At 58.8% G+C, this 56,715-nt stretch carries 56 protein-coding genes and 1 tRNA gene (1 of these 57 only partly in view); 22 read left to right on the plus strand and 35 right to left on the minus strand.

All coding sequences use genetic code 11. The features are described from left to right. Positions 1 to 184: 184 nt before the first annotated feature. The 14 genes from ABJH13_RS10970 to ABJH13_RS11035 all read right to left on the minus strand — a co-directional run bounded on the left by ABJH13_RS10970 (position 185) and on the right by ABJH13_RS11035 (position 13,497). Positions 185 to 260 (minus strand) — tRNA-Thr (locus tag ABJH13_RS10970). Between the two features lie 401 nt (positions 261 to 661). Further along, positions 662 to 1,684 carry an ABC transporter ATP-binding protein gene (locus ABJH13_RS10975; RefSeq protein ID WP_348406355.1) on the minus strand — a complete coding sequence of 341 codons (1,023 nt, stop codon included), beginning with the start codon at positions 1,682 to 1,684 and terminating at the stop codon, positions 662 to 664. Beyond that, complete coding sequence (locus ABJH13_RS10980) at positions 1,684 to 2,943, minus strand: hypothetical protein (RefSeq protein ID WP_348406251.1); 1,260 nt, start codon at positions 2,941 to 2,943, stop codon at positions 1,684 to 1,686. Before ABJH13_RS10980 ends, ABJH13_RS10975 begins: the two co-directional genes overlap by 1 nt. Before the next feature lie 4 nt (positions 2,944 to 2,947). Continuing rightward, entirely contained in the window at positions 2,948 to 4,162 is a 1,215-nt protein-coding gene (locus tag ABJH13_RS10985; protein ID WP_348406252.1) for a carbohydrate ABC transporter permease, read from the minus strand. Continuing rightward, a complete protein-coding gene (locus ABJH13_RS10990) occupies positions 4,159 to 5,403 on the minus strand; it encodes a sugar ABC transporter permease (protein ID WP_348406253.1) in 1,245 nt (414 codons plus the stop codon). The genes ABJH13_RS10985 and ABJH13_RS10990 overlap by 4 nt, the downstream gene beginning before the upstream one ends. Positions 5,404 to 5,478: 75 nt before the next feature. Further along, on the minus strand, positions 5,479 to 6,831 hold the full coding sequence (locus ABJH13_RS10995; protein ID WP_348406254.1) for an ABC transporter substrate-binding protein: 1,353 nt from the start codon (positions 6,829 to 6,831) through the stop codon (positions 5,479 to 5,481). A 29-nt stretch (positions 6,832 to 6,860) separates the two neighbouring features. Further along, positions 6,861 to 7,931, minus strand: a complete 1,071-nt coding sequence (locus tag ABJH13_RS11000; protein ID WP_348406255.1) for a substrate-binding domain-containing protein — start codon at positions 7,929 to 7,931, stop codon at positions 6,861 to 6,863. Between the two features lie 233 nt (positions 7,932 to 8,164). Beyond that, complete coding sequence (locus ABJH13_RS11005) at positions 8,165 to 9,187, minus strand: fatty acid desaturase (RefSeq protein ID WP_348406256.1); 1,023 nt, start codon at positions 9,185 to 9,187, stop codon at positions 8,165 to 8,167. A gap of 207 nt (positions 9,188 to 9,394) precedes the next feature. Beyond that, on the minus strand, positions 9,395 to 10,087 hold the full coding sequence (locus tag ABJH13_RS11010; RefSeq protein ID WP_348406257.1) for a hypothetical protein: 693 nt from the start codon (positions 10,085 to 10,087) through the stop codon (positions 9,395 to 9,397). Continuing rightward, positions 10,084 to 11,544 (minus strand): PucC family protein, encoded by a 1,461-nt coding sequence (locus tag ABJH13_RS11015; RefSeq protein WP_348406258.1) that lies wholly within the window; start codon positions 11,542 to 11,544, stop codon positions 10,084 to 10,086. The genes ABJH13_RS11010 and ABJH13_RS11015 overlap by 4 nt, the downstream gene beginning before the upstream one ends. Positions 11,545 to 11,640: 96 nt before the next feature. After that, entirely contained in the window at positions 11,641 to 11,985 is a 345-nt protein-coding gene (locus tag ABJH13_RS11020) for a light-harvesting protein (RefSeq protein WP_348406259.1), read from the minus strand. A gap of 12 nt (positions 11,986 to 11,997) precedes the next feature. After that, entirely contained in the window at positions 11,998 to 12,153 is a 156-nt protein-coding gene (gene pufB / locus ABJH13_RS11025; protein ID WP_348406260.1) for a light-harvesting antenna LH1, beta subunit, read from the minus strand. 257 nt (positions 12,154 to 12,410) lie between these two features. Continuing rightward, the gene (locus ABJH13_RS11030) at positions 12,411 to 12,902 is read right to left on the minus strand and encodes a J domain-containing protein (RefSeq protein WP_348406261.1); all 492 of its coding nucleotides are present in this window, start codon (positions 12,900 to 12,902) and stop codon (positions 12,411 to 12,413) included. A 316-nt stretch (positions 12,903 to 13,218) separates the two neighbouring features. Next, positions 13,219 to 13,497, minus strand: coding sequence for a DUF2312 domain-containing protein (locus ABJH13_RS11035; RefSeq protein WP_348406262.1), 279 nt, complete (start codon positions 13,495 to 13,497; stop codon positions 13,219 to 13,221). Positions 13,498 to 13,647: 150 nt separating this feature from the next. Between ABJH13_RS11035 and ABJH13_RS11040 the strand changes: the two genes are divergently transcribed. Continuing rightward, complete coding sequence (locus tag ABJH13_RS11040; RefSeq protein ID WP_348406263.1) at positions 13,648 to 13,887, plus strand: hypothetical protein; 240 nt, start codon at positions 13,648 to 13,650, stop codon at positions 13,885 to 13,887. A 113-nt stretch (positions 13,888 to 14,000) separates the two neighbouring features. Then, on the plus strand, positions 14,001 to 14,438 hold the full coding sequence (locus ABJH13_RS11045; protein ID WP_348406264.1) for a TIGR01244 family sulfur transferase: 438 nt from the start codon (positions 14,001 to 14,003) through the stop codon (positions 14,436 to 14,438). Between the two features lie 5 nt (positions 14,439 to 14,443). On the opposite strand, the gene ABJH13_RS11050 is transcribed toward ABJH13_RS11045, so the two are convergent. From ABJH13_RS11050 to ABJH13_RS11070, 5 genes are all read right to left on the minus strand, one after another. After that, positions 14,444 to 15,634, minus strand: coding sequence for a FliM/FliN family flagellar motor switch protein (locus tag ABJH13_RS11050; protein WP_348406265.1), 1,191 nt, complete (start codon positions 15,632 to 15,634; stop codon positions 14,444 to 14,446). Between the two features lie 123 nt (positions 15,635 to 15,757). After that, complete coding sequence (locus ABJH13_RS11055; protein WP_348406266.1) at positions 15,758 to 18,451, minus strand: ATP-binding protein; 2,694 nt, start codon at positions 18,449 to 18,451, stop codon at positions 15,758 to 15,760. After that, entirely contained in the window at positions 18,451 to 18,714 is a 264-nt protein-coding gene (locus ABJH13_RS11060) for a hypothetical protein (RefSeq protein WP_348406267.1), read from the minus strand. Before ABJH13_RS11060 ends, ABJH13_RS11055 begins: the two co-directional genes overlap by 1 nt. A 3-nt stretch (positions 18,715 to 18,717) precedes the next feature. After that, positions 18,718 to 19,101, minus strand: coding sequence for a response regulator (locus ABJH13_RS11065; RefSeq protein WP_348406268.1), 384 nt, complete (start codon positions 19,099 to 19,101; stop codon positions 18,718 to 18,720). 151 nt (positions 19,102 to 19,252) lie between these two features. Next, positions 19,253 to 20,542 carry a short-chain fatty acyl-CoA regulator family protein gene (locus tag ABJH13_RS11070; RefSeq protein ID WP_348406269.1) on the minus strand — a complete coding sequence of 430 codons (1,290 nt, stop codon included), beginning with the start codon at positions 20,540 to 20,542 and terminating at the stop codon, positions 19,253 to 19,255. 236 nt (positions 20,543 to 20,778) lie between these two features. Here ABJH13_RS11070 and ABJH13_RS11075 point away from each other — a divergent pair, with 236 nt between their 5' ends. The 8 genes from ABJH13_RS11075 to aat all read left to right on the plus strand — a co-directional run bounded on the left by ABJH13_RS11075 (position 20,779) and on the right by aat (position 28,716). After that, positions 20,779 to 22,128 carry a substrate-binding protein gene (locus ABJH13_RS11075; RefSeq protein ID WP_348406270.1) on the plus strand — a complete coding sequence of 450 codons (1,350 nt, stop codon included), beginning with the start codon at positions 20,779 to 20,781 and terminating at the stop codon, positions 22,126 to 22,128. Positions 22,129 to 22,217: 89 nt separating this feature from the next. After that, positions 22,218 to 23,249, plus strand: a complete 1,032-nt coding sequence (locus tag ABJH13_RS11080; RefSeq protein WP_348406271.1) for a branched-chain amino acid ABC transporter permease — start codon at positions 22,218 to 22,220, stop codon at positions 23,247 to 23,249. After that, positions 23,249 to 24,448, plus strand: a complete 1,200-nt coding sequence (locus ABJH13_RS11085) for a branched-chain amino acid ABC transporter permease (RefSeq protein ID WP_348406356.1) — start codon at positions 23,249 to 23,251, stop codon at positions 24,446 to 24,448. Before ABJH13_RS11080 ends, ABJH13_RS11085 begins: the two co-directional genes overlap by 1 nt. Positions 24,449 to 24,460: 12 nt before the next feature. Further along, positions 24,461 to 25,225 (plus strand): ABC transporter ATP-binding protein, encoded by a 765-nt coding sequence (locus ABJH13_RS11090; protein ID WP_348406272.1) that lies wholly within the window; start codon positions 24,461 to 24,463, stop codon positions 25,223 to 25,225. A 58-nt stretch (positions 25,226 to 25,283) separates the two neighbouring features. Then, positions 25,284 to 26,039: an ABC transporter ATP-binding protein gene (locus ABJH13_RS11095; protein ID WP_348406273.1), complete on the plus strand. Its 756-nt coding sequence runs from the start codon at positions 25,284 to 25,286 to the stop codon at positions 26,037 to 26,039. A gap of 178 nt (positions 26,040 to 26,217) precedes the next feature. Beyond that, a complete protein-coding gene (gene accB / locus ABJH13_RS11100; RefSeq protein ID WP_348406274.1) occupies positions 26,218 to 26,709 on the plus strand; it encodes an acetyl-CoA carboxylase biotin carboxyl carrier protein in 492 nt (163 codons plus the stop codon). Between the two features lie 11 nt (positions 26,710 to 26,720). Beyond that, on the plus strand, positions 26,721 to 28,073 hold the full coding sequence (gene accC / locus ABJH13_RS11105) for an acetyl-CoA carboxylase biotin carboxylase subunit (protein ID WP_348406275.1): 1,353 nt from the start codon (positions 26,721 to 26,723) through the stop codon (positions 28,071 to 28,073). Positions 28,074 to 28,083: 10 nt separating this feature from the next. Next, on the plus strand, positions 28,084 to 28,716 hold the full coding sequence (gene aat, locus ABJH13_RS11110; RefSeq protein WP_348406276.1) for a leucyl/phenylalanyl-tRNA--protein transferase: 633 nt from the start codon (positions 28,084 to 28,086) through the stop codon (positions 28,714 to 28,716). Here the strand turns inward: aat and ABJH13_RS11115 are convergent. The 6 genes from ABJH13_RS11115 to ABJH13_RS11140 form a co-directional block, all read right to left on the minus strand. After that, on the minus strand, positions 28,680 to 29,036 hold the full coding sequence (locus ABJH13_RS11115) for a DUF2155 domain-containing protein (RefSeq protein WP_348406277.1): 357 nt from the start codon (positions 29,034 to 29,036) through the stop codon (positions 28,680 to 28,682). The two genes, aat and ABJH13_RS11115, sit on opposite strands and share 37 nt — an antisense overlap. Next, positions 29,033 to 29,479 carry an outer membrane lipid asymmetry maintenance protein MlaD gene (gene mlaD / locus ABJH13_RS11120; protein WP_348406278.1) on the minus strand — a complete coding sequence of 149 codons (447 nt, stop codon included), beginning with the start codon at positions 29,477 to 29,479 and terminating at the stop codon, positions 29,033 to 29,035. The genes ABJH13_RS11115 and mlaD overlap by 4 nt, the downstream gene beginning before the upstream one ends. A gap of 6 nt (positions 29,480 to 29,485) precedes the next feature. Next, entirely contained in the window at positions 29,486 to 29,869 is a 384-nt protein-coding gene (locus ABJH13_RS11125; protein ID WP_348406279.1) for an NADH:ubiquinone oxidoreductase subunit NDUFA12, read from the minus strand. A 91-nt stretch (positions 29,870 to 29,960) separates the two neighbouring features. Beyond that, positions 29,961 to 30,329 (minus strand): RidA family protein, encoded by a 369-nt coding sequence (locus ABJH13_RS11130; RefSeq protein WP_348406280.1) that lies wholly within the window; start codon positions 30,327 to 30,329, stop codon positions 29,961 to 29,963. 123 nt (positions 30,330 to 30,452) lie between these two features. Next, entirely contained in the window at positions 30,453 to 31,718 is a 1,266-nt protein-coding gene (gene clpX / locus ABJH13_RS11135; RefSeq protein ID WP_348406281.1) for an ATP-dependent Clp protease ATP-binding subunit ClpX, read from the minus strand. A 141-nt stretch (positions 31,719 to 31,859) separates the two neighbouring features. Next, positions 31,860 to 32,486: an ATP-dependent Clp protease proteolytic subunit gene (locus ABJH13_RS11140; protein ID WP_348406282.1), complete on the minus strand. Its 627-nt coding sequence runs from the start codon at positions 32,484 to 32,486 to the stop codon at positions 31,860 to 31,862. A 149-nt stretch (positions 32,487 to 32,635) separates the two neighbouring features. Between ABJH13_RS11140 and ABJH13_RS11145 the strand changes: the two genes are divergently transcribed. Both ABJH13_RS11145 and ABJH13_RS11150 read left to right on the plus strand, forming a co-directional pair. Further along, on the plus strand, positions 32,636 to 33,841 hold the full coding sequence (locus tag ABJH13_RS11145; RefSeq protein ID WP_348406283.1) for an FAD-binding domain-containing protein: 1,206 nt from the start codon (positions 32,636 to 32,638) through the stop codon (positions 33,839 to 33,841). Between the two features lie 159 nt (positions 33,842 to 34,000). Next, positions 34,001 to 36,034: a PhoX family phosphatase gene (locus ABJH13_RS11150; RefSeq protein WP_348406284.1), complete on the plus strand. Its 2,034-nt coding sequence runs from the start codon at positions 34,001 to 34,003 to the stop codon at positions 36,032 to 36,034. A 222-nt stretch (positions 36,035 to 36,256) separates the two neighbouring features. On the opposite strand, the gene ABJH13_RS11155 is transcribed toward ABJH13_RS11150, so the two are convergent. From ABJH13_RS11155 to ABJH13_RS11185, 7 genes are all read right to left on the minus strand, one after another. Then, entirely contained in the window at positions 36,257 to 36,946 is a 690-nt protein-coding gene (locus ABJH13_RS11155) for an ABC transporter ATP-binding protein (protein WP_348406285.1), read from the minus strand. Next, positions 36,943 to 37,698 (minus strand): ABC transporter ATP-binding protein, encoded by a 756-nt coding sequence (locus ABJH13_RS11160; RefSeq protein WP_348406286.1) that lies wholly within the window; start codon positions 37,696 to 37,698, stop codon positions 36,943 to 36,945. The genes ABJH13_RS11155 and ABJH13_RS11160 overlap by 4 nt, the downstream gene beginning before the upstream one ends. Further along, a complete protein-coding gene (locus ABJH13_RS11165; RefSeq protein ID WP_348406287.1) occupies positions 37,691 to 38,674 on the minus strand; it encodes a branched-chain amino acid ABC transporter permease in 984 nt (327 codons plus the stop codon). Before ABJH13_RS11165 ends, ABJH13_RS11160 begins: the two co-directional genes overlap by 8 nt. A gap of 1 nt (position 38,675) precedes the next feature. Then, the gene (locus ABJH13_RS11170; protein ID WP_348406288.1) at positions 38,676 to 39,593 is read right to left on the minus strand and encodes a branched-chain amino acid ABC transporter permease; all 918 of its coding nucleotides are present in this window, start codon (positions 39,591 to 39,593) and stop codon (positions 38,676 to 38,678) included. Positions 39,594 to 39,680: 87 nt separating this feature from the next. Continuing rightward, a complete protein-coding gene (locus ABJH13_RS11175; protein WP_348406289.1) occupies positions 39,681 to 40,829 on the minus strand; it encodes an ABC transporter substrate-binding protein in 1,149 nt (382 codons plus the stop codon). Between the two features lie 284 nt (positions 40,830 to 41,113). Further along, the gene (ugpC, locus tag ABJH13_RS11180; protein ID WP_348406290.1) at positions 41,114 to 42,172 is read right to left on the minus strand and encodes a sn-glycerol-3-phosphate ABC transporter ATP-binding protein UgpC; all 1,059 of its coding nucleotides are present in this window, start codon (positions 42,170 to 42,172) and stop codon (positions 41,114 to 41,116) included. 4 nt (positions 42,173 to 42,176) lie between these two features. Then, complete coding sequence (locus ABJH13_RS11185; protein WP_348406291.1) at positions 42,177 to 42,983, minus strand: IclR family transcriptional regulator; 807 nt, start codon at positions 42,981 to 42,983, stop codon at positions 42,177 to 42,179. Between the two features lie 239 nt (positions 42,984 to 43,222). Between ABJH13_RS11185 and ABJH13_RS11190 the strand changes: the two genes are divergently transcribed. The 10 genes from ABJH13_RS11190 (at position 43,223) to ABJH13_RS11235 (ending at position 53,822) form a co-directional block, all read left to right on the plus strand. After that, complete coding sequence (locus tag ABJH13_RS11190) at positions 43,223 to 44,479, plus strand: ABC transporter substrate-binding protein (protein ID WP_348406292.1); 1,257 nt, start codon at positions 43,223 to 43,225, stop codon at positions 44,477 to 44,479. 76 nt (positions 44,480 to 44,555) lie between these two features. Continuing rightward, positions 44,556 to 45,476 (plus strand): sugar ABC transporter permease, encoded by a 921-nt coding sequence (locus ABJH13_RS11195; RefSeq protein WP_348406293.1) that lies wholly within the window; start codon positions 44,556 to 44,558, stop codon positions 45,474 to 45,476. Next, positions 45,473 to 45,832 (plus strand): MmcQ/YjbR family DNA-binding protein, encoded by a 360-nt coding sequence (locus tag ABJH13_RS11200; protein WP_348406294.1) that lies wholly within the window; start codon positions 45,473 to 45,475, stop codon positions 45,830 to 45,832. The genes ABJH13_RS11195 and ABJH13_RS11200 overlap by 4 nt, the downstream gene beginning before the upstream one ends. A 3-nt stretch (positions 45,833 to 45,835) precedes the next feature. Then, entirely contained in the window at positions 45,836 to 46,684 is an 849-nt protein-coding gene (locus ABJH13_RS11205; protein ID WP_348406295.1) for a carbohydrate ABC transporter permease, read from the plus strand. Further along, a complete protein-coding gene (locus ABJH13_RS11210; RefSeq protein ID WP_348406296.1) occupies positions 46,681 to 48,759 on the plus strand; it encodes an alpha-galactosidase in 2,079 nt (692 codons plus the stop codon). The genes ABJH13_RS11205 and ABJH13_RS11210 overlap by 4 nt, the downstream gene beginning before the upstream one ends. A 31-nt stretch (positions 48,760 to 48,790) precedes the next feature. Further along, positions 48,791 to 49,561 carry an SDR family oxidoreductase gene (locus ABJH13_RS11215; protein WP_348406297.1) on the plus strand — a complete coding sequence of 257 codons (771 nt, stop codon included), beginning with the start codon at positions 48,791 to 48,793 and terminating at the stop codon, positions 49,559 to 49,561. Positions 49,562 to 49,565: 4 nt separating this feature from the next. After that, positions 49,566 to 50,471: a 2-dehydro-3-deoxygalactonokinase gene (locus ABJH13_RS11220; RefSeq protein WP_348406298.1), complete on the plus strand. Its 906-nt coding sequence runs from the start codon at positions 49,566 to 49,568 to the stop codon at positions 50,469 to 50,471. Further along, on the plus strand, positions 50,468 to 51,073 hold the full coding sequence (locus ABJH13_RS11225; RefSeq protein WP_348406299.1) for a 2-dehydro-3-deoxy-6-phosphogalactonate aldolase: 606 nt from the start codon (positions 50,468 to 50,470) through the stop codon (positions 51,071 to 51,073). The genes ABJH13_RS11220 and ABJH13_RS11225 overlap by 4 nt, the downstream gene beginning before the upstream one ends. Further along, positions 51,070 to 51,927: an SMP-30/gluconolactonase/LRE family protein gene (locus ABJH13_RS11230; protein WP_348406300.1), complete on the plus strand. Its 858-nt coding sequence runs from the start codon at positions 51,070 to 51,072 to the stop codon at positions 51,925 to 51,927. The genes ABJH13_RS11225 and ABJH13_RS11230 overlap by 4 nt, the downstream gene beginning before the upstream one ends. Then, complete coding sequence (locus ABJH13_RS11235) at positions 51,924 to 53,822, plus strand: beta-galactosidase (RefSeq protein ID WP_348406301.1); 1,899 nt, start codon at positions 51,924 to 51,926, stop codon at positions 53,820 to 53,822. The genes ABJH13_RS11230 and ABJH13_RS11235 overlap by 4 nt, the downstream gene beginning before the upstream one ends. Before the next feature lie 9 nt (positions 53,823 to 53,831). Here ABJH13_RS11235 and ABJH13_RS11240 read toward each other — a convergent pair whose 3' ends face one another. The 3 genes in view from ABJH13_RS11240 to xylB are tightly spaced (at most 12 nt apart) and all read right to left on the minus strand, a layout consistent with a single transcriptional unit that may run on beyond the window. Continuing rightward, positions 53,832 to 54,767: a glucokinase gene (locus ABJH13_RS11240; RefSeq protein WP_348406302.1), complete on the minus strand. Its 936-nt coding sequence runs from the start codon at positions 54,765 to 54,767 to the stop codon at positions 53,832 to 53,834. A gap of 12 nt (positions 54,768 to 54,779) precedes the next feature. Next, a complete protein-coding gene (gene xylA, locus ABJH13_RS11245) occupies positions 54,780 to 56,084 on the minus strand; it encodes a xylose isomerase (RefSeq protein WP_348406303.1) in 1,305 nt (434 codons plus the stop codon). Further along, positions 56,081 to 56,715, minus strand: the final stretch of a protein-coding gene (xylB, locus tag ABJH13_RS11250) for a xylulokinase (RefSeq protein WP_348406304.1). Its footprint extends 805 nt past the window's final position; only the last 635 of its 1,440 coding nucleotides appear in the window; its start codon lies off the right edge, out of view; it ends in the stop codon at positions 56,081 to 56,083. The genes xylA and xylB overlap by 4 nt, the downstream gene beginning before the upstream one ends.

Consider the following 56,715-nt stretch of genomic DNA (forward strand, 5'->3'; position numbering starts at 1 on the left):
CCCTCACATTCCTCGCGAACCCCTTTAAACTATGGGAACCAGGGTGCATTCACCTGCGTCGGGTGGTGCTCAAACTGGCCTTCACCGACCACATCAAATACTGCCGAATTGAGGGTGCTAGAACCACCAAAATAGCGTTTCTGTTCAAAGCCTTATAGGGGATTGGAGGTAATGACTTAATAAATGGTGCCCCCACACGGACTCGAACCGCGGACCTACTGATTACAAATCAGTTGCTCTACCAGCTGAGCTATAGGGGCTTATGAACGCAAGCTCTACGCGAAGTTCATACTGCGCCGTCTACCGAACATTCTTTACATCTTACTTAAGATGCCGTGCCCGCTTCCCGCGCTTTCCGGGGTCGTAATTGCAAAATGCGGTTAGCGCAAGACCCTTAGATCAAGAAAACCACTTGGACGGGACAAAAAATACAACGACCGACATTGCGTGCCCTTTGTGCCGTAAAACGTGGACCTCAGCTGGTCAAACGTCGCACTTCCGACACCACTTTTTTATCACAGAAAACCTGCGATTACATTCGCATCAACGCCTAAATACCCGACCATACGTCGCGGAAATGATGGCGAAACACCCACAATAGCGTCGCCAACGCACAGCACTGCGTGGCGTCATTTCGGGGGCCGGGCGGCGCCAATACCGTTCAGTCTTTGTACAACGACACCCCTTTTGTGTCGAACGCATGCACCGCGTCGGACGCAAATTGCAGATCTGCTGTGTCGCCCGGTTTCAGATCTGTGCTGCCATTCACTCGGACAGTGATTTGCCCCGCCTCCCCGCACGACATGATCACAAATGTATCGGCCCCCAGATATTCCAACAGGTCGACCGTTCCGTTCAACACACCCGTCCCCGCAGGGACCACCGAGATATGTTCGGGACGCACCCCCAAGGACACCGCCCCCTGCGGCGCGGTCACATCAGGCGCGGCATTGGCAGGGAACACGTTCATACGGGGCGAGCCGATGAACTGCGCCACGAACAGATTGGCGGGGCGTTCATAAAGTTCGCGCGGGGTGCCAACCTGTGCAATGGTACCAAACTCAAGCACCACAATACGGTCCGCCAGCGTCATCGCTTCGACCTGATCGTGGGTGACGTAAATCATCGTTGATTTCAACGTCTGGTGCAGTTTGGCGATCTCGTAGCGCATCTCGACCCGCAAAGCGGCGTCGAGATTCGACAACGGTTCGTCAAATAAAAACGCCGTGGGGTCGCGCACGATGGACCGCCCAATAGCGACCCTTTGACGCTGCCCGCCCGACAGGTCCTTGGGTCGTCGGTCCATGTAGGCATCCAGCTTTAACACCCGCGCGGCCTCGTCCACCTTGGCGTCGATATCCGGCTGGGGCAAACCTGCGGATTTCAACGGAAACCCCACATTTTCGCGCACCGACATATGCGGATAAAGCGCGTAGGATTGGAACACCATAGCCAGCCCGCGTTTGTTGGGTGGTTCAGCGGTGGCGTCGCGATCCCCGATCAAAATCTGCCCGCGCGAGGTTTCTTCCAGCCCTGCAATCATCCGCAACAACGTGGATTTCCCGCACCCCGAGGGGCCCACAAAAATAATAAACTCGCCCTCTTCGATGTCGAGATCGACGCCCTTGATGACCTGCGCGGTACCAAACCACTTCTCCACGCCCTTCAATTGAATTGATGACATCATGCGGCCCCTCTCGTCGATGTTCTGTCTTTGCCAGCCCAAGTTAGCCAAATCGCGGCCGTCCAGGTGAAATTGGCCCCCCCACAGGGGGTTGCGTCAACCGGGTCGAAATATTCAAAAAACCCGTGCGTTTCGATCAAATCAGCGGTTTCGGCCCGCAACCGGGCTTCCAGATCCGTCCGACCGGATGTGGTAAACCCAAGGGCCAGCAACGCATTGACCACGGGCCAGGTTGGCCCCCGCCAGTAGCGGCGCGGATCGAAAATATCGGCCTGCGGGTCGGCGGAGGGAATGCCGTATCGGACCCCATCCCACACCCGCATCAACTGCGCGTCGAGCTCTGGCCGGCCCGCCCCCGCCAGATAGGACAAAAACGCGCCCGCCCCCAGCACGCCCGCAAAGGTGCCCGTGCGCATATCCTTGGCGTCATATGCGTTAAGGTCTGGATTCCAGATCACCGGCAACGCGGCGCGCAACTGTGCCGCCCACCCTTCGATCTCGGACACGTCTTCGCCAAGCGCGCGGCCCAACGCCGCCAAATCATCATGCGCGCGCAGTAAGATGAACGTGATCCCCGGATCTGCCATCAAAAACGGCCCGTCCGCGACGATGATGTCTTGGTCCCAACCACATCCAACACCGAATTGCACCATTGCGATATAGCGGTCGTAGTCGGCTTTACCCGGGCGCATGGACGCGTCCACATGACCGGTATCGCAACGCTGGTACGCGCCCACGCCCGACCCATCGACACCCGCCATACCGATATCCCAATCGGGCGAATTATCACGCCCGCTTTCCCACGGGTGGGTGATGGTTGCAGGGCCTTGGGTGCACCGTTTTTCGTGCCACCACCTGTGCCAACGGACCAACGCGGGAAAGAGGTGGCGCAAATGGGCGCGCCCTGCCTGCGGATCGAGATCCCAGATCAGGCGGGCGATGATTGCCGCCACAGGTGGTTGTGTGATCCCCGTGGTTTGCGGCGTATGCCCCGTTGCCCAAACATCCGGCCCCGGAAAATACCCCGGATCGGGTTGGTGAAAGATAATATGCGGCACCATGCCGTCATCCCATTGTGACGCCATCAGGGTTTCAAGCTCGCGCCAGGCGCGCGGCATATCGAAGGTGGCAAACCCCCACGCCGCAAAGGCGCTGTCCCAGTTCCATTGGTAGGGGTACAGCCCGTCAGTGGGGATGGTGTAGACCCCACGGTCATTTTTACGCAGGATCGCGCGGGCTTGGGCATCAAGCGATGTCATATCACTATCCTTTTACTGACCCGGCAGTCAGGCCTTTGGTCATAAATTTTTCGAGCCCCAAAAACAGCGCCATAATCGGCACAGTCGCGATGACAGAACCGGCCATCAGGTGCTGGCGGGGGACTTCAGAGGAGTTCAGCGCGGCAATCCCGCGGGTCAGGGTGAACTTTGTGGGATCATCCAGCAGCATGAAGGCCAGCAAAAATTCGTTCCATGCGATCATAAAGACATAGAGCGACACCGACGCCAGCGCTGGCAACGACAGCGGCAAGGTGATTTTCCAGATCACTTTGAGGCGTGACAGACCGTCCATCAGACCAGCTTCTTCAATCTCGGCGGGTAGGCCTCGAAAGTACCCCTGCAACATATACAGCGCCACAGGGATGGTCGTGACCGGGTAGATCATCACAATCCCGCCAAAGGAATTGCGCAGCCCCGTGAGCGAAAACGCGATGTAGATTGGCAGCGCCAGAACGATCATCGGCACCATATAAATCAACAAGATAGACCGCGAAAACGCCGCCTGCCCCCGGAACCGCAGCCGCGCGACCGCATAGGCGCCCGGGATCGCAAAGGCCAAGGTAATGGCCACCGTCAGCACCGAAATAAAGAACGAGTTGAACAGGTAGGTGCCGAAATTAAACTGGGTAAAGAGCTCATGATACGACCGAAACAGATCAGTGCCTTTTGACAGATCGATCGAAAAGTCGAGCGGGTTTTGGATCAGCTCGGCCTGGTTTTTCAGGCTGGTCATGACCATCACATAAAATGGGATCAGCACGATGGCGGAAAAGAAGATATAGCCAAATCCGGTCAGAAACCGGATCACCGCCGCCTCAAATTCGTGACGGGTTAACCGGCCGGGCGTGACATCTTTGAGGATCGGCATCACCGACACCGCAAAGCTGCCCCCCAACACCACCGCGCCAAAAAGCCGTGCGGTAAAACCGGTGTCGGGCCCTGTCAAAACCGGGCCAAACCCCAGCATCATCACCAAACAAACCGCCAGCACGGTGCCCATTTGCACCACACGGCCCCGGCCCGCAGCAACCGCAACCGTGCCCGCCAGACCGCCCCACAGCAACGCCCACAACAGGCTTGGCCGAAACGCCTGCCCCGTGGCAAACGACATCGCGATAGCGACGGTCACGGCCAGTGTTGCCATCCAAAGCGCGCCTAAAAACGGCCCGGTAAAATATCCACGGTGCAGGGTGGTCATAGCCCTTCCTCCCGGCTGATGTATTTCAGAAAGAAGATCGAGAAGGCCAACAAGCAGCCAAAAATCACCACAGCGACGGCCGCCCCTGCCCCGATGTTCGAGATCGCAAAGGCTTGTTCATAGACGTTGACCGTCAAGGTCCGTGTGCCTGCATTGCCGCCCGTCAGCAAAAAGATGTCGTCGAATTTGTTGAAGGTCCAGATAAACCTCAGCAAAAACAATACGCTAAGAATACCCAACAGTTGTGGCACCGACAGGTACCAAAACTGTTGAAACGGGCTTGCGCCATCCATATCGGCGGCCTCGTACATGTCGGTATCGATGCTTTGCATCCGCGCCAGAATGAACAGGAACGACAACGGGAAATAGCGCCAGATTTCGAACACGGTGACCATGATCAACGCCAAGGGCCGTTCGCCAAAGAAATTGATCGCCTCGGACGTCACGCCCATTTGCAGCAACAACGCGTTGGCCGAGCCCGAAAACGGGTCAAACAAAATCAGCCAAGCAAAAGCCACGGCGATCACCGGCGCCACGTAAGGAAACAAATACAGGCCTCGTAAGATCCCCTGCCCTTTGAAGGATTTATTCAAAAGCAGCGCTCCAAACAGCCCCACCAACAACGCGCCAACCGTGCCGAACACCGTATAGAATAACGTCACCAACAAGACTTCGACGAACTCATCCCCGCTGAAGATCCGGGTGAAGTTTTCCAACGTAAACGTGCCGTTTGTCAGCACATTTGACGATGTGCCGGTCGTCTGCGCCGGAGTGTCTTGGGGGCGCAGCGCGTTGTCGAGATAGGGTTGTTCGATCTCGACGGGGATCATCAGGTTTTCGCGAAACCCCGGCTCCCAATCGCCCAGATCGCAGGCCAGCGCGCGCCCATCCAACGTGCAGCGCGCGTCCAACGTCACCACCCGCAGCCCGTCTGGCACTGTGTCGGAGAGGGTCACACCCGTGATCGGTTGTTCCTGCGACGAATTGCGCAGACGGTAGCGTATGTTGGCCAGATCACCCACGGCATCATCGTCGCCGCGAATATCTTCGCGCAAAACCACCTCTGGCGGGCGCAGATCAGCCAGCTTGACCGGTTTGATCGAGATCCAAAAGATCGCGAGCAGCGGCAAAACAACCACCAGCGCCACCGCCGTGATGGTCGGTAACAACAGCCCCCACGCCAGCCGCGCTTCGCGTTTGGCCAACGGACCGGTACCGGTTGGAGGAGAGACATCCGCCATTAAGATCACCTTGATCTAAGAGAAAAACAATTGGGGCGCGCGGTCGCGCCGCACGCCCCAGCAGGCAAGCTGGGGTTATTCGACCCCGGCAATCGCCTCGTTCAGGGCCGCGACAGTCGCGGCTGCGTCACGTTCACCATCGATGAATTCACGCACCAAACGGTTGATCACCTGGCTGTTGATGATCTTGGACGCCGCTGACAATTGGCCATCGGCCACGCCCCAACGTTGGGCCACATCCAAGCCGCCCACAATTTCTTCGATCATCGAGGCTTCGTACAGATCGCCCAAAGGCGCTTTGCGGTCGACACCCACATCAAGCGTCGCCCACAGATCGGCGAATTCGGTTGGGTTGTCGGCAGTGCCGCGCCGCACCGGGAATTTGCCTTCGGGGGCAATTGCCAATGTCGAGCCATAGCCTTCGTTCATCGAATATTGCACGAACTCCATCGCCGCATCAGTAGACGCATCTGATGTGATCCCCAAATACCGGATATCGCCCCACGCGGCCCCATCCGGGTTCGACGGCCCTGCAAAGTTGGTCACGATACCGGTGGCCGCAGCCAAATCGCGGGTCATTGGGTCATCATTGATTGTGGGTGGGGCGCTGTCGCGCAGGCCTGCGAGTTCGTCTAGAATGAACGGCGACCAGATGATCATCGCAGCATCGCCGCTGAAATAAAGTGACCGCGATTGGTCCCAATACAGATCACCGGGAGGCGATGCCTCTGCGATGGCTTTGTAGAAGTCCAACACCTCAACGGTCGTCGCCTCGTCCAGCGGTTGGACACCGTTGGGGCCGACCGGTGACACTCCATTGGCCAAAAACACATGTTCCAACACTTGGCTCATGAAGTTTTCATCAACCTTTGTCGCAGCGACGAACCCATAAAGTTCCGGTGGATTGTGCAAGGCCTCAAGGGCGGCCAGAACATTTGCGTAGCTGTTGGGCGGCTCTAGGCCTTTTTCAGCAAACAGATCCGCGCGGTATACCAACATCTGCGTCCAACCGTCCACGGGAACCGATGCAAACCCGTCATTGGCGCTGGCCATCGCCAAAGCACCAGGGGCAAATGTGCCTTCCCCCAAGGCCTCGACCACGTCTGTCGCGGCGTCCGTATCCAGAATGCCCGCATCCGCCCAAGACGCCGCATATTGCAGCGGGTGATAAATCACATCCGGCAAATCACCCGCGGCAAACGCGGCTGTCGCGCGCGTGCCAAGGTCATTTTCGGTGACGGGGATCACCTGAACATTGTGCCCCGTTTGGGCGGAAAACGCTGCGGCCATAGCTTCTTGGCGCGCCAGACGTTCTGGTTGTTCCTCAATTGTCCAAAAGCGCAGATCGTCCGCCTGTGCCGCCAAGGTCGACAGGATCAGCGCGGTGGCTGCCCCCGAAACCAAGCTCGTTTTGATTTTTGACTGCATTGTTATTCCTCCCATTTAAGTAATTGCAGCTAAGTTTGTTCTGTCGGCGCGGGGCCGGTTGATCCGCGATCCACGAACCGTGCCAGCGCCGTTTCGCGCAGCGTGTCCGGGTCTTCGCCCCGAATGCGGCGGATCAAAATGTTGGATAATCTCTCGCCCGCGACCCTGTTATCAACCGCATATGTTGTCAGCGGCGGGTCTGCGTGCGCGCCTTCGGGGATGCCGTCGTAACCCATCACCGACACATCACGTCCGACAACCAACCCGCGTTCGGTTGCAGCCTGATAAGCACCAAGCGCCGCGAAATCGACCGCACACACGATAGCCGTGGGTGGCGTCTTGCGATCCAACAAGGTGCGGGCCGCCTGCGCACCTTCGATGCTTGTCACCGCGCCTTCAATCATCAAATCCGGGTCAACACCAAGCCCCGCGTCCCGCATCCCTTGCACAAAACCCGCCTTGCGCAAGGTGGCATAAGCGTATTGCGTCCCGCCATTGATATAGCCGATGCGTTTGTGGCCAAGAGCCGCCAGATGCGCCACAGCATCGCGCATCGCGTCCTCGCCCAAGATATCAAACCACACGCAATCCGTGTCGTCGTCTTGTCGCCCGAACAAAACAAATGGCACATCCGCTTCGCGCAGCAACCGCACGCGCGGATCGTCGCAAATGGCCCGCGGCAGAATGAACCCATCGGCTTTTCCATCGCGCAGTAATGTCCGAAACGTCTGGATCATATCCGCTTCGCTGTCTGACGCGGCGACGGTCAACGTCCAGCCTTCAGCATGGGCGCCCGCCGAAAGACCCGCCAAAAATTCTGCCAAAAAGGGACGTTGCGCGTCGTGGTCGGACAGTTTCAAGACCAACCCCAACGACCGCGTGCGGCCAGTTTTAATCGCCTGTGCGTGGCTTAAAGGTTGGTAGCTCAGCTTGTCGGCCATACGCCGGACTCGCAGCTGCGTGGCCTCAGAAATATCCGAATACCCGTTCATGGCGCGCGACACCGTGGACTTGGTAAGCCCCAGCGCATCCGCCATGTCAGAAATCGTAACGCGGTTGCGCCGATCCCCTGCAGCAATTGTCCCTAGATTTTTGTCCAAACTGGCCTCCCCCGACTCATCGTGAGATCCGAAACCGGTTTCGGCAAGTCGAATAATGCGCGAATTTTGCGCGAAACGCCAAATCTAAACGCACAACATGCAGCAGGGCATCCCTACTGCATGTATTTTCATCGCGTAAAATCAGAGTATTTGCATCAAGCGACCCCTTGGGGTCCTACCATTTCGGCAACCAGCACGTGGCGATCCCATTGGGACCGCCCCCTATGTTAGGGTCAAACCTGACGGGCCTGTGCGAATGTCAGGAGTTTCTTGCTTTTCTCGTCCCACAAATGCAAACGCGCGCTCTCAAGGCTTTCGCGGATGGTCATGCGGTTGCTTTTGGCCAGGTCCGTGTGATCACGCAGCACTTCGGGCAAGCGGTAGAAAGGAATGCGGCTATAAAGGTGGTGCACATGGTGGATGCCGATGTTGGCGCTCAGCCATTGCAACACGGGCGGCAATACATAATGCGAACTGCCGTGCAGCGCCGCGGCGTGCATATCCCAGTCTTCTTCTTGTTCCCAATGGGTTTCTTCAAACTGGTGCTGCACGTAGAACAACCACACCCCGGCCGTCGCCGCCAGCAATGTTGTTGGCACGAAAATCAGCACAACTGGCAAAATGCCCCCGAAATACACGATCACGGACAGCGCAATCAGAATGCCCGCGTTGGTGCCCATGGCGCTGATCCAATAGCGGGCTTGGTTGGTCAGACCCAAGGGCAGTCTGTTTTGCAAGAAAAACAAATATCCCGGCCCAAGGCCGAACAACACGATAGGGTGACGGTACAGGCGGTACAAGATCCGCGCTATCCGGCCACTGTTGCGGTATTCGTCCACGGTCAAGGTATGAACATCGCCCATACCGCGCCGGCCCAAGTTACCAGACGAGCTATGATGCATCGAATGGGATCGCCGCCACACATCGTAGGGTGTCAACGTCAGGATGCCCAAAAACCGCCCAAGCCAGTCGCTCACTGTACGGTTGTTGAAAAACGCGCTATGCCCACAGTCGTGTTGGATCGCGAACAACCGCACCAGAAACGCCCCATTGCACAGTGATAGTGCGAGCGTCAGCCAAACGCTGATTGATAATGAATACCACGCAAGCGCCCATATCAGGAAGAATGGCCCCAACGTAACGGCCAGCTCAAATGAGCTGCGTCCAAGATTTGGTTCGCGATAGTGGGCGAGAACTTTCACCCAATCCCGCGCCGAGCTTTCGCCTTTGGAAAGAATACCACTGTGTTGGTTCATGCGCCTGCTTCTTATCTTATCGTTCTGAACCTCCTAGCCGAAATCACCAAATAAGCAACCTCCAATGCTCGGATGAAGGACCGATCTGGGTAACATCTTGCGTTATCTGACGCATCAGTGTCGTTCGAAATCCAACTTTTCGCCTGTGGCACGGGGAGAACACCGCACTTGCCCCCCCGGCCTGCGTGGCCTGGACCAAAGCGCACGTCAGCTTACCGGCGGCCACCCCAATGCGCGCGACAAGGGCAAATCACCGCCCCGTATGACCGAATTGCTGCGCTTTTTGGTGCTCAGCAACGCCGCAGGCCAAAAGGATTTGGACATGAAGCGCCCACCAGACATCACCGATTTTTTGCGCGTTTTCGTCGACAGCAACGGCATCGGCCAGAACATCCGCGATTTAAACCCACCCCCGCGAATGGCAGAACGTTTGGCCTTGTGCGGCCGCAGCAGTGCAAACCCCATCCCCGCAGTGACAGGGCCGCCTTCGTAGTCGGTCCTGCTGGGCCTTACGGTCAGAAACAGCGGGTGATCGGCTAAGATACTGCTGGCTTTTTCCGGGCCATCGGGCACGAAGTAGTCATCCACCACATCGCCCGCATCCACGGCATCCCATTTGGTGAGCACGGCGCGGACCTTGGTGGCCGCGGTCAACGGCTTGTAGGTGGCGCGCACAATGATCGCCGCACACCCTTTCGCGATATGTTGGCTATAAGCCTCTACCGCCGACGGATGCACCTGCGCAGCGCTCAATCTGGCGCTGACCTCATCCGGTGTAGCCTTATTTTTATGGGCAACAACAGACACCGCGCGGTCGGGAACACCCAGAAAAGCGATCCGTCCCGCAGCGTCGCGCGCCGTCTTTTCATCTTTGAACAAGCGTGTGATGACAGTTGTCATGATACCTCCATCGGGTTTGTTGGCGCCTCTATCGGCTCTGCCCAACGTGTGTCGGCGCGGTTCATCCTCGCCGCCCCCGCAAGGCCTTTCAAAAACGGCAGTGTGATGAAGATAGCCAAGACGAGAAAGGCGATCTCCAACGAGAATACTATATTGTAGGGCGTTGCACCGGCGTTTCCAGCGCCCTGCTGCACACCAACGATCAGGTCACGCACAAGCCCCGCCAGCGCGATGCCCACACCGGCTGCCGTTGCCTGCACAGCCCCCCACGCCCCAAGCGCCAACCCGATGCCGTCATCATGCGCCGCGCGTACCGTGGCCGTCAGGGTTGCATGGCCAAAAAGCCCAAGCCCCACGCCCACAGCCCACGTGCCCAGCAAAAACAACGGTGTCCCGATGACAAAAGACGACAGAATAATCGCGATAAACCCCGGAACCCCCACGCCTGCCCCGATGATCGCATACCGTTCGGGTGCTGCACCCTGCGCCAAACCACGCGACGCAGCTGCAAAACCGATCAGACTGCCGAATGCAAATAACGCCGTTAGCTTGGTGGTATCTGCCACCGACAGCCCCAAAACCTGACCGCCGTAAGGTTCTAGCAACACATCCGCCATGCCGAACCCAAAGGTGCCCAAACCAATCACCACCAGCAATCGCGCCATACCGGGCCGTTGCATCAATGCGCGCAACGCCACGCGAAACCGTACCGGCTGCATGGTTTTCATCGCCTGCGCGCGCGCCCTGTCGCGGGGTTCTTGTTGCCACATAGCATAAAGGTTCAACGCGACAGTCACCACCGCGGCCCCTTGGATGACCTGTATCAACCGCCCCGGCGAATAAGTGTCGAGCAAGGTGCCAAAGATCAGCGCACTGACGACCATGCCCCCCAACAACATAACATACATCATGCCGATCACCTTGGGCTGGTCGTCTTCTGCCACAAGGTCAGTGGCCAAGGCCAAGCCCACAGTTTGCACCATATGCACCCCCGCCCCGACCAGTAAAAACGACAGCGCCGCAGAGGTATATCCGATCCACCGGGGCGCATCGAATGCCTCGCCGTAGCCAGATAACACCAGCAACGAAAACGGCATGATCGCGAACCCGCCAAACTGGTATAACGTGCCCTTCCAGATGTAAGGCACACGGCGCAGCCCCAGCGCAGAGACATGCACATCAGAGCGAAACCCGATCAACGTGCGCAGCGGCGCAAACACCAATGGCATCGCCAACATCCCCGCCACCAACGTCGCGGGAACCGACAATTCAACAATCATCACCCGGTTCAGCGTGCCCACAATAAGCACCAACGCCATACCCACGGTGATTTGAAAAAGAGACAATCGCAAAAGCCGTGTCAGGGGGACGTCTTCGGTCGCAACATCTCCGAAAGGGAGATATTTGGGGCCGATGGCCGCCAGCTTGCGCGTCGCGAATGCACGATAATCAAACATATTCCAGACCATTTCCCGCAGGGGCCACAAGGGCGCACCACGGATCAATCGACACGTGGAAAGGACCCGCAAAGCCGTCTTTACGGGTCCAGTTCTCTACTGGGTGATGACCGAATAGGTCGTAGGAGTGGCCTCCGCCGAAGGAGGTTGCAACACCGCCTTGATCGGCGTGCCATCCGATAGGATCAGCGTGACCTCACGGGCATCCGCCTGCGTATCCACCGCATAACTGGCCTTGGCCACATCACCTGCATCCAGCATTGTCGCCGATGCAGTCTGTGCGCCAGACCCTAGTTCATTTCCTGATAAAAAATCCGCCACCCACGTGGTGTTGCTAAGCACCGCCACATGAACCGCAAATGATCCAATCGCAACCGCGCTCAAAAAGAGCGGCACTCCTACAGTTGGCTTCACGACGAGCCACATCTTTGCATTATTCATGATGTACCTCCCTTATCCCAACCATGGGGTCGCAACCGCGACCAATACATGCGCCAATAACGCGATCACGCCGAAAACGCGCGTCCCGTCTATGAGGTAGCTGTGCACTTCCTCGGCCTCTTCTAAAGTCAGCCCTGTTGGCCACACTTTGTCTTCACTGTCCGCCATATCCGGTCCTCCGCTTACAGACGTCTTATGTCGTGACCAGAAACCTTGCCGAGCCGGATCACCGATGAGCGCACCGTACTAGAACACTGTCATGAATATTTGACATATTCAACTGTAAGTTTTAACTTACATCCAATTTATGAACAATGGACTGAAAAACCGTTGATTCATACGCCAAACGCGGCGAAATTTCGCCGCGCCTATGCCGTATACCTATTTGAAAATGCGCTAGGGTTTTCGGTACGCCACCGTACAGCTTAGGCTTTGATCCGAACGTCTATCGTTGGGGCCATATCCGCCTGGTTGAACCGATCGAGGGCTGACCGATAGGATGCCGCTGCGCGTCGAATCAAGGTGACTTCGGCTTGCGCCTTCGGTGCTTGGGCCTTGGCTTCGCGGGGTTGTTCACTTGATTGAGACCGTGCGCCTGCAGTGTCTGCCGGCCGGCGACGCACCTCGTCGCGAGGCGGCTCTGCCCGGCGCGGGTTCACATGTGCACGCGTTCGGTGCGCACGTTTCGGCTGCGGCGGTGGCGGCATCCGGGTGCGTGATGTCGACTTAAGATGCGCAACCAACGTGTCCACAGCGGCGTTAATACGGGCCATATGACGGGTCGCACAGTCAGAGTCGTGGCACCGGTCTGGGTGATATTTGAGCGCAAGCGTGCGACGGGCCTGCCGGACATCGTGCAACGTGGCATGCCCCGAAAGACCCAAAACCCGTGCTGCATGTTCTGGTGTTGCTGCCATCGTCCGCTCCGATATCCAAAACTCGTCTCTATTTCTCCGTTATATTGATGAAAATTTGAAACGAATACGTTGATATCAAAACATGGTTAACGCGGCGGCAGCCAAGCACCCCGAAACCTCTGGCTCCGAGGTTCAAAGACATTCGCCTGCGCAGGGCATTTGCCTTGCATTGGCATCAGTCGGCTGCGGTAACGTACACCTGCCCAGCATCCGAGATGCTCATCCTGCAATCCGCCATAGCGTGGTGAACCATCCAACGCGAGACGTCAGATCTCGTTGGATGGCGCATCAATTACCATTGGCTGACGTGCAGCGCTCACGCCATGCCAAGCGCTTCTTTGTACATCGCCAGAACCGCTTCTTCTTCGGCAATATCGTCAGCTTCACGTTTGCGTAGCGCGATGACTTTGCGCATCACTTTGGTGTCGTAACCACGCGCTTTTGCTTCAGCCATGACCTCTTTTTGTTGCTCGGCAAGGTCTTTCTTCTCGGCGTCCAGCCGTTCAATCCGCTCGACGAACTGGCGCAATTCGTTGGCGGTCACGCGGTAGGTCGCATCGCTCTCCGAGGTCGGATTTATAGCGCTGTCGTTCATGGTGTTCTCCTAGCGGGTTTGTGAAGCGTCTGGCGCGCTGTGCCTAGCCGGGCGCGCGCGGCTCTGCAAGTTGCTTTGCGCGGAATGTGCCTATCAAGGGCGCACATGTGGCCTTGCGTTCGGCTCATGGATTGGGTAGCTGCCTGCCGCATGCAAACACATGAACATTCCATCTTTGATATGTTAATCTGGGGCGGTGCTGCACTGTCGCTCATCGGGCTTCTTGGATTGATCTGGTGCATCATCTACGTCGCACGCGCGAGACGTGCACAGCTGTCAGACGAAGATATGCGTCACAGATTGAAGACCGCATTGCCCATGAACTTGGCAGCTCTTTTTCTGTCTGTGATTGGTTTGATGCTGGTCATTATCGGCATTTTCCTCGCTTAAATTGGAAATCCGCGTAATAAACCGCCGTATTATCTCGGGTAGTTCGCGCATCACACCCAATTTTTACCGCCAGAAACTGGACATCGCACGCGCACTTACATAGGGTCCGCGCCATGGATATTCGCCAAATCACCGCCGATTTTTTCGCCGCGCCGCAATTGTCTCCTGACGATATGACAGCGCTTTCAGAGGCAGGGTTCAAGCGCGTTGTGTGCAACAGGCCAAATGCCGAAGTTCCCCCGTCGCATCATTGCGACGAGATGCAGAAAGCGGCAGAGGCCGCAGGGCTCGAATTTGCAGTGCAACCGCTGACACATCAAACGATGACGCCAGATGTAATCGCCACCAATGCGGCGTTAATTCAAGACTGCACCGGACCCGTCGTTGCATATTGCGCATCGGGAACGCGGTCGACCATTGCTTGGGCATTGGCCGCGGCGCAATTTATGCCTGTCGAAGATATTATGAATGCGGCACGTAGCGGCGGGTATGATTTGCAAAACATACACCCAACCCTATGCGCAATCGCGGACCAAAAACCTTCAAGCTAACCTGATCAGGCCGTCTTGATATCAGGCAAGCCGTCAAGTGGCGGCAGGTCACCGATGCCATCAAGGTCAGGTAGGTCGGGCAAATCAGGCAAACTTCCAGCGTCTTCATCTGTCACCGACAAATCTGACAAGTCCGGTAGATCTGGTAAATCAGGCAAGTCTGGCAGATCGGGTAGGTCCGGTAAGTCGGGCGCAATATCCAAAGGTGCCATATCTCCGACACCCGGCAAATCCAACGCTGGCGCGGCCCCCATGTCCATCGCCCCCAGTTGCATCTGCTGCATGCCCGGCGCGGTATCGCCTTCCATTTGAACGGCCTGCTGCTGTGACGTCGATGCGATGCTTTGCAATTGCACGGCACGCCGCCCATCCAACTGCCCCATCGCGCCCCGGCTGATCACGCGGTTGTCGACCGTACGAAGTTCAACATTTTCAAACGCGTCGGGGCGCAGAACCAACTCATCGCCAGCAGCCAGCTGTTCTAACTTTGACAGCGGAAGACTCAAGCGCCCGACGACGGCGGTCAAATCGGCCTTAACGGCCAGCATCGTCCGCCCAAGCGTCAATGGTTCGGCGGGGGCGCCGCGTTCTTCATCCCATGCCTCCACAACATCCAGACGTCCGTCAGGGATTGGAAGTAACAAGGTCAGGACGGATTGAAAGGCCCCACCCGCGATATCAACGGTAAGCTTGAACACACGGTATTCTGTCGCATCCAGTGCCAAACCGAATAGGCGCGCTGTTTCCACGCGGGCACCGAATTTCTGCAGCGGCAACACCTGACGGTCCTCGTCGCTTTCCAGCAGCCCATGGGCCCGTTGGAACAGTGAATCAATCAAAGGCGCACAAAGTGCAGCGTCGGTTGACGTCAACGGTCGTGGTTCTGGCACCATTGGTGCCACCTTGCCTGTCGTTTGCTGTTGGATCATCGCGGCAACCAGTTCCGGCCCGACCATGGCGCCAGCATTGGTGCTGCCCGGACCATCCAGCAAGGCCAATAGCGCATTATCATCCAGCTTTTCAGCCAGTTGATCGCTATCACAGGTTTCCTGCGTGATCCCGATGACCACCAGGGCCATCTCGAAAATTTCATCTGCGACTTTGGCAACACTCACCCGAAGCGATTTAGGCACGGTCATCGCCCGTGCCTGATGCTCCTGCTTTCCTGCCTGCGCCTTGCGCTGCAAAACTGACATCTGCGGCCCTTGTAATAGAATATCGGCGCCTCGCCCGCGCGCCATTTGTTCACAAGACCGAGATACCTACTAATGGTTACCAATGCCTTTATGTCCGCAGAAACATGTCACTTTTCGAAACCTTTATGACCGAGCGATCAAAGCATTGGCGTGTGGTAGCCGAACGCGGAAACCAGTGCCCCCAGTGACATCAAGATAGCGCACATCCCCGCCCAAACGGGTCATGATCTCGCGGCAAATCGCCAAACCAAGGCCCGCACCTGCACCGTCCTGCGCCCCAATCCGGTTGAATTTCTCAAACATAACGTCGCGGGAATCACGCGGAATACCTGCGCCATTGTCGATAAAATCCATCACAAGGGCGTCCCCGTCCTGATGGACCTTGATGCGCAATTCGGGGTCCGCTGCGGTGCAGTATTTCTGGGCATTGGTGATCAAATTGATGAACACCTGACTAAGTCGGTCAAGATCTGTGTGCAGCATGAGGGTTTCGTCAAGCCGGCTGCGCCGCACGCTGATCTGACGGGTCTCGCTGGCTTCGGCGGTGGCAATCGCGTGATCCAACAGGCTCGCCAATGGCCCCGACTGCTGGTTCAACGTGACCTGCCCGTTTTCCAACACGCTCAGATCAAGCAGATCGTTCAAAAGACGGGTCAACCGGATCGCCTCTATGTGAATAATATTGGCGTATTTCGTTTTCTCCATCGGACCCAAACCATCCGTATCGCGCAAAATTTCGGAAAACGCGCGGATCGAGGTCATGGGGGTGCGTAATTCATGACTGATCTGGCTGAGAAACGCATCTTTTTGGTCGCTCAACTGCACCAGTTTGTCGTTGGCCTCCCGCAGTTGCGCCGCCGTGCGCCGAAGCTCGTGGGATTTTGCCTCGAGTTGGTTGGAATACTCTAACCGCTGGGCCGATTCGTCGGCCACTGCCAGCAAATCCTGAACCGACACCGCCGCCCCCCCAACGATCTGGCTGATCATGGCATGCGCTGTGGCCCCGCCGACAGACCCCGCCAATTCGCGTTCCAACGTTTGCAGAAAATCAGGGTTCGGTTCGGGCAAAAACCCACCCCGCCCCTGCGCCACCGCCGCCGTTTCGAACAACCGATGCGCTTCGTCAGCGCCCAAAATCCGCTGTGTCATGATCATCAGGTCTTCGCTTTCTGCCACCGGCACCTGCCAGCCGCGCGTTTGCGCCGAATGATCAAACACATTCACAAATTGCGCGCCCTGCAGCCGTTCCAACGGGCGCGGAAATGTCACAATCGACACCATCACAAACCCGGCCGCATTCAGCACCATGCTCCAGAAGATCGCATGCACCGTCGGATCAACCCCTGTGATGCCAAACAACGCCTGCGGACGCAGCCATTCCAGCCCCCACAGACCAACCTCGAAGACGGTAGTGCTTAGGACGGCGCCGGGGCCGAAACTGGGCAGCAGCGTCGTGAACGCCCACACCACAAACCCGACCCCCAGCCCCACAAACGCGCCCGCACGGGTCGCCCCACGCCAGAAAATACCGCCCAGCACGACGGGTAAAAACTGTGCCACACCGGTAAAGGAAATCAGCCCGATGGCCGCCAGCGCACCCGACCCCCCCGACACCTGATAATAGATGTAGCCCAAAACGATGATCGTCAGGATCGACAGCCGCCGCGACAAGATCACCACATGGCGCACGTCGCCTGATTGGGTCGCGCCGCCCCGTTGCAGGTATAGAAACACCGGCATCACCATGTGGTTGGACACCATCGTCGACAACGCCAACGTCGCCACAATCACCATAGAGGTCGCGGATGAGAACCCCCCTAAGAAACTAAGCATCGCCAGACCTTCGCGCCCTTGACTTAGTGGCAGGCTCAGCACAAAAAAATCGGGGTTCGCGCCCGCAGGCAGCAGGTCCAGCCCAAGCACCGCTATAGGCACCACAAACAGGCTCATCAACATCAGATACAACGGAAACGCCCAGCTGGCGATCTGCAGGTGGCGTTCGTCGCTGTTTTCCACCACCATCACCTGAAACATGCGCGGCAGGCACAAAAACGCCGCCGCAGAGACAAACGTAAGCCCCAACCAGCGGCTGCCGTCCATTCTCCACATGCCCAACCCCGATGCATCGATCCGCGCCAAGGTTTCGCCCACGCCGCCCGCGATGCCCCAGACGACAAACGCCCCCACCGCCAGCAACGCGATAAGCTTGACCACCGCTTCGACCGCGACGGCAATCACCACGCCGTGCTGACGTTCGTTCACATTCAAACGACGGGTGCCAAACAACACCGTAAACAGCGCCAGCCCGATGGCGATCCACAATCCGGCGGCATGTTGGTCTGTGCCATCTGCGACCCCGCCTTGCCCGGCCGCGAAAATGGACAAGGATGCCGTGACCGATTGCAGCTGAAGCGCGATGTATGGTGTCACCCCGATGACCGCCATACAGGTGACAACAATCGCCAAGCCGTTGGATTTGCCATAGCGCGACGAGATCAGATCGGCGATGGACGTGACCTTGAGACTGCGCCCAATCCGCACCAACCGCCGCAGGACCCACCACCAGCCGACCATCACCAAACTGGGGCCCAGATAGATGGTCACATATTCCAACCCAGACCGCGCCGCGTAGCCCACCGCGCCGTAGAACGTCCAGGCGGTGCAATAGATCGACAACGACAACGTGTAGACGAGGGGTGATTGCAACAACCACCCCGCCCGGCCCTTGTCTGCCGCACGCTCTGCGGCAAACGCCACACAAAAGAGCACAAATACATAGGCCAAAGACACCGCAACAAGCGTATTCAAAGAGGCCATCATATGTCCTCGATGTCACCGGTTGCATCGGGTTGGCGCCGCACCCGCCGTGACAAAACCAGTGACAGACCGATCAGAACGGCCCACACCCCAAACACATACATCAACGCCCGCGACATCCGCACGCCGTCGTCGCCCGACGGCCAAAGCAGCGGGATCATCCACAGCCCCGCGCCCAAGATCGCCACCAACCTCACCGCATCCATCACACGGCGTTGGCGGTAGCTGCCCCGCTCCAGAAAGACCGGTGATCGGGGGGGCATGCGTCAGCTCCGCTGTTCGTGCACGTACAACAGGTCGCGCACAGCTGTCAGGACTTCGGTGTTGGAAAAGGGCTTGGTCATGAACCGGCTAACGCCTGCCTTTTCTGCCATTTCACGGTCGCGGCTTTGGCCACGCGCCGTCAACATCAACACCGGCGTATCCGCGGTCGCGTCATCTTTGCGCAGGTCTTCGAGAATATCAAAACCGCTCTTGCCCGGCAGCATGACGTCCAAAATCACTAGGTCAGGTTTGCGGTCACGGATCACTGACATCGCATCTGCCCCGTCCGAATGCGTATCGACATGCCACCCCTCACGGCTCAGCAAAAAGCGTATCGCCTCGATGATGTTTGCTTCGTCTTCGACCAAAAGAACGCGTTTTCCCATGTTGGCCTCCTCCCCAAAAGGCGCGCCCTGCCAGACCATCAAGCCCGTTCCCTCAGGGCACGCGCCAAACTATCGTTGGTTTTGACCGGGCTGTCAAAGCATGCAGACCCAGAAAACCCGTCTCTCAAAGCGCGACGTAGGGGCAAGCCCGTCAAAACCCGCTTGCCAATATCGAGGGCTCGCGCCGCCCCGGACACGGCTCGCGCGGGCAGACGCTGCACGACGCGCCAACCTCTTGTACGTCGGCCGTATCGGCGTGGGTCGCGGGCAGCACCAACATGCTGGCCTGCACCAAGGGCGCGGCATTATAGGTCGCCTGCCCCACGCTTTCGGCCACGGCAAAACAATCAAACGCGGTGCGACCCCGGCCCAACTGCACCAACGCCGTGCGCGACACCTGACCCGGCTGCCCAAGTGCGGCGTAAAGCGGCCACAACGCGCAGGCGGATCCAAACCGGGGGATCACAAACCCCGCTGCGGGTTTGCGAAACAACAGACTGCCCGCGCGGTCACACACCACCAACCCCGCGTCCAATGCAGGCAAACTGGCCATCCGGCGCAAGACCATCGCCACAGACACCCCCAACGCCGCAGCAATCGCAACCGGGTCGCGCCCCACCGCCTTGAACGCATCCGCAATCGCCTGCAACGGGGCCTCTGCCGCGTCTTTGACTGTCTGTTCCAGAATGCCCTGCGCCATGTGGCGCGCCGCATGTGATCTAAGCGCTGGTGCTGCGGCGATCAACGCCTCTGGTTTGTCCGTGCCGTTTTCCAGCCCGTCAAAGGCAAAACTATGATCTGTCAGAAACGTTTCCAATTCATCCTGCGGACTGGTGCCTGCGTCCTTCACACCCTGCCCCGCATCCAGATACGCCACCAGTTCTTTGGAACTGTCGGCCAACCGCCGGCTGTCTTGGTCAATGTTGACATGAAACCGGTTGCGCCATTCGTCCGTCAGCTCGCCATCATGCGCCAAAATAGCTGCCGTCGACCGGATGGCAGCCGCCGTCGTCAGCAGTTCGTGCACGGATGCGGCCAGATTGGGGTCGTGGGTCAACCGGTCCGACAGGGTTTCTACCGTGCGTTCGAGGCTGGCAATGCGCCGGTGCCCCGCGGCCAGAATTTCGGCCCAAGCAGGGAACCGCCCGGCCAGTTCATCGGCGCGGTCTGCTTCGGTGTGCGCCAGATTTGCCTGTGTCGCGGCCTCGCGCAGCGACGCGATCAACGCAGCTTCAGCGCCCTCGGTCAGCACCGATGGCTCGACCCCAAGCGCGCGCGCGATGTCCAACAGTAGCTTGCCGCCGATTCTGCGCCGGTTGTGCTCAATTAAATTCAGATAAGACGCAGATATTCCCAGCATTCGCGCCAAATCCGCTTGCCGAATACCCGCAACAGATCGACGTTCCCTGATCCGGCTGCCTGTTAACCCTTCGCGTGCCATGCGGCTCCTTTGGTATTATTGCGCTTTTTCAATGGGTTTCTGCGGCGCGACATTACAAAATTTACAAAAACAACGACCCCTGTGTCGATTTATTTACAAAATTAACCTGTATTTCAAGGCACTTGTTGCGTAATTTTCATTTCCTGCGCCAAATAGGATTTGCACTTAGTGCGTTGGATGTCAGGCTTTGGAGGAAGGAGCCTGATGTTTGAGTTTACCATTCTGGGAGGATTTTCATGTCCAATACGAAACTTACCCGCCGGGGTCTGATCAAGACCGGTGCGGTGGCGGGGGCTGCTGGTCTCACACTGCCAAGCTACCTGCGCGCAGATACACAGCCTGGCTATCTGAACCAACCACAAGGCTCCACCGTGACGCTGGGCTTTAACGTGCCTCAATCCGGGCCCTACGCAGATGAAGGCGCCGATGAACTGCGCGCCTATCAGCTGGCTGTCGAACACCTGAACGGTGAAGGCGACGGCGGCATGATGAACACATTCACGTCCAAAGCCCTGCAGGGGAACGGCATTCTCGGCAAAAAGGTCGAATATGTCACGGGCGACACGCAAACGAAATCAGATGCGGCGCGCGCATCGGCCAAATCGATGATCGAAAAAGACGGCGCGGTGATGATCACCGGTGGGTCGTCTTCTGGTGTGGCCGTGGCCGTGCAAGCGCTGTGCCAAGAGGCTGGCGTGATCTTCATGGCTGGCTTGACGCACTCCAACGACACGACCGGCAAAGACCGTCGCGCCAATGGGTTCCGTCACTTCTTTAACTCCTACATGTCCGGTGCAGCACTTGCCCCCGTTCTGGCCGCCAACTACGGCACAGACCGCAAAGCCTACCACCTGACCGCCGACTACAACTGGGGTTACACCACAGAAGAAGCGGTGAAATCTTCGACCGAAGCAATGGGTTGGGAAACCGTGAACGCGGTGAAAACACCGCTGACGCAGACGGATTTCTCGTCTTATATCGCGCCGGTTCTGCAATCGGGTGCCGATACGCTGGTTCTGAACCACTACGGCGGGAACATGGTCAACTCGTTGACCAACGCGGTGCAGTTTGGCCTGCGTGACCGTCAGGTTAACGGCAAAGACTTCCAGATCGTTGTGCCATTGTATTCACGCCTGATGGCGAAAGGTGCGGGCGCCAACGTTAAGGGGATCTTTGGGTCCACCAACTGGCACTGGTCGCTGACCGACGAAGGCTCCAAAGCATTCGTTAAATCCTTCGGCACCAAATACGGCTTCCCGCCCAGCCAGGCGGCGCACACCTGCTATGTTCAGGCACTGTTGTACGCAGATGCATGCGAACGTGCGGGCACATTCAACCCATGCGGCGTTGTCGAAGCGCTCGAAGGGTTCGAATTCGACGGCATGGGCAACGGCAAAACGCTGTACCGTGCCGACGACCACCAGTGCTTCAAGGACGTGCTGGTCGTGAAAGGTAAAGAGAACCCGACATCCGAATTTGACCTCCTCGAAATCGTGGAAGTCACACCGGTTGATCAGGTCACATACACACCCGATCACCCGCAGTTTGCGGGCGGATCTTTGGGCACGTGTAACTCCGGCGCATAAACGCTGTTACTTGCAGGGCGGAGCCTATCTCCGCCCTGTTTTTCCCCGGGCTTTGCCTGGGCCTGTTCTCGATTCATGAAGGTGGGACCATGGACGCAATTATCCTGCAAATTCTCAATGGGCTGGACAAAGGCTCGGCCTATGCGCTGATCGCGCTGGGGCTGACACTGATCTTCGGCACGCTCGGCGTGGTGAACTTCGCGCATGGAGCCCTGTTCATGATCGGCGCATTCTGCGCGGTCACACTCAGCCGCATTCTGACATTCAGCCACACGGTCATCGACGATACAAAGACCGACTTTTTGGGCAACCCCCTCAAGGTCGAAGTGCCGTATCTGCATGACATGTTCGGCCAGGCCACCGGCGATGTGATCATCGACTGGGCCGTGCCGATCTCGATTATATTCGCGATACCAGTGATGGTTGCCATCGGGTTCATCATGGAACGCGGGCTGATCAAACACTTCTACAAACGCCCCCACGCCGACCAGATCCTGGTCACCTTTGGCTTGGCGATCGTGCTGCAAGAAGTCATCAAATACTTCTACGGGGCAAACCCGATCCCAACCCCCGCACCTGCCGCCTTTACCGGGTCGTTTGATTTTGGCGCGGCAATGGGGTTCGACCCGAACACCATCATCTACCCCTACTGGCGCTTGGTCTATTTTGCATTCTCTGCACTGATCATCGGGGCCGTCTTTGCCTTCTTGCAATTCACCACCTTCGGGATGGTCGTGCGTGCCGGCATGGCAGACCGCGAAACCGTGGGCCTGTTGGGCATCAACATCGACAAACGGTTCACCATCATGTTCGGCATCGCCGCCGCAGTCGCGGGTCTGGCGGGCGTCATGTACGCGCCGATCAATTCGCCCAATTACCACATGGGCATGGATTTTCTGGTGCTGAGCTTTGTCGTCGTCGTTGTCGGTGGCATGGGGTCCCTATCGGGTGCTGTGCTCGCGGGGTTCCTGCTGGGTATCCTTGAAAGCTTTGCCTCTATGGCCGTCGTTCTCGAAACCCTGCCAGGCATCAACCAGATCATCATCTATCTGGTCGCAATCATCATCTTGCTGACACGTCCCCGTGGCCTAATGGGTCGCAAAGGCGTGATGGAGGAATAATCATGGGCCTTACCAAAAGAGACCTAACACTGCTGATCATCGTCGCGTGCCTGTGCCTGTTTGCACCGTTCATCCTGAACCCCTTCCCCGAAGGGTCGGCCATGGCACAGTTCAACGCGGGCTACCCCGACCTGATGCAACGGCTGGTGATCTTTGGCATCTTTGCCATCGGATTTAACATCCTGTTTGGCCTCACCGGCTACCTTAGCTTTGGCCACGCCGCGTTTCTGGGTGTGGGGTCATACGCCGCCATCTGGATGATGAAACTGCTGACAATGAACGTCATCCCAGCCATCATCGTATCGGTCGCGGTTGCAGGTTTGTTTTCGCTGCTGGTGGGCTGGATCTCGCTGCGGCGGTCGGGGATCTACTTCTCTATCCTGACGCTGGCCTTTGCGCAAATGTCTTACGCGCTGGCCTATTCGGTGCTGACGCCCATCACCGGCGGTGAAACCGGACTGCAGCCCAAATACACCGATCCTCGGATCTTGGACGGCGCATTGGCCGACGGTCAAACCCCACGCGCCAACCTCTTTGGGCTCGACATGAAAAGCAGCTACGAAATGACCATCGGCGACTGGGTCTTTACCTTTAACGCGGGGTACTACCTTGCGGCGGTCGTGATGTTGCTGGCCTTCTATCTGTCGATCCGCATCTTCCGGTCCCCGTTTGGCATGATGCTGCGGGCGGTGAAATCCAACCAACATCGGCTGAACTACACCGGCCTAAATTCCAAACCCTACACGCTGGCGGCCTTTGTGATCTCGGGCATGTATGCCGGTCTTGCAGGTGGTTTGCTGGTCGCGATGGACACCCAAGTGGGCGCAGAACGCATGTTCTGGACAGCCTCGGGCGAGGTCGTCTTGATGACCATCCTAGGCGGTGCGGGCACCTTAATTGGTCCGGTTCTGGGCGCGGGTTTCATCAAGTACTTCGAAAACATCATCTCAAAGATAAACGAAGGCATCCTGCACCAATGGTTCGCCTTTATGCCCGACGGCATCGAAGATTTCATGGTGGCGATTGTCTATCCCTTCATCGGTAAGGGCTGGCACCTGACCTTGGGCATCATTTTCATGCTGGTCGTGATCTTCCTGCCCGGCGGTTTGGTTGAGGGCGGCCAACGTGTGGCCCGTCTGTTCAAACGTCGCAAGCCTGCGGACGACAGTCCTGACGGCAAAACAACCCCAGCGGAATAAGGAGATCGACGGATGGGAATTCTAGATGTCAAGAATGTCGGCAAACGCTTTGGTGGTTTGCAAGCGCTGGGGGACGTAAACCTGAGCGTCGAAGAAAACTCGGTGCATGCGATCATCGGGCCCAACGGGGCAGGCAAATCCACGTTGCTCAACTGTCTGGTGGGCAAACTGATCCCCGATACCGGGTCGGTGATGTTTGACGGGCAATCCGTGCTGGGCCGCAAGCCCTACGAGATCAACCAAATGGGGATTTCGCGGGTGTTTCAAACGCCCGAGATCTTTGCAGATCTGAGCGTGATGGAAAACATGATGATCCCGTGTTTTGCCAAACGGGACGGCGCGTTTCAATTGAATGCACTGTCGAGCATCCCATCCCAGCGGGATGTGATCGACCGAGCGGAGCATATGCTCGAAGACATGAACATGGCCGAAAAACGCCATATGCATGCGGGGTCTTTGTCGCGCGGCGACAAGCGGCGGTTGGAAATTGGCATGTGTCTGAGCCAAGAACCGCGGTTGTTGCTGTTGGACGAACCCACCGCCGGGATGGCGCGCGCAGATACCAACAACACCATCGATCTGCTGAAACAAATCAGCGACGAGCGCGACATCACGATCGCCATCATCGAACACGACATGCATGTGGTGTTTTCGTTGGCGCAACGCATCACCGTGTTGGCGCAGGGCACCCCGCTTGTCGAGGACACGCCTGACAATATCAAAGGCCACCCAAAGGTGCGCGAAGCCTATCTGGGCGAAACCCAAGTGGCGGCCTAGGCCATTTACCAAGGGGGGCGTGAACACCCCCCGACCTGCTGTTTGCGAGGATCTGACCATGAACGTCAAACCCGATTTTTCGAAGAATGCCAATCAGGCCGCCACCGCGCCTGCCTTTTTGTCGGTGTGGGATCTGCACGCCTATTACGGCGAAAGCTACATCGTGCAAGGCATCAGCTTTAACGTGCACGAGGGCGAGATCCTTGCGCTATTGGGGCGCAACGGGGCCGGCAAAACATCGACCCTGCGGGCGATTGCACGGCTCGCGGACCCCGAGCTCAAACGCGGCGAGATCTGGCTAGATCATCAACCGTTGCACAACATGAGCAGCTATCAGGCCAGCCAGGTCGGTCTTGGGCTTGTCCCCGAAGACCGGCGTATCATCGCGGGGCTGACGGTTGAAGAAAACCTCAAACTTGCGCAGATCGCCCCGCCCATCGGTTGGTCACTGGAACGGGTCTATGAACTCTTCCCCCGTCTGCGTGAACGCCGCGCCCAAGAAGGCGTTACCCTGTCGGGGGGCGAACAACAGATGCTGGCCATCGCCCGCGCGCTGTGCCGGGACATCAAAGTGCTGCTGCTAGATGAACCCTACGAAGGTCTGGCCCCGGTGATCGTAGACGAGATCGAAAAGACACTGCGCATCATCAAAGAACAGGGCATCACCACCATTTTGGTCGAACAAAATGCGGTGCGTGCGTTGCAACTGGCTGACCGCGCGGTGATTCTTGATACCGGCGGTATTGTCTTTGATGGCACCGCCGCAGAAGTGCTGGAAAACAAAGACCTGCGCGAAGAATATCTGGCGATCTAGGGTGCCCCAAGGGCATCTCACCGCCAAAAGGCCTGCCAAACCGCACACCCCCGCCAATTTAGCGCGCAAGATAGCGTGATAAAGAGGCGGGTTTTCATAGGCAGACCCTTCGCCTATAACGGGGGCGCAGGAACAAGGGCCGTATTCAACAAGGCTCCCCCGAATGGTCGAGGATTACATGACAAAAAAGAACCATGATGCTGATGTGGCTTTTATTAAGGCCCTGGCTGAATTGCTGCGGGAAAATGATCTGACAGAGCTTCAGGTCAAGCGGGACTATAGCGACGACGACAGCCTGAACGTGCGCGTCAGCCGACACGTGCAACAGCAGGTCGTTGCACAGGTTGCAGCCCCGGCACCTGCCGCCGTTGCCGCCCAAGCAGCACCCGCCGCAGCCCCCGCAGACGCAGCCCCCAACGACGACCCCGCCAATGACCCCGGCGCCGTCACATCACCCATGGTCGGCACAGTGTATATGCAGGCCGAACCGGGCGCGGACCCCTTTATCAGCGTTGGCAAAACCGTGGCCGAAGGCGATACATTGTTGATCGTCGAAGCCATGAAAACCATGAACCACATCCCTGCCCCACGCGCCGGGACAATCAAACGCATCCTCGTCGAAGACGGGGCAGCGGTGGAGTTTGGTACCCCGCTTGTGATCCTCGCATAAGGGGCATTCCCATGTTCAACAAAATTCTGATTGCCAACCGCGGCGAAATTGCATTGCGTGTTGTGCGCGCCGCCCGCGAGATGGGCATCGCCAGCGTGGCGGTGCATTCGACCGCCGACAGCGACGCCATGCATGTACGTATGGCCGACGAAAGCGTCTGCATTGGGCCCCCTTCGGGCGCGCAAAGCTATCTGTCTGTGCCCGCAATCATCGCCGCATGCGAAATCACCGGCGCCGAGGCGATCCACCCCGGCTATGGGTTTTTGTCCGAAAACGCCGGGTTTGTGCAGGTCGTCGAAGACCACGACCTAACCTTTATCGGCCCAACCGCCGAACACATCCGCGTCATGGGCGACAAAATCACCGCCAAAGATACGATGAAAAAGCTGGGCGTGCCCTGCGTTCCCGGATCTGACGGCGGTGTTCCAACCTTGGAAGACGCCAAACGTATCGGCGAAGAATTCGGCTATCCGGTGATCATCAAGGCCACTGCAGGTGGTGGCGGGCGCGGCATGAAGGTGGCCAAAACCGCCGACGACATGGAAAAGGCGTTTATGACCGCCCGCGCCGAAGGCAAATCCAACTTTGGCAACGACGAAGTCTACATTGAGAAATACCTGACCACGCCGCGCCACATCGAAATTCAGGTGTTCGGCGACGGCAAAGGCAACGCGGTGCATTTGGGCGAGCGGGATTGTTCGTTGCAACGGCGCCATCAAAAGGTGTTCGAAGAAGCCCCCGGACCGTCGATTTCTGCACAAGAACGCGCCGCCATCGGCAAAACCTGCGCCGACGCTGTCGCGCGGATCAATTATATCGGCGCGGGCACGATCGAGTTTCTGTATGAAAACGGCGAGTTCTATTTCATCGAGATGAACACCCGTTTGCAGGTCGAACACCCCGTCACCGAAGCGATCTTTGGTGTGGATTTGGTGCGCGAACAAATTCGTGTGGCGGCTGGTTTGGATATGTCTTTTACGCAGGACGATCTAAACATCAACGGACACGCGATTGAGGTGCGGATCAACGCCGAAAAACTACCGAATTTCGCACCCTGTCCGGGCAAAATCACCCAATATCACACACCCGGCGGTTTGGGTGTGCGGATGGATTCTGCGCTTTATGACGGCTATTCGATCCCGCCCTATTACGACAGTCTAATCGGCAAACTGATCGTGCATGGGCGCGACCGGCCCGAAGCCTTGGCGCGGTTGAACCGCGCACTGGGTGAGTTGATCGTGGATGGTGTGGATACCACGGTACCACTTTTTGATGCACTGCTGCAGGAAAAAGACGTACTGACAGGCGACTACAACATCCACTGGCTGGAGCATTGGTTGGAAACCAATCTGGGGGCCGGGTGATCTGGGTTCCGTGCGTTTAACGCCGGACGTTTTGATGCAAGGGTATGCCACGGGGATCTTTCCCATGGCAGAACATCGCGACGACTCAGAGATCTTCTGGGTCGACCCGCAGCGCCGCGGCGTGATGCCCCTAGATGGGTTTCACGCGTCGCGGTCGCTGCGCCGTGCCATGCGCAGCAGTCGGTTTGACATCAAAGTTAACACCGATTTTCAAGGGGTTGTCACAGGCTGTGCAGACCGTGCAGACACTTGGATCAACGCCGAAATCAACGAGCTGTATCTGGCACTACACACCAGCGGCAAGGCGCATTCGCTTGAGGTTTGGGAAGACGAAACCCTTGTAGGCGGCGTTTATGGCGTTGTTTTGGGGGCCGCGTTTTTCGGGGAAAGCATGTTTTCACGCCGAACAAACGCATCAAAAATCGCACTCGCTTGCTTGGTTGACCGGCTGGTCGACGGGGGGTTCAAGCTCTTTGACACGCAGTTTTTAACAGATCACCTTGCGTCCCTAGGCGCGTTGGAAGTGTCGCGCGCGACGTACCACCGAGCACTAAATGTCGCGCAAGACATGACCGCCGATTTTACGAAACCCGCGCTACGCAGCCCTCAGGAGGTGGTGCAGCGCATCACCCATAAATCATAGCGCGAATGATCCATGGCTGACAACGCAGGCGCTGACGCGATCATCCACCCTTCGAACAACACGTCCCCTTGCGCGGCATCCCTGACCTTGAGCGCCGCATAGGCGTCCCCCGCCGGGTTCCCAACCGGGAACCGACAAGACGACAGGGTGATCCGAAGCCGTTCAAAATCGGCTGTCTGGCCGGATCTAAGTTCAATATCATAGACTTGGCCGCTGATCTTATCGATCCCCCGCAAGACCGCACCATCGGCTTCGCTGGCAGGTTGCGCGTCGGCCGCACCCGCCAACAGGCCAAAGATGACAGCCGCGCGCAGTATCATTCGGAAGACCCGCTCACAAACTTCAGCAACAAAGACACCAAACTTACGGCGCCCTGCGTATCGGTGATCGTATCGCCGGGTTCAAAGTAGAACGGCGACCCGCCAGGCACGATTTCGACGAAATTCCCTCCCAACAGCCCTTCGGATGAAATGACAATCGCACTGTCATCAGGCACCTCAATCCCGCGCTGCACCGCAACAGTCGTGTCAGCCCGGTATGTTTCAGGGTTCAAATCAACCGCGGCCACGGTGCCCACACGCACCCCTGCGAGCCGCACGTCCGTGCCGACGCTGACACCTTCAAGGCTGCGAAAACTCGCCTCCAACGGGTAGGTCCTCGAGGTGCCGGATAAATCCGCAACCTGCGCCGCATAAACCGCAAACCCAATCGCCGCCGCCAAAACGCCAGCCCCAACGACCACTTCCGTTGTATTCTCAGACATCTGTGCTTACTCCGGCGACCAAGCTTCGTAGTCACTGCGCGGCGCGGGATCAGCCCGGCGGATCGACCCTTTTGGCGCATAAGCCAATGCAGTGCCTGTCAGGTTTTCCTGATGCGGTTTTTCCCAAGCCTTGTGCGTCAACGGCGCTTCTGACGGCGTGGTGTCCCAAGTGTGGTGCAACCATCCATGCCATTCAGGGTCCACGCGGCTGGCCTCAGCCTCACCGTTGTAAATCACCCAACGTCGAAGTTTGGTCTTGTTTTCATAGAACATATTGCCTTGGCTGTCCTCACCGACCTTCACGCCATTGCGCCATGTCCACAGCTGCGTATTCAACGTCTGGCCATTCCACCATGTCACGCTGCGCAAAATAGAAGTCAAAAGTCCCATATTCGCCTCCGGTCGGATTGATGTGCCACATATGGCGGATTGTTGGTTAAAGGTCCAGATGGATGCACCAACCAGACCAGCATTCACCGGCTCATTCCGGCAAGGTCGCGGTCACTTCTATCTCAATACGAAATTTCGGATCGATTAAACCACATTCTATCATCGTTGCGGCAGGAGGGTGCGCACCAAATGCGGCCGATAATATCGACCAACACCGTTCAAATTCATGCGCGTCCGGCAACATGTAGGTCACACGAACTACATGTGCCATCGAACTGCCCGCTTCGGTCAAAGCGTTTTCAATGATTTGCAGCGCCGATGCGCATTGCGCCTCCACCGTTCCGCCTTGGCCTACGGTCCCGGCGACGTGCACCCACCCGCCTGCCACGACCGCACGGCAATAACCGATCTTATCTTCGTAAGTGCCGCCGGATTTATTGCGCTTAACTGTCAAAACCATGCCTCTTCACCTGCACATAAGCGCCCTGCACCGTTGTGAAAACCGACCGGTACGGCTGGCCGCGAAGCAAAGAAGGCGGGTTCGATGCCCGCCTTCTTTGCAGTTCTCTTGACAGGCCACAGCTTAGCTTGCGCTAGCTGGCTCTTTTTCAGCGTCGCCGTGTATCATCAACGGTGCCGCGTCCGAGACTACAGCCTCTTCATTCACCACAACCTCCGACACACTATCCAGACCCGGCAAGTCAAACATCGTCTCAAGCAGGATATCCTCAAGGATGGACCGCAAGCCCCGCGCGCCGGTCTTCCGCTCGATCGCGCGGTTTGCGATCGCAGACAGCGCATCCTCCGTAAAGTTCAGCTGCGTATCTTCAAGCTCAAACAGCCGTTGATATTGCTTAACAAGGGCGTTTTTCGGCTGTGTCAGGATGGTCACAAGCGCATCTTCATCCAGATCTTCCAGCGTCGCCAACACCGGCAAACGCCCCACAAATTCGGGGATCAACCCAAATCGCAGCAGATCTTCAGGCTCAAGGTCGGTGAAAATCTCACCGATGCCGCGCGCGTCTTCGTCACGCACGTCTGCGCCAAACCCCATCGCCGATCCTTTGCCGCGTGCCGCAATGATCTTATCAAGACCAGCAAACGCCCCACCGCAAATGAACAGGATATTCGTTGTATCCACCTGCAGGAATTCCTGCTGTGGGTGCTTGCGCCCCCCTTGTGGCGGAACGGATGCAACCGTCCCTTCCATCAATTTAAGCAACGCTTGCTGCACGCCTTCGCCCGACACATCGCGGGTGATCGACGGGTTTTCGGACTTACGGGTGATCTTATCAACCTCGTCAATATAGACGATGCCGCGTTGGGCCCGTTCCACATTGTATTCCGACGCTTGCAGCAGCTTGAGGATAATATTTTCAACGTCCTCGCCCACATAGCCCGCTTCGGTCAATGTGGTGGCATCCGCCATCGTGAACGGCACATCCAAGATCCGCGCCAAGGTCTGCGCCAGCAACGTTTTACCGCAACCCGTTGGGCCGATCAGCAAAATATTGGACTTTGCCAGCTCAATTTCCCCACCCTTTTGGGCGTGATTGAGACGCTTGTAGTGGTTGTGCACCGCAACAGACAGCACACGTTTTGCCCGCGCCTGACCGATCACATAATCGTCCAGTACTCCGCAGATATCTTTGGGCGTCGGCACACCATCAGTGGCCTTCAAACCCGAGGCTTTGGTTTCCTCGCGAATGATATCCATGCACAGCTCGACGCATTCATCACAGATGAAAACCGTCGGCCCCGCGATCAACTTTCGCACCTCATGCTGGCTCTTGCCGCAGAAGCTGCAATAGAGGGTATTTTTGCTATCGCCCGTCGAATTCGTAGCCATATCAAGCCTTTCAGCTCTTGCGTGTTTACGACAACGCGCTGCACTCGGCACCGCGTTGTTTGTCCTTTATGACAGTTTAGGCCAGCGCTGACATGTCCACAATCGCTAATTGGTAAACTGAACGTGCACCGGCCTGTCTCGTTAGCTGTCGTCTTCATCCTTGCTGCGATTCTCGACGATCTCGTCGATGTGACCCCAGTCTTTGGCTTCTTCGGGCGTCATCCACATATCGCGGTCCAGCGCCTTTTGAACGTTCTTGAGCGATTGCCCCGAATGTTTCACATAAAGCTGGTACATCCGCTCGCGGGTGCGTTCGATGTGCCGGGCCGAAATCAGGATGTCGGACGCCATGCCTTGCGACCCGCCAGACGGCTGGTGCACCATCACTTCGGCGTTGGGCAGTGCAAACCGCATGCCTTTTTCGCCGCCAATCGCGATCACCGACCCCATCGAGGCCGCCATCCCGCAGATCAATGTGGATACTTTGGGCTTGATGTACTGCATCGTGTCATAAATCGACAGACCTGCGGTCACTTCACCACCGGGAGAGTTGACGTACACGCTGATCTCTTTGCTCGGGTTTTCGGCTTCGAGGTGCAGCAATTGCGCCACAATAAGGTGGCTCATGCCGCTGTGAATCGGACCGTTCACAAAAATGATCCGCTCTTTGAGCAGGCGCGAAAAGATATCATACGCGCGCTCACCCCGGCTGGTTTGTTCCACAACCATGGGGACAAGGTTCATATATGTGTCGATGGGATCGTTCATGAGGGAATGCCTGTTAGTTGGTGTTCGAGGGACCATACCCGACGAACCGTTACCCAAAGCTTAGTATCGCCGCCGGGGGGCTGCAAGGGGCCGTTTCAATCTTGACGCGAAGGATTGATCTGAGGTCACACTCAACTATGTCCCCACGAATGACAGCTTTGGACATTTTCCCGCCCACACGCACCGCCGCACTCGAGCGGCTTTCGACGTTTTTGCCCCGCGCAGGCCGCGATTACGCCGCGCGCCGCAACTACGATGGCGGGCCCGGCCACCACACCGGGGTTTCGACACTGTCGCCGTATTTACGGTGCCGGGTGATCACCGAAGACGACGTATTGCAGGCCGTGCTGGCGCGACATTCCGCACAAACGGCCGAAAAATTCATTCAGGAGGTATTCTGGCGCACCTATTGGAAAGGCTGGCTGGAACTGCGCCCAAGCGTTTGGGACACCTACAAGGCCGACCTACAGCGCCACTGGAACGACGTGCAAACCCAATCAGGTCTGCGCGCGCGCTGGGACGCGGCCTGCATGGGCACCACCGGGATCGCGTGCTTTGACGCTTGGGTCCACGAATTGACGACCACCGGATATCTGCACAATCACGCCCGCATGTGGTTCGCCTCAATCTGGATCTTCACGCTGGACCTGCCTTGGGAATTGGGGGCTGATTTCTTTTTGCGCCACTTGCTGGACGGCGATCCTGCATCCAACACGTTGGGGTGGCGGTGGGTCGCAGGGGTGCAAACCGTGGGCAAGACCTATGCCGCCCGCGCCGATAACATCGCCAAATACACCGAAGGGCGGTTTGATCCGCGCGGCCAATTGGCGCCCCATGCCACCCCGCGCCCCGGCCCACCGGCCCCCGCACCCACCCCGCTGCGGGGTCTGCCCCAACCGCAAACCGGGGTGCCCACGGGGGTGTTGCTACACGAAGAAGACCTCAGCCCGCGGTTTGCCCTGCCGGACGACCCAGTAACAACAACGGCTGTTTTGACCCCGTCCAACGGGTTCAGCCCACTGACACCTGCCCCACATGTCGCCGCATTTCGCACCAAAATCCTGCGCGATACGGTCGCGCGTTGGTCGGCACGGTTGGGCGACAAAGCGGGCACAGTAACGACCCCTGACCACATCATAGAATGGGCCAACGCCACCGGGATCGCTCAGATTGTCACCCCCTACGCGCCCGTTGGACCCGTGGCCGATGTGCTGTCGCAGCTTGCGCACCACTCAGACGCCCCGCCCGTTGTCCAGATCAGGCGGCCTTATGATAGCGCCGCATGGCCCCATGCCACCAAAGGGTTCTTTGCCTTCAAAAAACACATCCCAGACCTGGTTTCCCGTATCGGTTGATTTTTAAAGCAGGGTGTTGTTAACTTTTCCACGGGGGAAATCATAAAAACGGACGGTCCGTCACAGGCGCGTTACACGCGCAGGGCAAACGGGATGATAGAACCCGTGGCACGATGCCCGTGTCGCGTTGTCACACATTGCCACCGACAGAGGAAGCACATGAACCGTAAAGACATCATCAACGACCCAGAGCACGGAAACAAAGCCGAAGCCTACGAGGCTTTTGACGATATTCCGACAAACCCAAACCTTGGCCGCACCATCGGTGACGTGATCAACACCCGCTATGGCCGCCGCGATATGTTGCGCGGAATGTTGGGCGTGACCGCGACCACAGCCCTTTTTGGCACCTCGGCGATGGTGGCACCAAAACAGGCCGCCGCTGCGGGCCATGGCAAAAGCCGCTATGTCTTTGACGAATTGCCTTGGGGCAACGATGAAACCCACCACATCGCCGACGGGTATAATGCCGACATCCTGTTGCGCTGGGGGGATCCGATCACAGCCGACGCACCCGAATTTGACGTGATGAACCAAAGCGCCGAAGCGCAGTTGCAGCAGTTTGGTTATAACAACGACTATGTGGGCTTTACCGCATTGAACGACGAAGGCACGCGCGGGATCTTGTGTGTGAACCACGAATATACCAACGAAGAGGTCATGTTCCCCGGTCTTGGCCGCCAGGATCGCGCAGGGTTCACCGGCATGACGCGAGAGCTGATCGATATTGAGATGGCCGCGCATGGCGGCACGGTTGTCGAAATCGCGCAGGGTAGCGATGGCAAATGGGCGCTGGTGCGCGACAGCAAATATAACCGCCGCATCACCCCGTTGAATACGGATATGACCATCGATGGCCCCGCCGCGGGGCATGACCGCATGAAAACCAACGCCGACCCTGCGGGCATGACGGTGATTGGCACGGTAAACAATTGCGCCGGCGGGATGACGCCCTGGGGCACGTACCTGATGGCCGAAGAAAACTTCCACGGGTATTTCTGGACCGATGTGGTGGATGGCGACGACAAACCCGACATCTCGGCGCATGCAGATGCCGCCAGCAAAAAGCGGTACGGGGTGCCGGGGCGCTGGTACGCATGGGGTCAACACCACGACCGTTGGAACATCGACAAAGAACCCAACGAACCCAACCGTTGGGGTTGGATCGTCGAGGTCGACCCCCGCAACCCCGATGCCGCACCGATCAAACACACCGCTTTGGGCCGGTTCCGCCACGAAGGCGCAGAAAGCACCGTGTCATCCAGCGGCAAATTCGTGGTCTATTCGGGCGACGACAACCGGTTTGACTATATGTACAAATACGTCTCGGGCGGGACAGTGACGGCACAAACCGGTGTTTTCGGCAGCCCATTGATGTCGGATGGCACGCTGTACGTGGCGCGGTTTGACGCAGACGGCACCGTGGAATGGATGCCGCTGGTGCATGGTAACGGCCCCCTGACAGCCGACAACGGGTTCAACAGCCAAGCGGACGTGATGATTGACACACGCATCGCTGCCGATCTGTTGGGCGCCACGCCGATGGACCGCCCCGAGGACGCCGCCCCCGGCCCCAACGGCACCGCCTATGTCATGCTGACCAACAACACCCGGCGCCAACCTGATCAGGTCAATGCCGCCAACCCGCGCCCTGAATCGTCCTTTGGTCACATCATCGAGATCAAAGAAGACGGTGGTGATCATGCCGCGACCAAAGGCACCTGGTCCATTTTGGTCAAATGTGGTGATCCGAGCATCGAAGAGGTCGGCGCACAGTGGAACCCCGAAACCTCTGAAAACGGCTGGTTTGGGTCGCCTGACAACTGTTCGTTCGACGCAGATGGACGGTTGTGGGTGTCCACGGATCAAGGCTCAAGCTGGGGTAAAACCGGCAAATCAGACGGGCTTTATGGGGTGGAAACAGACGGCGACCTGCGCGGCACGTCCAAGCTGTTCTTCCGCTGCCCGGTCGGGGGGGAACTCTGTGGGCCCTACTTCCATGACAGCGGCGAGACGCTGTTTTTGGCGGTGCAGCACCCCGGCACGGATGGCACCAAGGACCTCAAAGGGTTCGAGCGCGATTCCACCTTTGAAGACCCGGCAACCCGTTGGCCTGACTTTGACGCGGCCATGCCCCCACGCCCATCCGTTGTGGTGGTGACCAAACAGGGCGGCGGCAAGATCGCAGTCTGAACCGACACACCGGAGGTGCCACCAGCGCGCCCTTACCAAAGGCCCCGTTATCTGCGGGGCCTTTGCGTGACGTTTCATTGAACGGGTTAGAAAATGTTAATGAGTTTGATTAATTTCACGTCATAACATTTTATTTTAAATAAATATTAACTACGAATTTGACCTATTTCGCAGCCTAATATTCCGCCCCTTCAGGCGGCATATCCACGACGTAGCGGCACGTCAAACCCACAAATGGCGGTCGGCAATATCCGGTGTCACCTGATCCATACACCCCGCCCAAACAGAGACGCCGCGTTCGAGAATAACCGCGGTATCAGCCACTTGGCGCAACTCGGGCAGGGATTTATCGACCAACACGATGGACATCCCAGAGCGGTCCTTTAACGCACGGATCGCGGCCCAGATTTCCTGACGCACCACCGGCGCGAGCCCCTCTGTGGCCTCGTCCAACAGCAACATCCGCGGGTTGGTCATCAAGGCGCGCCCAATCGCCAACATCTGCTGTTCGCCACCCGACAGCGACACCGCGCGCTGATCTCGCCTCTCTGCCAACCGTGGAAACAGCTGCGTGACCGCGCCGAAATCCCACGCGCCGGGACGGGCGGCGGCGATCAGGTTTTCGTACACGGTGAGGTTGGGAAAACAGCGCCGCCCCTCGGGCACCAACCCCAGCCCCGCACGCGCGGCCTTATGCGCGGGCAACGCGCCCAGATCAACACCGTCAAACAACACGGTCCCCGCGCTGTGGCGCAACATCCGGCAAATCACCTTGATGGTCGAGGATTTGCCCATGCCATTGCGCCCCAAAAGCGCGCACACGGTGCCTTCTTCGACCGTCAGATCCACCCCAAAAAGCGCCTGTGATGGGCCGTAAGATGCTGTGATACCACGAAGTTTCAAACTGCTCATGCGGTGTCCTCTGGCCCCAGATACGCCACGCGCACGGCTGGGTCGGCACGAATATCTGCCGCCGTGCCCGTGGCGATGATTTTGCCGTACACCAGCACGGAAATGCGGTCTGCCAATGCAAAAACCGCATCCATATCATGTTCGACCAGCAAAATAGGCGCCTGCGCGCGCAGCCCGTCCAACACCCCAATCAACTGTTTGGACCCATCCGCACCCAGACCCGCCATGGGTTCATCCATCACAAAGGCGCGTGGTTCTAGCGTCAGTGCGACGGCGACCTCTAACAGGCGCCGCTGCCCGTGGCTGAGCTCTGCTGTGCGGGTGGCGGCGTGCTCGGCAAGCCCCACGCGGCCCAACGCGGCCATCGCCGCGGCCCGCAATGCCGCGTCTTTCATCACAGGCCGGAAAAACCGCCAGACTGTGCCCCGCCGCCCCAACGCGCCCAACATGGCATTTTGCAACACGGTATATTCCATCGCCAGTGCGGATATCTGGAACGTGCGGCCCAATCCTGCACGCGCGCGCGCTGCTGTCCCCGAGGGCGTTACGTCGTGCCCGTTAAAATAAACCGTGCCTGCATCTGGTTGAATACCGCCGGATATCTGCTTGATTAACGTAGATTTTCCCGCGCCATTTGGCCCAATCAACGCGTGGATTTCGCCAGGTTTCAGGGTCAGTGACACGCCGTCTGTGGCCTTGAGCGCTCCAAAGGATTTGGTCAGGCCATCGGTCTGCAGCACCGGGTCAGTCATGGGCCACCTCGCGGCCTGCCACGGCACCAATAAGTCCGCCGCGCGCAAAAAGGACAACCAGCAGCAACAAAAGGCCCAGATACACGTGCCAAAATTCGGACACCCCGCCCAGCACATGTTCGAGCAGTATAAACAACGCCGCCCCGGCAACCGGGCCAAACAGCCGCCCGACACCACCCAAGATGACAAAGATCATGATTTCGCCCGAGGTGTGCCAACTGAGCATGGTCGGGCTGACAAAGCGGTTGAGGTCAGCAAACAGCGCGCCCGCCAAGGCCGTGATCGCCCCCGAAATCACAAACGCCACCAGCCGCAGCCGGTAAGGCGACAGGCCCACAGTTTCGACCCGCGTGGGGTTTTGACGCGCCGCCGCCAGCGCCAGCCCAAAGGGCGCCGCCGCAAGACGGCCTGCCACCAGCAACACGACCGATAAAACCGCAAAACACAGGGCGAAAAACTGGATCGGGTCCAGCGTATTCAGCCCCGGAAACCGGTTGCGCACGTAAATCGACAGCCCGTCTTCGCCGCCATAGGCCGGCCAGCTGATCGCGAAATAATACAGCATCTGCCCAAAGGCCAACGTGATCATGATGAAATAGACACCCGAGGTGCGCAGTGACAACGCGCCGATGGCCAAGGCCCCCAGCGCCCCGGCGGCGGTCGCGATCAACCAGATGACGGGCATGGATTTGGTGCCCTCGATCAAAAACGGTACCTCTAACAGAGGGGTGTAGGTTTGCGCGTGGGCGGCCAAGATCCCCATGGCGTACCCGCCGATGCCGAAAAACGCCGCGTGGCCGAGGCTGACCAAACCGCCCAACCCCAGCGCGATGTTCAGGCCCACACCTGCCAACGCGAGAATGGCGACTTTGGTCGCTAGGGTGATGATAAAGGGTGCGTCCAGCATCAGGGCGATGAGGGCGGTTACCGGCAGCATGGCAAAGAGCACGAGGTTCAGCACAAAGGGGCGAGACATATCAGGTGCTCCCGTACAGGCCGGTGGGTTTGAACAACAACACCCCCGCCATCAGGATGTAAATAGACATCGACGCCAGTGATGACCCGACGGCTGTCGCGGCGGCGGGCTGCATGAAGGTGGCGAAAAGCCCCGGCAGCAACACACCGCCCAAGGTATCCGTCAGGCCCACCAGCACCGCACCCACCAGCGCGCCCTTGATTGACCCGATCCCCCCGATGACAATCACCACAAAGGCCAAGATCAGCACCGGTTCGCCCATGCCCACCTGCACCGATTGGATCGCGCCGACCAACGCGCCAGCCAACCCGGCCAGCCCTGCGCCGAGGGCAAAGACCAACGTATATAGTTTAGAGATATCAACGCCCAAGGCCGCGATCATCTCGCGGTCGGATTCGCCTGCGCGGATCTGAATGCCGATGCGCGTGCGCCCGATCAATTGAAACAACCCCACCGCAATGGTCAACCCAATCGCGATAATCAGCAACCGATATGCGGGGTATTGAATACCGCCCGGCAACATCACCGGCCCCGACAGCGCTGCTGGAATATCGAGAAACAGCGGAAAGGACCCAAACGCCCACCGCGTGCCTTCGGAAAAGATTAGGATTAGCGCGAAGGTCGCCAAGACCTGATCAAGGTGATCACGATCATAAAGCCTGCGGATGACCAGCAATTCCACCAAGGCGCCTGCCGCCGCCGCCGCGATCAGGCTGGCGGCCAGCGCCAGCACAAACGACCCCGTGGCCCCAGCCACCGCCGCCGCCGCAAAGGCCCCCACCATATACAGCGAGCCATGTGCGAGGTTGATCAACCCCATCACCCCAAAGATCAACGTCAGCCCTGCGGCCATCAAAAACAGCATCACGCCGAACTGCACCCCGTTCAGGAGTTGTTCAATAAACAGGATCGTAGACATCAAAGCGCCGCCTGCGCGCCACGGTGCGGCGCGTCATGTCAAAAGGGGAAAAGAGGCCCCGGATCACCGCCCGGAGCCATCGTTAGATCAATATTTGCAGTCAACCGCGTAGGCATCTGCGTGGTCGGTGAGGCTGGCCGAGATGATCTTGTTGGTGAACACATCGCCTTCTTTGATGACTTCGCGCACGTAGTAATCCTGCACCGGGTGTTGGTTGGTGCCAAATTTGAAATCACCGCGGACGCTGTCGAATTCTGCGGCAGCAAGGGCTGTGCGGAAGGCATCGGCGTCTTTGACATCGGCCTTGTCCATCGCGCTAAGGATCAGGTTGGCCGCGTCATAGCCTTGGCTGGCATAAAGCGACGGCAACCGCCCGTATTCGGCCTGAAACGCATCGACAAAGGCCGCATTGGCCGGGGTGTCGAGGTCTTTGTTCCATTGGCTGGTGTTTTTCACGCCCAAGGCGGCATCGCCGACGGCCTGTAAAATGCCCTGATCAAAGCTGAACGCGGGGCCAACAACGGGCAAATCCACGCCTGATCCTGCGTATTGTTTCAGGAACGAAATACCCATGCCGCCGGGCAGAAAGAAAAACACCGAATCCGCCCCAGACGCCCGGATTTGCGCGATTTCGGCCGCGTAATCGGTTTGGCCCAGCTTGGTGTAGGTTTCGCCCGCCAAGTCACCGCCGTACATGCGTTTGTATCCGGTCAATGCGTCCTGACCTGCCGGGTAGTTCGGCGCGAGGATATAGCTGTTTTCGTAACCTGCATCATTGGCGTAGGCGCCTGCTGCTTCGTGCAGGTTGTCGTTCTGCCACGCGACGTTGAAATACAGCGGGTGGCACCCTTTGCCGGCCAAAACCGATGGCCCGGCATTGGGCGAAATATAGAACTTGCCCTGTGCCGTCGCCGCCGGCACCACCGCCATCGCTAGATTGGACCAGATGATGCCGGTCATGATGTCGACCTTTTCAGATTGGATCATCTTGTCGGCCAATTGCACCGCGATCTCTGGCTTGCGCTGGTCGTCTTCGATAACGACCTCCAGCTTGTCATTGCCCGCCGCTTTGGCCGCCAACATAAAACCGTCACGCACGTCGATCCCAAGGCCTGCACCGCCACCTGACAACGTGGTGATCATACCGACCTTAACGGCACCGCCATGCCCATCAGCGGCACCCGCCGTGGCAAACGCCGCCAGTCCAGCCGCAATAGCTATTGATTTCAAGTACATATAAACTCTCCCGTGTTCATCAGGGCCTCTTGGCGGGCCCCGTCGTATATGATGGTGCGAACATTGACGCATAACCGTCTGGTTTGTCCATCACTTGGCGGGCAACTGCGCCCCAAGATCAGCATGCTGGCTTGGGGGTGCATGTGAATGCATCGCGCCAGACACACCACCGCCTTTGCTGTGATGCCGAAAGACACAGGAATGTTGACCTGTAAGGCAATCGCCAAAATCTGAACCTGAGCGACGCCAATTGAGGTGTGATAGCTGAACGACCCCGGCGCGGTTTATCTGATCCGCATGTCCGTTTTGACGTCAAACAGCAAGGCGCGGCGGGCCTCGAACGACACCTCGACCGTGTCGCCCGCACTGGCGCGGTCATCGCCGCGTTCTTCAACGATGATCCGTTCGCCGGTGGGCGTATCCAGATGCAGGTAACTGACCCCGCCCAAGGCCTCGGACAGTTCAGCCTTGAGCGCACCCTGCCCCACCTGCACCTCTAAGTGTTCCGGACGCACACCCAACGTCACGGCCGTGCCCACCGCCGGCAAGTTGGCCTGCACCGCCACCGTGCGGCCCAAACCGGGCACCTCAACGCCTGCCTCAACCACAGTGCCCGCCAGAAAGTTCATCGCCGGCGATCCGATGAACCCCGCCACAAATTTATTGTCGGGGTCACGGTATAATTCTAATGGCGCGCCCACCTGTTCGATCTTGCCCATACGCAGCACGACGATCTTGTCGGCGAGTGTCATCGCTTCGACCTGATCGTGGGTCACATAGATCATCGTGGCGCCGATTTCTTTGTGCAGCCGGGCGATTTCCACGCGCATCTCCACACGCAGCTCTGCGTCGAGGTTCGACAGCGGTTCGTCGAACAAAAACACCTCGGGGCCACGCACAATCGCGCGCCCAATCGCCACCCGCTGGCGTTGCCCCCCCGACAGCGCCTTGGGCTTGCGGTCAAGATAATCGCCCAGTTTCAGGATATCAGACGCAGCGCCTACCTTTTGCCGGATCTCGGCCTTGGGCACCCCGTTCATCTTGAGCCCGAACCCCATGTTTTCAGCAACCGTCATATGCGGATAAAGCGCGTAGGTCTGGAACACCATCGCCACGCCGCGTTCAGACGGATCCATATGTGTGACATCGCGCGCGCCAATATGCATGCGCCCTTCGGTTGTTTCCTCAAGCCCCGCGATCATGCGCAACAACGTGGATTTACCGCACCCCGACGGGCCTACAAACACGCAAAATTCACCGTCTTCGATTTCGAGATCGATGCCGTGGATCACCTGCACATCGCCGTAGCGCTTGATGGCTTGGGTCAGCGTAACGCCTGTCATGATGTCATGTCCCTATGTCTTGAACGTCTGTGGCGGGCGGGTCCGTATCCGGAAACCGCCAGGCCTGTGCCTCGTGGGCGATGGATTGGGCCGTCTGTGCCAATCGCGGGGCCAGACCTTCGAGTTGGTCCAGATTGGCGGTTTGCATCGATCCGGTGACCGACAGCGCCCCCAACATGCGCCCCGTCCCCGTCAGGATGGGATGCGCGATACAAATGATGCCGGGTTCGTGTTCTTCACGGTCAAACGCATAGCCGCGCGCGCGAATGGCCCCCAGTTCTGTGTGCAAGGCATCGGCGGTTGTGTAGGTCTGCGCAGTGAATTGATGAAAGCTTTGTTGTGCGATCACGCGGTCGAGGTGGTCGTCCGGCAAAAAGGCCAGCATCGCCTTGCCGACGCCGGTGCAATAGGCAGGGCCAACCTTGCCTGCGTCACTGAACATTTCCACCGGCTGGGCGGCGTTGCGTTTGTCGACATAAAGCACCTGCGCATTGTCCAGTTGCGCCAAATGCACGGTCTGGCCCACATCGCGGCTGAGCCGGTCCAGAAACGGGCGCGCAATCGGCGCCAGCGAGCTTTGCGTCCAGGCGGCATGCGCCAGCCGTACCAACCGCACCCCCAACGCGTAGGTTTGGCGGTCGGGGTCGTATTCCAACATCCCCTGCGAGGTCAGCGTTTGCAAAAACCGGTACAACGTCGCCTTGGGGAAATCGCTCGCCTCTAGCAACGTCGCAAACCGCACAGGTCTGCCGTGCGCGGCCACCTGATCGAGGACGTTCAATGCTTTGCCAACCGTGCCGTCACCGGACATGGTGTTCTCCTCCCGTTGTGCGCGTTTCCCTTGCTGCGAAAGCCTCCGGCAAACCAAGGGCTTGCCGTATGTTCCACCCCATCGCAGATCGCGCTGTGCCCACAGTTGCCCAAGAACACAGTTGACAGACTACGCAGATTGCGGTGTAGTTTTCAATATATAAAACCTGGTTCCAAATAATGAAACTTTAATGATAAGAACCAAGACCAAAATCGCACACGTACCTTAGGGAGGACACCATGCGTTTCACCACCAAAGCACTGCTGATGGCACTGGCCGGATCAACCATGATTGCTGGCACGGCACAGGCCGAATTGACGGGGGATCTGAATATTTTCCTCGACACTTCCAACCCCGCGCCCCGTGCCACGATGGAACAGCTGATCGCTGAATTTGGGGCGTTGCACCCTGATCTGGCCATTGAAACGACCGTGATCGACCGGGACGCTTACAAAACCCAGATCCGCAATTTCCTGACCGCCGATGCGCCGGATGTGGCCACGTGGTATGCGGCCAACCGCATGACACCATACGTAAAAGCGGGCCTGTTTGAAGACGTGTCGGACCTGTGGGAGGAGCCCGCCATTGCCGATAACCTCGCGTCAACCAAGGGTGCGATGACCATTGACGGCAAACAATGGGGTGTGCCGTACACGTATTACCAATGGGGTATTTATTACCGCAAGGACATCTACACAGAGCTCGGCCTGTCGGAGCCTGCCAATTTCGAAGACATGAAATCCAACTGCGCCGCGATCATCGCATCTGGGCGCGCGTGCTATACCATTGGGTCCAAGTTTTTATGGACGGCGGGGGGCTGGTTTGACTACCTGAACCTGCGCACCAACGGCTTTGATTTCCACATGGAACTGGCGGCAGGCGACGTCAAATGGACAGATGACCGCGTGCGGCAAACGTTCTCTAACTGGCGCGAATTGATCGACATGGGCGCATTTGTCGAGAACCACCAGAACTACAGCTGGCAAGAAGCCCTGCCCTTTATGGTCAACGGCGAAGCGGCGGCCTATCTGATGGGCAACTTTGCCGTGGCCCCCCTGCGTGAAGCGGGCCTGACCGATGACCAGTTGGATTTCTACCAATTCCCGGTGATCAACCCAGACGTGGCATTGGCAGAAGACGCACCAACCGACACCTTCCACATCCCGGCCAATGCCGCCAACAAAGACGCCGCGCGCGAATTCCTGCGCTATGTTGTGTCGTCCAACGTGCAAACGGAAATCAACAACGCGTCGAATTTGGGGCAACTGCCGGTCAACGCCAGCGCCTCTGTGGACAACGACAAGTTCCTGAACGAAGGCTTCGCGATGCTGTCGGCCAATTCACCGGGCGGCGTGGCGCAGTTCTTTGACCGCGATTTCCCCGCCGAAATGGCCGCCGAAGCCATGCAAGGACTGCAGGAATTCATGGTGATCCCTGACAACCTCGACGACATCCTGAACCGCCTCGATAAGGTCGCAGAGCGCGTTTACAAATAACACCCCTTCGGTCGGGCGTTGCCACAACGCCCGGCCACCCCAATGCCCCGCGCCGCCTCATCAAGGAGATGCGCCAATGACATCAGCGGCCCCCCAAACCGCGCCCGCAAGGCGCAGTTGGTACAAACGCAACGAAATCGCCGTTACACCGTGGTTGTTTCTGGCGCCTGCGATGTTGTTTTTCGCGTTTTATGTGGTTTGGCCGATCTATCAGTCGATCACGATCTCATTTTACGAATGGGATGGTCTGGGCGAGGCCAGGTTCATCGGCGCTGGCAATTATATCGAATTGATGGACGACAGCGCCTTTGAGGTGTCACTTTGGAACAACCTCAAATGGCTGCTGTTTTACCTGCTGGCGATCCCCGGCGGGCTGTTCATCGCGCTGTTCCTGAACCAGACGGTCACGGGGATACGGCTCTATAAATCCTTGTTTTTCTTTCCCTTCGTGATCAGCCAGGTGGTCGTGGGCCTTGTTTTCTCATGGTTCTACCTGCCCAACGAAGGTCTGCTAAATTCCGCGCTGGGCTTGATCGGGATTGACCCCATTAACGTGCTGGGCGACCCATCACTGGCCACCTACGGCATCATCGCCGCGGGGCTGTGGCCGCAAACGGCCTATTGCATGATCCTTTATCTGACGGGCCTCAACGCCGTGGACCCCGAACAGATCGAAGCGGGGCGTTTGGATGGGGCAAAGGGTTGGAAAATGCTGTGGTATATCATCATCCCGCAGCTGAAACCCGCGACCTTTATTGCTTTTGTTGTCACCATCATCGGCGCGCTGCGCAGCTTTGATCTGATCTCGATCATGACCAACGGCGGCCCCTTTGGCCAAACCCGCGTGCTGTCGTTTTATATGTTCGAAAAGGCGCTCTCTGAATACGGGTTCCGCATGGGGTATGGCGCGGCCATCGCGGTGATCTTGTTCCTGATCATGTTGATTTTCATCGCCTATTTCCTGTGGTCGATGTGGGCAGAGGAGCGCGCGCGATGAGTGTCACCCGAGATCTCGTAGATCAAATCTGTGGTGCGCTGCCCGGCGCGACCCTCGCATTGCCCCCCGAATTGATCAGCTGGAAAGTCGGCGGCAAGATGTTTGCCTGCTTTGGCGGCGACGCAGATATGCGCGGCGTTTCCCTCAAAACAGCCGATGCAGACACCGCCGCCATGCTTATCGCCGCCGGCCCCGCGATAAAGGCGCCGTATTTCCATAAAAGCTGGGTTCGGTTGCAATTTGACGCCACCACCGCAGATGAAATGGCGCACCGCATTGGCGTGTCCTACGACATCATCCGCAAATCCCTGCCCAAAGCCATCCGCGATGGCCTACCTGACGGGAGCAAGAGTTAGGATATGTTTCCAACCCCCATTGATAAAACGTCCCGTTCTTGGCAGTTGACCTATCAATCGCTGTTGCCGTTGGCCTTGGTGATGTGGCTGCTGCCGTTGATCGCTGTGGCGATATTTTCAGTCAAACCGGCGTTGGATTTCACCCAAGGCAACTACTGGGGCCTGCCATCATCGTTTGAGCTGTTCAACAACTACGGGCAGGTGTTTTTCAACTCCGACATGCCGCGCTACATGCTGAATTCGGTGTTCATCACCGTGCCCACCGTGATCGGCGCGGTGACGCTGTCGTGCCTCGCAGGGTTTGCTTTGGGCGTCTATAAATTCAAATCCAACATCTGGATTTTCTTTATGTTCGTGGCAGGCAATTTCGTGCCCTTCCAGATCCTGATGGTGCCGGTGCGTGATCTGACGCTCGACATGGGGCTCTATAATACCAAAACCGGGCTGGTGCTGTTTCACATCGCGTTCCAAACCGGGTTTTGCACACTGTTCATGCGCAACTTCATCCGCGCGCTGCCCATTGAACTGATCGAGGCCGCCCGCGTTGAGGGCATCGCGGAATGGAAGATCTTTTGGTACGTGGTCATCCCCCTGATGAAACCGGCCATTGCGGCGCTGTCGGTGCTGATCTTCACCTTCATCTGGAACGACTATTTCTGGGCCGTGGTTCTGACCCAAGGCCCAGAAAGCCAACCTGTCACCGCAGGCATCACCTCGTTTAATGCGCAATTCCGCGCGGCATACCATTTGATGAGCGCGGGCTCTATTGTTGCCGCCCTGCCGCCGGTTTTGATGTTTTTCCTGATGCAAAAGCACTTTATCGCCGGGCTGACGTTGGGGGCGGTAAAGTGACACAGCACTGGCGTCTGGATGATACGCGCCAAACCCTGGTTTTGGCGGCGACAGGTGGGCGGTGCCCTTGTGTCATCTATTGGGGTGCCCCGTTGTCTCTGGACGAAGACCTCGCCCAACTCACCGCCAGCCTGACCCTTGATGTCACCGGCGGCATGCTCGATGAAAACCCGGACCTGTCACTGTGCCCCGAAACCGCGCGCAGTTTTCCCGGCCAGCCCGGCCTGACCCTGCGCGGTGACAATGGCGCGCCCTTGAATGCCGCCTTCGCCCTGCATGCGGTCGATCAAACCGACACGACCCTTACCGTGACCTGCAAGGACACCCCCCACGGCCTAGAGTACGTGGCGCATTTCGCGCTCGACCCCGACACCCATGTCATCGCGATGACGGCAACGCTTCGCTCTGCGCGGCCACTGCACCTGACGTGGCTTGCCGCACCGGTTTTGCCTGCCCCCCAACACGCGGATGAGATGATCGATTTCGCCGGGCGTTGGTGCGGTGAATTCCAAACCGTGCACACGCCGTGGTCTGCCGGGATCCGCACCCGCGAAAACCGTACCGGGCGCACGGGCCATGAACATTTCCCCGGTCTGTTGCTGCCCTGTCGCGGGGCAACAAATACCAGCGGCGAGGCCTATGCGTTGCACTATGGCTGGTCCGGTGGGCACCGCATGATCGCCGAAGAACTGCCCGATGGCCGCCGCCAGATCCAATTCGGCCACGCCCCCGACACCGACCCCCAGCCCGCCACCGAATTCCGCACTGCGCCGCTTTATGGCACCTATTCCGCACAGGGGTTAAACGGATGCGCCCTGTCGTTTCAACGCCACCTGCGCGACCGGATCGTGCCATGGGCCACCCCCACGCGCCCGGTGCATTATAACTGCTGGGAGGCCGTCTATTTCGACCACGACCTACCCACCTTGATGGACATCGCGACACGGGCTGCAGCGCTTGGGGCCGAACGGTTTGTGCTTGATGATGGGTGGTTCGGGCGGCGCGATGATGACACCACATCGTTGGGCGATTGGCAGGTAGACCCGCGCAAATACCCGGACGGTCTGGGCCCACTGATCGATCATGTGCGCGCGCAAGGCATGGGGTTTGGCATCTGGTTTGAACCCGAAATGATCAACCCCGCCTCAGATATCTACCGCGCCCACCCCGACTGGGTGCTTGGTGCCCCCGATCAGGTTTTGGGCCGCCAGCAAATGGTGCTGAACATGGCCCTGCCCCAGGTACGCGCGTATCTTTACGACAAGATTGCCGCGGTGCTGCGCGCGCACCCGATTGAGTATATAAAATGGGACCACAACCGCGTGCTGCCCCATGCGGACGCGGCCCAGACGCGCGGCACCTATGCGTTGCTTGACCAGTTGCGCGCCAGTTTTGCCCATGTGGAGATCGAAAGCTGTGCGTCGGGCGGCGGGCGGATCGATTTTGGGATCCTCGCGCGGACCCAACGGGTGTGGCTGTCCGACAGCAACGACGCGCTGGAACGGCTAAAGATCCAACTTAACGCCGCATTGTTTTTGCCCGGCGCCGTCACCGGCAGCCACGTGGGGCCGCGCCGGTGCCACACATCGGGGCGCACATTAGATATGGGGTTTCGCGCATGGGTCGCGGCCCAACGGCACATGGGGTTCGAAATGGACCCGCGCGAATTGACCGACCCCGAAATCAGCACCCTGCGCGATGTGACGCAGTGGTGGAAGGACAACCGCGATTGGATGTGGCACGCCGATATCTTGCGGCTCGATAGCGCCGACACAGCCGTCATCGCAGAACAACAACTGGCACAAGACGGCGCGCGGTTTGTTGTCTTTGCCGGGCAAGCCGCCACGTCTGATCAGATCGTGCCGCGCCCTTTACGGCTGACGGGTCTTGCCCCGCAGGCGCGCTACCAGATCAGCCTGCGCAACCGCGATGCGGTCACCGCCCTGTCCCGTGGCGCGATGCCGCTAAAAGACGGCCCCCTCACGCTCACCGGCGCCGCGTTGATGCAACATGGTGTCAGGCTGCCCTGGTGCTATCCCGAAACCCTATGGGTGCTGGAAGGCCAACGCCTGTGACGCGCCGCCCCCTGACATACAAGGCATTCTCATGACCAAAACAGCAACATTTCACGATCTGGATGGGGCGTCTGTCTACATCACGGGCGGCGGGTCGGGCATTGGCGCCGACCTGACCGATGGGTTTTTAGCGCAGGGGGCCAAAGTGGCGTTTATCGGGCGCTCGGACGCCACAGGGTTCGCCGACCAGATGGAGGCCAAACACGGCACCCGCCCGTTGTTCTTTCAAGGCGACATTACCGATACAAACGGCCTGCGCGACACCATCGCCGCCGCTGCCCGCGCCCATGGCCCGATCGACGCGTTGGTGTCCAATGCCGCCAACGACACCCGCCACCAGTGGCAGGACCTGACACCCGACGATTGGGATGCGTTGATGGCGGTGAACCTAAAGGCGTATTTCTTTGCGGCGCAAGCTGTGGCCCCGGCAATGCAGGCACGCGGGTCCGGCGCGATTATCAATTTCAGTTCGATCAGCTATATGATGGGCAATGGCGGCTACCCGGCCTATACGGCAGCGAATGGGGGCATCACCGCATTGACCCGCAGTCTTGCGCGCGAATTGGGCCACAATGGCATCCGGGTGAACGCCTTGGCGCCGGGGTGGGTGTTGACCCAAAAACAGCTTGATAAATGGGCGACCCCTGATGCTCTGGCGGCCCACCTAGACAGGCAATGCCTGAAAACCCACCTAGAGCCACAAGACATCGTGGATGCGGTGCTTTTTCTGGCGTCAAACACCAGCAAAATGATGACCGGCCAATGCATGGTTGTTGACGGTGGTGTGGTGACAACAGGATGACGGCATGAACGACACACTTACACCCGAATGGATCGCCGTTGATTGGGGCACCACCAACCTGCGCGCCTATGCAATGCAGGGCGCGTCAGTGGTGGCGCGCGCGGCCTCGGGCGATGGCATGGGGCAATTGACAACGGCGGGGTTTGAACCCGCGTTGATGGCGCTGATCGGCGGCTGGGCCAATGCCGCGTCGGTCAGGATCATTGCATGCGGTATGGTCGGGTCGCGGCAAGGGTGGGTCGAGGCCCCCTACGCCAAGGTCCCCTGCACGCCCCTTAACCGGCCGTTGACCCACGCACCCAGCACGCAAAACCTTGATGTACGGGTGATATCAGGCCTGTCCCAGACCACGCCCCCCGACGTGATGCGCGGCGAAGAAACCCAGATTGCGGGGTTTTTGGCGTTCAATCCGGGCTGGGATGGGGTGCTGTGCCTGCCCGGCACCCACACAAAATGGGTGCACCTTAGCGCTGGTGAAATCGTGAGTTTCCAGACCTTTATGACCGGCGAACTTTTCGCGCTGATCAGCGAGGCATCGGTGTTGCGCCACTCACTGACCGCGGATGGGTGGGACAGCGCCGTCTTTGCCGAAGCTGTGACAGATGCGCTGAGCCATCCGCAACGGTTGGCCGCACGGCTGTTTACCCTGCGCGCGGATCATTTGTTGCATGACGCGCCCGCACCCACCACGCGCGGGGCACTATCAGGGTTGCTTATCGGTGCCGAACTGGCCGCCGCGCGGGCCTATTGGTTGGGCCAAAACGTGGCGATCCTGGGCACCCAAGACCAAGCCCGCGCCTACCAAACCGCGCTGCGCCCGCAAGGCATCGAAGCGATGCTCGTAGACGCAGAAAAAGCCACATTGGCCGGGCTCACGGCCGCCTATCGCAGCACAAAGGCCAGCTCATGACCCTGCCCTTGATCGCCATTTTGCGCGGGATCACCCCCGCCGAAGCCGCCCCCATCTGCGATGTCCTGATCACCGCCGGGATCACCCAAATTGAGGTGCCGCTGAATTCACCTGACCCGCTCGAGAGCATTGCGATCATGGCGCGTGACTTTGGCGATCAGGCGCTGATCGGGGCGGGCACAGTGTTGCAGATTGATCAGGTCACAGCCGTGGCGGATGCGGGGGGGCAATTGATCGTCTCGCCCAATTGCGATTGCGATGTGATCCGTGCCACCAAGGCGCGCGGGTTGCACAGCTGGCCCGGTGTTTTCACCCCGACCGAAGCCTTTACTGCGTTGCAGGCCGGGGCAGACGGGCTCAAACTATTCCCCGGTGCGATGGCCGGCCCCGCCGGTCTGGCCGCGATGCGCGCCATTTTGCCCCCCGGCACGCAGGTCTTTGCAGTCGGCGGCGCCGGGCCCGACAATTTTGGCGATTGGATCGCGGCCAGCGCCGACGGGTTTGGCATCGGGTCGGCATTGTACAAACCGGGGATGACAGCGGCGGATGTGGCCACCCGTGCGGCGGCCATCACTCAGGCGTATCAAAGGGCCGCCCCATGACCGCGCGGGTGTTCGATGACCGACAATGCGCGCTTGGCGAAGGGCCCTTGTGGCACCCCGCCCGCGAACAATTGTTTTGGTTTGATATCACCGGCCACGCGCTTTTGTGCCGCACAAAGTTAGGCCCGGTGACCTGGAAATTCGATGCCGCGGTGTCGGCGGCCGGGTGGCTTGATGCCGATCACCTGTTGGTCGCATCCGACACCGCCCTGTGGCGGTTCAACCTGTCCACGGGTAGCAAATCGCAGATCTGCCCGCTGGAAAGCACCACCAACGCGACACGCTCAAACGATGGGCGCGCGGACCCTTGGGGGGGCTTTTGGATCAGCACTATGGGGCGCGATGCCGAACCGGGCGCGGGCGCGATTTACCGCCTATACCAAGGCACGCTGCGCAAGCTTTTCAGCGAGCTGACCATCCCCAATGCGATCTGTTTTGCCCCAGATCGCAGCCACGCCTATTTCACCGACACCGCCAAGGCCCACCTGATGCGCGTGCCGCTTGACCAGGCCGGGTGGCCTGCCGCGCCCGCCGAGATGTTGATTGACCTTGCAGCCCACGGCCTAAGCCCCGATGGCGCAGTGGTCGACAACCAAGGCGCGCTATGGATCGCGCAATGGGGCGCCGGGCGCGTGGCCGTTTATGACAAGGACGGAACCTATCAAAGCGCCGTCGATGTGCCCGGTGTGCACAGCACCTGCCCCGCGTTTGGCGGGCCCGATCTGACAACGCTTTATGTCACCAGCGCCACGCAAGGGCTAGACGACACCGCCTGCGACCCGGCCGCACAAGGATTAACCTTCATGGTCAAACACGCCGGGCATGGGGTGCCCGAACCACAGGTCGTCCTATGAAAAGGACCTTGGGGGTGTGCTATTACCCCGAACACTGGCCCGAAGATATGTGGCCCCATGATGCCGCCGAAATGGTGGATGCGGGCATCAGTTGGGTGCGCATCGGCGAGTTCGCCTGGAGCCGTCTGGAGCCCACCCCCGGTACATATCAATTTGACTGGCTCGACCGGGCGATTGATGTGCTCAGCCGGGCGGGGCTGAAGATTATCCTTGGCACGCCCACCTGCACGCCGCCCCGTTGGATGCTGACGCAGTTCCCCGATATGTTGGCGGTTAACGCACAGGGTCAGCCGCGCAAATTTGGATCGCGCAGGCACTATTGTTTTAGCCACGCAGGCTACCGCGCCGCCAGCGCCGAGATCGCTGCCGTATTGGGCGACCGATACGGCCACGACCCCCGTATTAACGGCTGGCAGATCGACAATGAATACGGGTGCCACGACACGGCGATCTCATATTCTGACGCCGCACGGGATGCGTTTCGTGTTTGGCTGGCCGGGCAATACGGTGACATTGACGCGCTGAACACCGCGTGGGGCAATGTGTTTTGGTCGATGGAATACGCCTGCTTTGACGACATCGACCTGCCAAACCTGACAGTCACCGAACCCAACCCCAGCCATGACATGGCGTTTCGGCGGTTCACCTCGGATCAGGTTGTGGCCTACCACACGGCACAGGTCGCAGCCCTCCGCGCGCGTACCGGCATGCCCCTGATCCACAACTACATGGGCCGGGTGCTAGATTTCGATCACTTCGAAGTCGGGGCGTCTATCGATATCGCCAGTTGGGACAGCTACCCCATTGGATTTTTATCGGACCGCCTAGAGGGCAGTGCGGCACATAAAACGCGCTATCTGCAACAGGGCGACCCGGACATGCAGGCCTTTCACCATGACCTTTACCGCGCAGTGGGCCGCGACAACCGGTGGTGGGTGATGGAACAGCAACCGGGCCCGGTGAACTGGGCGCCCCACAACCCCGCGCCCCTGCCCGGCATGGTCCGTCTGTGGAGTTGGGAGGCCTTTGCCCATGGTGCCGAGGTCGTCAGCTATTTCCGTTGGCGTCAGGCGCCTTTTGCCCAAGAACAGATGCACGCGGGTCTTAAACGCCCCGACAATGCCGATGCGGTGGGCCTGCTAGAGGCCGCCCAAGTCGGGCGTGAAATCGCCGAAATGCCAGACATCGCGCTGCAAAAGGCCGCCGTTGCCTTGGTCTTTGATTACCCGTCTGCATGGGCGTGGGATGTGCTGCCACAGGGCGCGGGTTTCAGTTATTTCCGGCTGATGCTGGATGCCTACAGGGCGCTGCGCCGGGCGGGGTTTTCGATTGATATTGTGCCCTCAACGGCCACCGACCTATCGGATTACGCACTGGTGCTGGCACCGGGGTTGGCCACGACACCGCAGACCCTCTGCGCGGCGATGGCCAACACCGTTGCTTTGGTCGGGCCGCGCAGCAATGCAGTCACGCATGATCTGACGATCCCCACGCCCATGGGCCCTGATCTGCGGGGGCTGGATGTCGTCGTGGCGCGAGTGGAAAGCCTGCCCCCCGATGTGCGCCGCCCCGTACGCGGCGGCGGCGCGGTGCAGCACTGGATGGAAGATCTGCAGGGCACCGCCCCCACCGTATTTGAAACCGAAACCGGCCAGCCTGTCGTCAAGGGAGCAGACGATCTGCATTATTTGGGCGCATGGCCCGATGCGACCCTGTGGGACCGGATTATCGCAGGTCTGGCACAACGCGCAGGCCTGACGCCCCAATCCCTGCCCCAAGGCGTGCGGTTGCGCGACACCGCTACCCATAGGTTTGCGTTCAACTACGGGCCAGAGCCTGTGTGTTTTGACGGCAAATCCCTTGCCCCCGCGGGTGTCGCGTGGTGGGCGATCTGACCGGCGTGTCTAGGTGTGCGCTTTGGCGTAGGCCAAGCACCCCAACAACGCGGCCTCGTCTTGGGTGATCACCGACACGGCGACCGGCGGCAAGGTTGATTTGACCGTGGGCTGGGTGTCAACGGCCTTGACGAACAACGCAAGCGCCGGGCTGTCGAGCACGCTGCGCACCACAGACCCCGCCAGATAGATCCCGCCTGTGGGCATATAAAGAAGCCTCAGGTCCTGGATCCATTCGCCCAGCATGGTCGCGAATAAATCACGGCATTGGGTCGCAATTTCATCGCCAGCCGTGGCGCGTGCCATGACCTCGCGACCACCGATTGCGGCCTGCCCCGTGGCCTCGGCATGCAGTCGCGACAGACCGGGCCCCGAAAAGACGTCTTCGACGCAGCGCACCCATTCGGCGGGCCGCCCCAGATACGTTTCGAGCAGGCGGCGCACGCGGGTCGGCAAACTGCCCAACCCCGCCTCGGCCAACAGGCACGTCACGCCGCCCTCGTGGGTCAAAACCGGGCTGACATTGAACCCCGTACCAATGCCCACCACCAATCGTTGCATCTGATGGGGCGCAGGCAGATCAGGGGCCAAAACCGTGCGCAGATCATCCGCGCCCAGACTATCCAGCGCATAGCCCAACGCCCCAAGGTCGTTCATAAGATCAACGCGCCGGGCGTCATGGGCCACCGCCAAGGCACGCGCGTCAAACTGCCAATCGCGGTTGGTCAACCTTGCGCGCGCGCCATCACCGGGGCCCGCCACGGCAATGGTCAACGCCTCGACAACATGTACCTCGGCGTGGGTCAGATAGGCGTCCAGCACGTCATCGAAACTGGCGAAATCGTCGTTTTCGTAGCGGCGGGTCAGTGCGGGGTCAATCACCCCTCCCCGCGCACAGGCAAACCGAACATTCGTGCCGCCGACATCGGCCAAGATCAATGCCATATATAAGTGCCCTCAGACAAAGCGGTTGACGTAGTTTTCCAATATTTCCTGACGGCCCGAGCGCGGCTGCGGATCAATCGCCCCCCCCGCAACGGTGGTTTCGATCTGATCCAGCGTCGCGTCTTGCAGCCAGGTTTGCGCTTGCGGCGCGTCCCACCCCGCATATCGCGCAGCACGCGCCTCTTCAAGACCACCGTCCGCTAGCATGGCCGCTGCGGCCTTAAAACCACGCGCACAGACATCCATACCGCCTACATGTGCGGCAATAAGGTCCACCGGATCAAGGCTTTGGCGCCGCAGTTTTGCATCAAAGTTGGTACCGCCAGTGGTAAACCCACCCGCCTTGAGCACCTCATAATAGGCCAATGCGACTTCGGGCACAGTGTTGGGGAATTGATCTGTATCCCAACCCGATTGATAGTCATTGCGGTTCATATCGATCGACCCGAATATCCCAAGCGCCGAAGCCGTCGCCAGTTCGTGTTCAAAACTATGGCCCGCCAATATCGCATGACCCTGTTCGATGTTCACCTGAACCTCGCCTTCCAGGCCGAATTCCTTGAGGAACCCATAGACCGTCGCCACATCGTAATCGTATTGGTGTTTGGTGGGTTCTTGCGGTTTGGGCTCGATCAAGATGCCGCCCTTAAAGCCGATCTTGTGTTTGTAATCGACCACCATCTGCAACATGCGACCTGCCTGCGCGCGTTCGCGTTTTAGGTCGGTGTTCAGCAGGGTTTCGTACCCCTCGCGCCCGCCCCAAAGCACATAGTTTTCACCCTTCAGTTTATGCGTCGCATCCAAGCAGTTTTTGACCGTCGCGGCGGACCAGGCAAAGACCTCTGGGTCGGGATTTGTCGCCGCACCCGACATGAACCGCCGATGCGAAAACAGATTGGCCGTGCCCCACAACAGCTTGGTGCCTTGGGTCTCCATTTTGGTGCCCAGATAGTCGATAATCTCTTCGAAATTACGTTTGCTTTGCGCAAAACTATCGCCTTCAGGGCGAATGTCGGCATCGTGCCAACAATAATACGGCTGCCCCAACAGGGCGAACATCTCAAACGCCACATCCGCCTTGAGCCGTGCCAGATCCATCGTATTACCAAACCACGGCCGGTCGAACGTCTGCCCGCCAAAGGGGTCACCACCGGGCCATGCAAAACTGTGCCACCACGCCACGGCGAACCGCAGGTGGTCTTCCATGCGCTTGCCCGCCACGATTTCATCGGGGTTATAGTGCCGGTAGGCCAAGGTGTCTGCCGGTGCGTCGGGTGCGTATTTAACGGGCGAGATATCGGCGAAAAAATCGGTCATAGGGCCTCCTTAAGCGCGGCATAAGCCGCGCGGTATTGTGCGTGTTTGTCCATGAATGCGGACGTCAGATTTGGGTCTGGGTCTAATGTGCGGGCGGTCGCAGGTGGCGTGGCGATGTCGGCGCCCGCGCCGGTTGCGGCCATCAAGCCCAGACGTGCGGCCCCGAACGCACCACCAAAATCACCCGCTTGCGGCACATCAATCGGCAGATCCAGCAGCGTGGCCAACGCCCGCAGCCAATAGTCCGATTTGCTGCCACCGCCCACGGCCACAAGGCTGGTGATCTGGGTGCCGGTGCTGCGCAGGGCGTCGTAGTTGTCGCGGAACGCAAAGCTGATGCCTTCGATCACCGCACGGGTGCCTGCGGTTTGGTCTACGCCGTGGCCAAGGCCCAACAACGCCCCGCGCGCGGCGGCGTCATTATGCGGCGTACGTTCGCCCCCCAGATAGGGCAAAAACAGCGCCTCCGATGGCGCCTGAAGCGCGCCCAAATCTGCCGTCAACCGCCCGGCATCGGACCCAACAAGGCCCGCGTACCAATTCAGCGCATCGGTACACGCCAAGATCACCCCCATCTGGTGCCATGTGTCCGGCAGGGCGTGGCAAAAGGTATGCACCGCCGTGGGCGCAT

The sequence above is a fragment of the Roseobacter sp. genome (assembly GCF_039970775.1).
GTDB lineage: Bacteria > Pseudomonadota > Alphaproteobacteria > Rhodobacterales > Rhodobacteraceae > Roseobacter.

What these genes read in the sequence shown, in the direction of transcription:
- ABJH13_RS10995 (WP_348406254.1), bottom strand. Translation starts at nt 6,831, where the DNA reads ATGCAGTCAAAAATCAAAACGAGCTTGGTTTCGGGGGCAGCCACCGCG.
- ABJH13_RS11130 (WP_348406280.1), bottom strand. Translation starts at nt 30,329, where the DNA reads ATGGTTTTGACAGTTAAGCGCAATAAATCCGGCGGCACTTACGAAGAT.
- ABJH13_RS11215 (WP_348406297.1), top strand. Translation starts at nt 48,791, where the DNA reads ATGACCAAAACAGCAACATTTCACGATCTGGATGGGGCGTCTGTCTAC.
- ABJH13_RS11090 (WP_348406272.1), top strand. Translation starts at nt 24,461, where the DNA reads ATGGGAATTCTAGATGTCAAGAATGTCGGCAAACGCTTTGGTGGTTTG.
- ABJH13_RS11165 (WP_348406287.1), bottom strand. Translation starts at nt 38,674, where the DNA reads ATGTCTCGCCCCTTTGTGCTGAACCTCGTGCTCTTTGCCATGCTGCCG.
- ABJH13_RS11235 (WP_348406301.1), top strand. Translation starts at nt 51,924, where the DNA reads ATGAAAAGGACCTTGGGGGTGTGCTATTACCCCGAACACTGGCCCGAA.
- clpX (WP_348406281.1), bottom strand. Translation starts at nt 31,718, where the DNA reads ATGGCTACGAATTCGACGGGCGATAGCAAAAATACCCTCTATTGCAGC.
- ABJH13_RS11140 (WP_348406282.1), bottom strand. Translation starts at nt 32,486, where the DNA reads ATGAACGATCCCATCGACACATATATGAACCTTGTCCCCATGGTTGTG.
- ABJH13_RS11220 (WP_348406298.1), top strand. Translation starts at nt 49,566, where the DNA reads ATGAACGACACACTTACACCCGAATGGATCGCCGTTGATTGGGGCACC.
- ABJH13_RS11205 (WP_348406295.1), top strand. Translation starts at nt 45,836, where the DNA reads ATGTTTCCAACCCCCATTGATAAAACGTCCCGTTCTTGGCAGTTGACC.
- ABJH13_RS11145 (WP_348406283.1), top strand. Translation starts at nt 32,636, where the DNA reads ATGACAGCTTTGGACATTTTCCCGCCCACACGCACCGCCGCACTCGAG.
- ABJH13_RS11015 (WP_348406258.1), bottom strand. Translation starts at nt 11,544, where the DNA reads ATGTTTGATTATCGTGCATTCGCGACGCGCAAGCTGGCGGCCATCGGC.
- ugpC (WP_348406290.1), bottom strand. Translation starts at nt 42,172, where the DNA reads ATGACAGGCGTTACGCTGACCCAAGCCATCAAGCGCTACGGCGATGTG.
- ABJH13_RS11055 (WP_348406266.1), bottom strand. Translation starts at nt 18,451, where the DNA reads ATGGCCTCTTTGAATACGCTTGTTGCGGTGTCTTTGGCCTATGTATTT.
- ABJH13_RS11030 (WP_348406261.1), bottom strand. Translation starts at nt 12,902, where the DNA reads ATGGCAGCAACACCAGAACATGCAGCACGGGTTTTGGGTCTTTCGGGG.
- ABJH13_RS11175 (WP_348406289.1), bottom strand. Translation starts at nt 40,829, where the DNA reads ATGTACTTGAAATCAATAGCTATTGCGGCTGGACTGGCGGCGTTTGCC.
- ABJH13_RS11190 (WP_348406292.1), top strand. Translation starts at nt 43,223, where the DNA reads ATGCGTTTCACCACCAAAGCACTGCTGATGGCACTGGCCGGATCAACC.
- ABJH13_RS11035 (WP_348406262.1), bottom strand. Translation starts at nt 13,497, where the DNA reads ATGAACGACAGCGCTATAAATCCGACCTCGGAGAGCGATGCGACCTAC.
- ABJH13_RS11060 (WP_348406267.1), bottom strand. Translation starts at nt 18,714, where the DNA reads ATGCCCCCCCGATCACCGGTCTTTCTGGAGCGGGGCAGCTACCGCCAA.
- ABJH13_RS11005 (WP_348406256.1), bottom strand. Translation starts at nt 9,187, where the DNA reads ATGAACCAACACAGTGGTATTCTTTCCAAAGGCGAAAGCTCGGCGCGG.
- xylA (WP_348406303.1), bottom strand. Translation starts at nt 56,084, where the DNA reads ATGACCGATTTTTTCGCCGATATCTCGCCCGTTAAATACGCACCCGAC.
- ABJH13_RS11075 (WP_348406270.1), top strand. Translation starts at nt 20,779, where the DNA reads ATGTCCAATACGAAACTTACCCGCCGGGGTCTGATCAAGACCGGTGCG.
- ABJH13_RS11230 (WP_348406300.1), top strand. Translation starts at nt 51,070, where the DNA reads ATGACCGCGCGGGTGTTCGATGACCGACAATGCGCGCTTGGCGAAGGG.
- accC (WP_348406275.1), top strand. Translation starts at nt 26,721, where the DNA reads ATGTTCAACAAAATTCTGATTGCCAACCGCGGCGAAATTGCATTGCGT.
- ABJH13_RS11155 (WP_348406285.1), bottom strand. Translation starts at nt 36,946, where the DNA reads ATGAGCAGTTTGAAACTTCGTGGTATCACAGCATCTTACGGCCCATCA.
- ABJH13_RS11080 (WP_348406271.1), top strand. Translation starts at nt 22,218, where the DNA reads ATGGACGCAATTATCCTGCAAATTCTCAATGGGCTGGACAAAGGCTCG.
- ABJH13_RS11010 (WP_348406257.1), bottom strand. Translation starts at nt 10,087, where the DNA reads ATGACAACTGTCATCACACGCTTGTTCAAAGATGAAAAGACGGCGCGC.
- ABJH13_RS11045 (WP_348406264.1), top strand. Translation starts at nt 14,001, where the DNA reads ATGGATATTCGCCAAATCACCGCCGATTTTTTCGCCGCGCCGCAATTG.
- mlaD (WP_348406278.1), bottom strand. Translation starts at nt 29,479, where the DNA reads ATGTCTGAGAATACAACGGAAGTGGTCGTTGGGGCTGGCGTTTTGGCG.
- ABJH13_RS11185 (WP_348406291.1), bottom strand. Translation starts at nt 42,983, where the DNA reads ATGTCCGGTGACGGCACGGTTGGCAAAGCATTGAACGTCCTCGATCAG.
- ABJH13_RS11200 (WP_348406294.1), top strand. Translation starts at nt 45,473, where the DNA reads ATGAGTGTCACCCGAGATCTCGTAGATCAAATCTGTGGTGCGCTGCCC.
- accB (WP_348406274.1), top strand. Translation starts at nt 26,218, where the DNA reads ATGACAAAAAAGAACCATGATGCTGATGTGGCTTTTATTAAGGCCCTG.
- ABJH13_RS11195 (WP_348406293.1), top strand. Translation starts at nt 44,556, where the DNA reads ATGACATCAGCGGCCCCCCAAACCGCGCCCGCAAGGCGCAGTTGGTAC.
- ABJH13_RS11065 (WP_348406268.1), bottom strand. Translation starts at nt 19,101, where the DNA reads ATGGGAAAACGCGTTCTTTTGGTCGAAGACGAAGCAAACATCATCGAG.
- ABJH13_RS10990 (WP_348406253.1), bottom strand. Translation starts at nt 5,403, where the DNA reads ATGGCGGATGTCTCTCCTCCAACCGGTACCGGTCCGTTGGCCAAACGC.
- ABJH13_RS10975 (WP_348406355.1), bottom strand. Translation starts at nt 1,684, where the DNA reads ATGTCATCAATTCAATTGAAGGGCGTGGAGAAGTGGTTTGGTACCGCG.
- ABJH13_RS11070 (WP_348406269.1), bottom strand. Translation starts at nt 20,542, where the DNA reads ATGGCACGCGAAGGGTTAACAGGCAGCCGGATCAGGGAACGTCGATCT.
- ABJH13_RS11160 (WP_348406286.1), bottom strand. Translation starts at nt 37,698, where the DNA reads ATGACTGACCCGGTGCTGCAGACCGATGGCCTGACCAAATCCTTTGGA.
- ABJH13_RS10985 (WP_348406252.1), bottom strand. Translation starts at nt 4,162, where the DNA reads ATGACCACCCTGCACCGTGGATATTTTACCGGGCCGTTTTTAGGCGCG.
- ABJH13_RS11170 (WP_348406288.1), bottom strand. Translation starts at nt 39,593, where the DNA reads ATGTCTACGATCCTGTTTATTGAACAACTCCTGAACGGGGTGCAGTTC.
- ABJH13_RS11225 (WP_348406299.1), top strand. Translation starts at nt 50,468, where the DNA reads ATGACCCTGCCCTTGATCGCCATTTTGCGCGGGATCACCCCCGCCGAA.
- ABJH13_RS11050 (WP_348406265.1), bottom strand. Translation starts at nt 15,634, where the DNA reads ATGTCAGTTTTGCAGCGCAAGGCGCAGGCAGGAAAGCAGGAGCATCAG.
- ABJH13_RS11150 (WP_348406284.1), top strand. Translation starts at nt 34,001, where the DNA reads ATGAACCGTAAAGACATCATCAACGACCCAGAGCACGGAAACAAAGCC.
- pufB (WP_348406260.1), bottom strand. Translation starts at nt 12,153, where the DNA reads ATGGCGGACAGTGAAGACAAAGTGTGGCCAACAGGGCTGACTTTAGAA.
- ABJH13_RS11240 (WP_348406302.1), bottom strand. Translation starts at nt 54,767, where the DNA reads ATGGCATTGATCTTGGCCGATGTCGGCGGCACGAATGTTCGGTTTGCC.
- ABJH13_RS11125 (WP_348406279.1), bottom strand. Translation starts at nt 29,869, where the DNA reads ATGGGACTTTTGACTTCTATTTTGCGCAGCGTGACATGGTGGAATGGC.
- ABJH13_RS11115 (WP_348406277.1), bottom strand. Translation starts at nt 29,036, where the DNA reads ATGATACTGCGCGCGGCTGTCATCTTTGGCCTGTTGGCGGGTGCGGCC.
- ABJH13_RS10980 (WP_348406251.1), bottom strand. Translation starts at nt 2,943, where the DNA reads ATGACATCGCTTGATGCCCAAGCCCGCGCGATCCTGCGTAAAAATGAC.
- ABJH13_RS11095 (WP_348406273.1), top strand. Translation starts at nt 25,284, where the DNA reads ATGAACGTCAAACCCGATTTTTCGAAGAATGCCAATCAGGCCGCCACC.
- ABJH13_RS11020 (WP_348406259.1), bottom strand. Translation starts at nt 11,985, where the DNA reads ATGAATAATGCAAAGATGTGGCTCGTCGTGAAGCCAACTGTAGGAGTG.
- ABJH13_RS11040 (WP_348406263.1), top strand. Translation starts at nt 13,648, where the DNA reads ATGCAAACACATGAACATTCCATCTTTGATATGTTAATCTGGGGCGGT.